Source organism: Streptomyces sp. NPDC050418, assembly GCF_044458745.1.
Taxonomy (GTDB): Bacteria; Actinomycetota; Actinomycetes; order Streptomycetales; family Streptomycetaceae; genus Streptomyces.
This window is the reverse complement of the sequence record NZ_JBITIG010000008.1, coordinates 168,837-225,969: the sequence shown is the minus strand read 5'-3', so window position 1 is coordinate 225,969 and position 57,133 is coordinate 168,837. Positions and strand designations below refer to the sequence as shown.

Annotated in this window: 51 protein-coding genes and 1 riboswitch (2 of these 52 only partly in view); of the genes, 21 read left to right on the top strand and 30 right to left on the bottom strand. The window is 70.2% G+C overall.

The window, feature by feature from the left end:
- The 3 genes from ACIBI4_RS21185 to ACIBI4_RS21175 form a co-directional block, all read left to right on the top strand.
- Positions 1-233, top strand: the 3' portion of a protein-coding gene (locus ACIBI4_RS21185; RefSeq protein ID WP_399205500.1) for a GAF and ANTAR domain-containing protein. The gene continues 517 nt to the left of window position 1, outside the view; 233 of the gene's 750 nt are visible here — the last part of the coding sequence; its start codon lies off the left edge, out of view; it ends in the stop codon at positions 231-233.
- A 331-nt stretch (positions 234-564) separates the two neighbouring features.
- A riboswitch (cobalamin riboswitch) is annotated at positions 565-716 on the top strand.
- 33 nt (positions 717-749) lie between these two features.
- On the top strand, positions 750-968 hold the full coding sequence (locus tag ACIBI4_RS21180) for a CbtB-domain containing protein (RefSeq protein WP_399205499.1): 219 nt from the start codon (positions 750-752) through the stop codon (positions 966-968).
- Positions 969-985: 17 nt separating this feature from the next.
- On the top strand, positions 986-1,732 hold the full coding sequence (locus tag ACIBI4_RS21175) for a CbtA family protein (protein WP_399205498.1): 747 nt from the start codon (positions 986-988) through the stop codon (positions 1,730-1,732).
- Between the two features lie 30 nt (positions 1,733-1,762).
- Here ACIBI4_RS21175 and ACIBI4_RS21170 read toward each other — a convergent pair whose 3' ends face one another.
- Together ACIBI4_RS21170 and ACIBI4_RS21165 are read right to left on the bottom strand one after the other, a co-directional pair.
- The gene (locus tag ACIBI4_RS21170; protein ID WP_399205497.1) at positions 1,763-2,422 is read right to left on the bottom strand and encodes a class F sortase; all 660 of its coding nucleotides are present in this window, start codon (positions 2,420-2,422) and stop codon (positions 1,763-1,765) included.
- 4 nt (positions 2,423-2,426) lie between these two features.
- A complete protein-coding gene (locus ACIBI4_RS21165) occupies positions 2,427-2,813 on the bottom strand; it encodes a hypothetical protein (RefSeq protein WP_399205496.1) in 387 nt (128 codons plus the stop codon).
- Positions 2,814-3,085: 272 nt separating this feature from the next.
- On the opposite strand from ACIBI4_RS21165, the gene ACIBI4_RS21160 reads away from it, so the two are divergent.
- Positions 3,086-3,619 (top strand): SigE family RNA polymerase sigma factor, encoded by a 534-nt coding sequence (locus ACIBI4_RS21160; protein ID WP_399205495.1) that lies wholly within the window; start codon positions 3,086-3,088, stop codon positions 3,617-3,619.
- Positions 3,609-4,409 (top strand): hypothetical protein, encoded by an 801-nt coding sequence (locus ACIBI4_RS21155; protein WP_399205494.1) that lies wholly within the window; start codon positions 3,609-3,611, stop codon positions 4,407-4,409. The genes ACIBI4_RS21160 and ACIBI4_RS21155 overlap by 11 nt, the downstream gene beginning before the upstream one ends.
- Before the next feature lie 22 nt (positions 4,410-4,431).
- On the opposite strand, the gene ACIBI4_RS21150 is transcribed toward ACIBI4_RS21155, so the two are convergent.
- The 10 genes from ACIBI4_RS21150 to ACIBI4_RS21105 all read right to left on the bottom strand — a co-directional run bounded on the left by ACIBI4_RS21150 (position 4,432) and on the right by ACIBI4_RS21105 (position 13,806).
- A complete protein-coding gene (locus ACIBI4_RS21150) occupies positions 4,432-5,211 on the bottom strand; it encodes an HAD-IIA family hydrolase (protein WP_399205493.1) in 780 nt (259 codons plus the stop codon).
- Between the two features lie 92 nt (positions 5,212-5,303).
- Positions 5,304-6,377 carry a zinc-binding dehydrogenase gene (locus ACIBI4_RS21145; protein WP_399205492.1) on the bottom strand — a complete coding sequence of 358 codons (1,074 nt, stop codon included), beginning with the start codon at positions 6,375-6,377 and terminating at the stop codon, positions 5,304-5,306.
- Complete coding sequence (phnE, locus tag ACIBI4_RS21140; RefSeq protein WP_399205491.1) at positions 6,374-7,192, bottom strand: phosphonate ABC transporter, permease protein PhnE; 819 nt, start codon at positions 7,190-7,192, stop codon at positions 6,374-6,376. Before phnE ends, ACIBI4_RS21145 begins: the two co-directional genes overlap by 4 nt.
- Positions 7,189-7,911, bottom strand: a complete 723-nt coding sequence (locus ACIBI4_RS21135) for a phosphonate ABC transporter ATP-binding protein (RefSeq protein WP_399205490.1) — start codon at positions 7,909-7,911, stop codon at positions 7,189-7,191. Before ACIBI4_RS21135 ends, phnE begins: the two co-directional genes overlap by 4 nt.
- On the bottom strand, positions 7,911-8,825 hold the full coding sequence (locus tag ACIBI4_RS21130; protein WP_399205489.1) for a phosphate/phosphite/phosphonate ABC transporter substrate-binding protein: 915 nt from the start codon (positions 8,823-8,825) through the stop codon (positions 7,911-7,913). The genes ACIBI4_RS21135 and ACIBI4_RS21130 overlap by 1 nt, the downstream gene beginning before the upstream one ends.
- A gap of 68 nt (positions 8,826-8,893) precedes the next feature.
- Complete coding sequence (locus ACIBI4_RS21125; protein WP_399205487.1) at positions 8,894-9,598, bottom strand: phosphonatase-like hydrolase; 705 nt, start codon at positions 9,596-9,598, stop codon at positions 8,894-8,896.
- A 5-nt stretch (positions 9,599-9,603) separates the two neighbouring features.
- The gene (locus ACIBI4_RS21120) at positions 9,604-10,725 is read right to left on the bottom strand and encodes a TIGR03364 family FAD-dependent oxidoreductase (RefSeq protein ID WP_399205486.1); all 1,122 of its coding nucleotides are present in this window, start codon (positions 10,723-10,725) and stop codon (positions 9,604-9,606) included.
- 136 nt (positions 10,726-10,861) lie between these two features.
- The gene (locus tag ACIBI4_RS21115; protein WP_399205485.1) at positions 10,862-11,632 is read right to left on the bottom strand and encodes a GntR family transcriptional regulator; all 771 of its coding nucleotides are present in this window, start codon (positions 11,630-11,632) and stop codon (positions 10,862-10,864) included.
- 162 nt (positions 11,633-11,794) lie between these two features.
- Positions 11,795-12,553, bottom strand: a complete 759-nt coding sequence (locus ACIBI4_RS21110) for a hypothetical protein (protein ID WP_399205484.1) — start codon at positions 12,551-12,553, stop codon at positions 11,795-11,797.
- A gap of 113 nt (positions 12,554-12,666) precedes the next feature.
- A complete protein-coding gene (locus ACIBI4_RS21105; RefSeq protein ID WP_399205483.1) occupies positions 12,667-13,806 on the bottom strand; it encodes an ROK family protein in 1,140 nt (379 codons plus the stop codon).
- 55 nt (positions 13,807-13,861) lie between these two features.
- On the opposite strand from ACIBI4_RS21105, the gene ACIBI4_RS21100 reads away from it, so the two are divergent.
- A complete protein-coding gene (locus ACIBI4_RS21100; protein WP_399205482.1) occupies positions 13,862-14,944 on the top strand; it encodes a Gfo/Idh/MocA family oxidoreductase in 1,083 nt (360 codons plus the stop codon).
- The gene (locus tag ACIBI4_RS21095; protein WP_399205481.1) at positions 14,941-15,405 is read left to right on the top strand and encodes a heme-degrading domain-containing protein; all 465 of its coding nucleotides are present in this window, start codon (positions 14,941-14,943) and stop codon (positions 15,403-15,405) included. Before ACIBI4_RS21100 ends, ACIBI4_RS21095 begins: the two co-directional genes overlap by 4 nt.
- 63 nt (positions 15,406-15,468) lie before the next feature.
- Here the strand turns inward: ACIBI4_RS21095 and ACIBI4_RS21090 are convergent, their stop codons facing one another.
- From ACIBI4_RS21090 to ACIBI4_RS21065, 6 genes are all read right to left on the bottom strand, one after another.
- The gene (locus tag ACIBI4_RS21090) at positions 15,469-16,320 is read right to left on the bottom strand and encodes a fumarylacetoacetate hydrolase family protein (RefSeq protein ID WP_399205479.1); all 852 of its coding nucleotides are present in this window, start codon (positions 16,318-16,320) and stop codon (positions 15,469-15,471) included.
- Between the two features lie 157 nt (positions 16,321-16,477).
- Positions 16,478-17,224, bottom strand: coding sequence for a YidC/Oxa1 family membrane protein insertase (locus tag ACIBI4_RS21085; RefSeq protein WP_399205478.1), 747 nt, complete (start codon positions 17,222-17,224; stop codon positions 16,478-16,480).
- Between the two features lie 134 nt (positions 17,225-17,358).
- On the bottom strand, positions 17,359-17,667 hold the full coding sequence (locus ACIBI4_RS21080; protein WP_399205477.1) for a DUF6412 domain-containing protein: 309 nt from the start codon (positions 17,665-17,667) through the stop codon (positions 17,359-17,361).
- Between the two features lie 63 nt (positions 17,668-17,730).
- Positions 17,731-19,233: a sodium:solute symporter gene (locus tag ACIBI4_RS21075; RefSeq protein WP_399205476.1), complete on the bottom strand. Its 1,503-nt coding sequence runs from the start codon at positions 19,231-19,233 to the stop codon at positions 17,731-17,733.
- A complete protein-coding gene (locus tag ACIBI4_RS21070) occupies positions 19,230-19,430 on the bottom strand; it encodes a DUF3311 domain-containing protein (protein ID WP_399205475.1) in 201 nt (66 codons plus the stop codon). Before ACIBI4_RS21070 ends, ACIBI4_RS21075 begins: the two co-directional genes overlap by 4 nt.
- 51 nt (positions 19,431-19,481) lie before the next feature.
- Positions 19,482-20,345, bottom strand: a complete 864-nt coding sequence (locus tag ACIBI4_RS21065; RefSeq protein WP_399205474.1) for a class E sortase — start codon at positions 20,343-20,345, stop codon at positions 19,482-19,484.
- Positions 20,346-20,489: 144 nt separating this feature from the next.
- On the opposite strand from ACIBI4_RS21065, the gene ACIBI4_RS21060 reads away from it, so the two are divergent.
- The 6 genes from ACIBI4_RS21060 (at position 20,490) to ACIBI4_RS21035 (ending at position 29,008) form a co-directional block, all read left to right on the top strand.
- Entirely contained in the window at positions 20,490-21,506 is a 1,017-nt protein-coding gene (locus ACIBI4_RS21060) for a hypothetical protein (RefSeq protein WP_399205473.1), read from the top strand.
- A gap of 224 nt (positions 21,507-21,730) precedes the next feature.
- Entirely contained in the window at positions 21,731-23,275 is a 1,545-nt protein-coding gene (locus tag ACIBI4_RS21055) for an ATP-binding protein (protein WP_399205472.1), read from the top strand.
- The gene (locus ACIBI4_RS21050; protein WP_399205471.1) at positions 23,275-26,244 is read left to right on the top strand and encodes a Z1 domain-containing protein; all 2,970 of its coding nucleotides are present in this window, start codon (positions 23,275-23,277) and stop codon (positions 26,242-26,244) included. Before ACIBI4_RS21055 ends, ACIBI4_RS21050 begins: the two co-directional genes overlap by 1 nt.
- A 24-nt stretch (positions 26,245-26,268) precedes the next feature.
- On the top strand, positions 26,269-26,709 hold the full coding sequence (locus ACIBI4_RS21045) for a very short patch repair endonuclease (RefSeq protein WP_399205470.1): 441 nt from the start codon (positions 26,269-26,271) through the stop codon (positions 26,707-26,709).
- Entirely contained in the window at positions 26,706-27,695 is a 990-nt protein-coding gene (locus ACIBI4_RS21040) for a DNA cytosine methyltransferase (protein ID WP_399205469.1), read from the top strand. The genes ACIBI4_RS21045 and ACIBI4_RS21040 overlap by 4 nt, the downstream gene beginning before the upstream one ends.
- A 41-nt stretch (positions 27,696-27,736) precedes the next feature.
- On the top strand, positions 27,737-29,008 hold the full coding sequence (locus ACIBI4_RS21035) for a DNA cytosine methyltransferase (protein ID WP_399205468.1): 1,272 nt from the start codon (positions 27,737-27,739) through the stop codon (positions 29,006-29,008).
- Here ACIBI4_RS21035 and ACIBI4_RS21030 read toward each other — a convergent pair.
- Genes ACIBI4_RS21030 through ACIBI4_RS21020 form a run of 3 tightly spaced genes read right to left on the bottom strand, consistent with a single transcriptional unit; the run spans position 28,995 to position 33,009 of the window.
- Positions 28,995-29,882, bottom strand: a complete 888-nt coding sequence (locus ACIBI4_RS21030; protein ID WP_399205467.1) for a DUF6339 family protein — start codon at positions 29,880-29,882, stop codon at positions 28,995-28,997. The two genes, ACIBI4_RS21035 and ACIBI4_RS21030, sit on opposite strands and share 14 nt — an antisense overlap.
- Positions 29,879-30,871, bottom strand: a complete 993-nt coding sequence (locus tag ACIBI4_RS21025; protein ID WP_399205466.1) for a hypothetical protein — start codon at positions 30,869-30,871, stop codon at positions 29,879-29,881. Before ACIBI4_RS21025 ends, ACIBI4_RS21030 begins: the two co-directional genes overlap by 4 nt.
- Positions 30,871-33,009, bottom strand: a complete 2,139-nt coding sequence (locus ACIBI4_RS21020) for a helix-turn-helix domain-containing protein (RefSeq protein ID WP_399205711.1) — start codon at positions 33,007-33,009, stop codon at positions 30,871-30,873. Before ACIBI4_RS21020 ends, ACIBI4_RS21025 begins: the two co-directional genes overlap by 1 nt.
- 461 nt (positions 33,010-33,470) lie before the next feature.
- On the opposite strand from ACIBI4_RS21020, the gene ACIBI4_RS21015 reads away from it, so the two are divergent.
- The 4 genes from ACIBI4_RS21015 to drmB are packed head-to-tail and all read left to right on the top strand — an operon-like array spanning position 33,471 to position 45,242.
- Complete coding sequence (locus tag ACIBI4_RS21015) at positions 33,471-38,231, top strand: DEAD/DEAH box helicase (protein WP_399205465.1); 4,761 nt, start codon at positions 33,471-33,473, stop codon at positions 38,229-38,231.
- On the top strand, positions 38,228-40,132 hold the full coding sequence (locus ACIBI4_RS21010; RefSeq protein WP_399205464.1) for a UvrD-helicase domain-containing protein: 1,905 nt from the start codon (positions 38,228-38,230) through the stop codon (positions 40,130-40,132). The genes ACIBI4_RS21015 and ACIBI4_RS21010 overlap by 4 nt, the downstream gene beginning before the upstream one ends.
- Positions 40,129-43,383, top strand: a complete 3,255-nt coding sequence (locus tag ACIBI4_RS21005; RefSeq protein ID WP_399205463.1) for a helicase-related protein — start codon at positions 40,129-40,131, stop codon at positions 43,381-43,383. Before ACIBI4_RS21010 ends, ACIBI4_RS21005 begins: the two co-directional genes overlap by 4 nt.
- Positions 43,380-45,242, top strand: coding sequence for a DrmB family protein (gene drmB / locus ACIBI4_RS21000; protein ID WP_399205462.1), 1,863 nt, complete (start codon positions 43,380-43,382; stop codon positions 45,240-45,242). Before ACIBI4_RS21005 ends, drmB begins: the two co-directional genes overlap by 4 nt.
- 26 nt (positions 45,243-45,268) lie before the next feature.
- Here drmB and ACIBI4_RS20995 read toward each other — a convergent pair whose 3' ends face one another.
- Positions 45,269-45,499, bottom strand: a complete 231-nt coding sequence (locus ACIBI4_RS20995; RefSeq protein ID WP_399205461.1) for a DUF397 domain-containing protein — start codon at positions 45,497-45,499, stop codon at positions 45,269-45,271.
- Entirely contained in the window at positions 45,496-46,314 is an 819-nt protein-coding gene (locus ACIBI4_RS20990) for a helix-turn-helix domain-containing protein (RefSeq protein WP_399205460.1), read from the bottom strand. Before ACIBI4_RS20990 ends, ACIBI4_RS20995 begins: the two co-directional genes overlap by 4 nt.
- Positions 46,315-46,582: 268 nt before the next feature.
- Between ACIBI4_RS20990 and ACIBI4_RS20985 the strand changes: the two genes are divergently transcribed.
- Positions 46,583-47,104: an ATP-binding protein gene (locus tag ACIBI4_RS20985; protein WP_399205459.1), complete on the top strand. Its 522-nt coding sequence runs from the start codon at positions 46,583-46,585 to the stop codon at positions 47,102-47,104.
- Here the strand turns inward: ACIBI4_RS20985 and ACIBI4_RS20980 are convergent.
- Entirely contained in the window at positions 47,094-47,612 is a 519-nt protein-coding gene (locus ACIBI4_RS20980; RefSeq protein ID WP_399205458.1) for a hypothetical protein, read from the bottom strand. The genes ACIBI4_RS20985 and ACIBI4_RS20980 overlap by 11 nt on opposite strands.
- A 203-nt stretch (positions 47,613-47,815) precedes the next feature.
- Here ACIBI4_RS20980 and ACIBI4_RS20975 point away from each other — a divergent pair, with 203 nt between their 5' ends.
- Positions 47,816-48,433 (top strand): hypothetical protein, encoded by a 618-nt coding sequence (locus tag ACIBI4_RS20975; RefSeq protein ID WP_399205457.1) that lies wholly within the window; start codon positions 47,816-47,818, stop codon positions 48,431-48,433.
- A 19-nt stretch (positions 48,434-48,452) separates the two neighbouring features.
- On the opposite strand, the gene ACIBI4_RS20970 is transcribed toward ACIBI4_RS20975, so the two are convergent.
- Both ACIBI4_RS20970 and ACIBI4_RS20965 read right to left on the bottom strand, forming a co-directional pair.
- Positions 48,453-49,001, bottom strand: coding sequence for an N-acetyltransferase (locus ACIBI4_RS20970; protein WP_399205456.1), 549 nt, complete (start codon positions 48,999-49,001; stop codon positions 48,453-48,455).
- 436 nt (positions 49,002-49,437) lie between these two features.
- Positions 49,438-50,838: a DUF445 domain-containing protein gene (locus ACIBI4_RS20965; protein ID WP_399205455.1), complete on the bottom strand. Its 1,401-nt coding sequence runs from the start codon at positions 50,836-50,838 to the stop codon at positions 49,438-49,440.
- Between the two features lie 419 nt (positions 50,839-51,257).
- On the opposite strand from ACIBI4_RS20965, the gene ACIBI4_RS20960 reads away from it, so the two are divergent.
- Entirely contained in the window at positions 51,258-52,568 is a 1,311-nt protein-coding gene (locus tag ACIBI4_RS20960) for an SGNH/GDSL hydrolase family protein (protein ID WP_399205454.1), read from the top strand.
- 18 nt (positions 52,569-52,586) lie between these two features.
- On the opposite strand, the gene ACIBI4_RS20955 is transcribed toward ACIBI4_RS20960, so the two are convergent.
- Genes ACIBI4_RS20955 through ACIBI4_RS20940 form a run of 4 tightly spaced genes read right to left on the bottom strand, consistent with a single transcriptional unit; the run spans position 52,587 to position 55,983 of the window.
- A complete protein-coding gene (locus ACIBI4_RS20955; RefSeq protein ID WP_399205453.1) occupies positions 52,587-53,282 on the bottom strand; it encodes a DUF1707 domain-containing protein in 696 nt (231 codons plus the stop codon).
- A 29-nt stretch (positions 53,283-53,311) separates the two neighbouring features.
- On the bottom strand, positions 53,312-54,319 hold the full coding sequence (locus ACIBI4_RS20950) for an ATP-binding cassette domain-containing protein (protein ID WP_399205452.1): 1,008 nt from the start codon (positions 54,317-54,319) through the stop codon (positions 53,312-53,314).
- A gap of 13 nt (positions 54,320-54,332) precedes the next feature.
- Positions 54,333-55,187: an ABC transporter permease gene (locus ACIBI4_RS20945; protein ID WP_399205451.1), complete on the bottom strand. Its 855-nt coding sequence runs from the start codon at positions 55,185-55,187 to the stop codon at positions 54,333-54,335.
- Positions 55,180-55,983 carry an ABC transporter permease gene (locus ACIBI4_RS20940; protein WP_399205450.1) on the bottom strand — a complete coding sequence of 268 codons (804 nt, stop codon included), beginning with the start codon at positions 55,981-55,983 and terminating at the stop codon, positions 55,180-55,182. Before ACIBI4_RS20940 ends, ACIBI4_RS20945 begins: the two co-directional genes overlap by 8 nt.
- A 229-nt stretch (positions 55,984-56,212) precedes the next feature.
- Here ACIBI4_RS20940 and ACIBI4_RS20935 point away from each other — a divergent pair, with 229 nt between their 5' ends.
- Positions 56,213-57,133 carry the 5' end (the start) of a transglycosylase domain-containing protein gene (locus ACIBI4_RS20935; protein WP_399205449.1) on the top strand. The gene runs 1,509 nt beyond the window's last position, so the window shows 921 of its 2,430 coding nt (coding positions 1-921); it begins with the start codon at positions 56,213-56,215; its stop codon lies off the right edge, out of view.

The window sequence follows — 57,133 nt, the reverse complement described above, 5'->3', positions numbered from 1 at the left end:
ACGACTGCCGGGCGCTCACGACGCAGCTGCAGTCGGCGCTGTCCAGCCGGGTGCGGATCGAGCAGGCCAAGGGGCTGCTCGCCGAGCGGTGGGGCGTGAAGGTGGACGCGGCGTTCACGGCACTGCGCGCGCACGCCCGGCGCGCGCGGCGCCCCATCGACGCCATCGCGCAGGAGCTGCTCGAAGGGCGCCTGGACGACGGGGCGCTGGAGGCGGACCGGCCTTCGGGGTGAGGGCGGCGGACCGGCCGTCGGCGTGAGGGCGGCGGGCTCCCGGCCCACCCCGGACCCGTATCCCGCATACCGGACGAACCGCCCTGCATTCCGGTCGAGTTGCGCCGGACCGGCTCTGGGCGAGCCCGGGCTTCCGCTCTAAAGTGAGGGGCAGAGGCCCCAGCCCCCGGCCGTCCCCAGAACCTCCCGTGCCGACGCCGGGTTTCTCCCGCAGCCCGAGCGCGCACGGTCGAGGACCGACCCGGCCGGAGGCTCCGGGGGGAGCGGGCCACCGGCCGGGTCAGGTGCGGCCGCGGACTGGACGCGCGGTTGACAGGCCCACCCCTGAGTTGGGACTCTCCGGACGACAAGTCCATACATCGAGGCGACGGTTGACAGGAACCCGGTGCGATTCCGGGACGGTCCCGCCACTGTGACCGCGTACGAGGCCCTCATGGCTCGCTGCACGGGAGTCAGGAACTGACCCGTCGTCCTCCTGCCATGGGGCGTGGAAACCCCGGAAGGAGACCCACCCGGATGTCCCTGCACTCGGCACAGCACCCGAGCACGACGGCCGCCCAGGACGCGACGACCAGAACGCGTGACTGGATGATCGCCTCGGCCGCCGCGATGATCGCGGTCATCGCGCTGTACGCGGTGTTCTTCGACAACGGTTCGCTGATCTCGGCGACCGGCGACTACCTGCACGAGTTCGCCCACGACGGACGGCACCTCTTCGGCGCCCCCTGCCACTGATCGGGGCCCGCACACCCATGTCCACACCTGTACTCCCCCTGCTCGGACGCGGTCTGACGGCAGGAGGAGCGGCCGGTCTTGCCGCCGGCCTCTTCTCCCTGCTGCTCGCCGAGCCCCTCATGGACCGCGCGATACGCCTCGAAGAAGCCCGCACCGCCCATGAACACGCGGGCGCCGCGGACCACCACGAGGAGCTTTTCACGCGCGGCGCCCAGCACTTCGGGCTCGTCGTCACGTCGCTGGTCTTCGGCCTGGCGCTCGGTGTCCTCGTCGCCGTCGCGTACGCCCTGGTGCACCGCCGCGACCCGGAGGCCTCGCCGTGGCCGCGCGCGCTGCTCTTCTCGGGCGCCGCGTTCCTCGCCGTCTCGCTCCTCCCCGCGCTGCGCTATCCGGCCAACCCGCCCGGCGTCGGCGACGGCGCCACGGTCTCCGAACGCCAGGCCCTGTGGCTGGCCGCGGTCGTCATCGGCGTCCTCGGCATGCTTCTCGTGCGCCAGGTGTACGTACGCCTCGAAGGCCGCAGCGTTCCGGTGCGGCAGGTCGCGGCGGCGGGCACGGCGGTCGCCGTCCTCGCGGTCCTGTTCGCGCTGCCCGGCAACCCGGACGAGGTCCCCGTGGCCGCCACGCTCCTGTGGGACTTCCGCGTCCTGTCGATCGCCTCGCACGCCCTGCTGTGGGCGGTCTTCGCCGTGACCTTCGGCGCGCTGGGCCTGCGGGCCGTGTCGCGGGCCGCTGCTCCGGCGGGGGCGGTCCCGGCGAACTGACCTGCGGGGCCCTGGCCTGCTCTCTGCGGGTCAGGGCCCTTTGCCGGTCAGGAAGGCGGACACCACCACGTTCGCCGAGTACGTCTTGGTCGCACGGTCGAACGTCCCGCCGCACGTGATCAGCCGCAGTTCGGCCCGGTCGTCCTGACGGATCCCGTACGCCTTGTGCGGGTCGAATCCGGCCCGGTTGTACACCGCGACCTCTTCCACCGTGAACTCCGCGACCGAGCCGTCCGAGCGCGTCACGCGCACCTTCTCGCCGGGCTTGAGCGTGCTGAGGTTGTAGAACACGGCGGGCCGCGATGTCGTGTCCACGTGCCCCACGAACAGCGCGGTCCCCTGCGATCCCGGCATCACCCCGCCCCCGTACCAGCCGACGACACCGGCCTGGTCGTACGGCGGCGGCGCGATGGCGCCCTCGCCGTCGAGTCCGCGCTTGATGACCGGCGCCTGCACCCCTATCGACGGGATGTCGACCCGGTTCGGGCCCGCCTCGTCCAACGGCTTGATGGCGGGCGGCAGTTGGACGGCGACGAGCGGACGCCCGACCGCCGCGACATCACCGGTCGCGGTGGACCCTCCGGGCACTCCCGCGATCTCCCGGCCCCACAGCCACAGGCCGACGAGCAGCACGGCCCAGGCGATCCCGGTGAGCAGTCTGCCGTTCCCCGACGAACGGTCCTGGCCCATGGCGCTATGCGCCGCCCCGGTGCCGGCGTACCAGCCGTCCCGCGACGGCGAGCCCCGCGGCCGTGGCGAGCAGCAGCCCGATCAGCGCGTGCCGCCATCCCGGACCGCCGCCCGGCTCCTCGGCACTGAGCTGCGCCGTACCGCCGCCGCCCGCGCGGATCGGCGCGGTGGGACTGGGCACGGCCTCCTTGACGACGGTGACGGCCCCCTTGGCCTTCCCGTCCTCCCCGTCACAGGTCACATCGACGTCATACGTCCCGGGCGTGGCCGTCGACTTGATCATCGCCTCGCCACTCAACGGGTACCTGGCACCGTCCCGCCCGGTCAGCGCGGAGGCGGCCACGAACACCTCCGACTTGGCCGACCCGGTCGTCCCGTCACACCCGGTCACACTCAACTCGACCTGTGCCCCTGGCGCCGCGGTATCAGGACTGACCTTCACCACACCATCGGCGGCAACGGCCGGACTGGCCAGCACAAGCACTGCAACAGAGCCACAGAGGGCTAGACGAAGCCGGGGTGAGGGCATGGGGACCTCCTGCTCCGAGCGTGGCGGGCGGGGGGCCGGGGTGCATGTGGGTGTGGGCCGTTCGGGTGGTGGCGGACGGCTCCTGCGGGCAACCTTCCGAGGGCCCGGCGGACTCATCCGGGCAGGAGGTGGCCATGGGGGTCGACGCACAGAGCCGGGACGAGGAGTTCCGGGACTACGCCACCAGCCGCTGGGCTGGACTGCTGCGCACCGCGTACCTGCTCACCGGTGACCGGCACACCGCCGAGGATCTCGTGCAGACCACGCTGGAGCGCGCCTACGCGTCCTGGCGGCGGGTGAGCCAGGCCGACAGCCCGGACGCGTACGTCCGGCGCATCCTCGTGAACGCGTCGGCGCGACGGCACCGGCACAAGCTCAAGGAACTCCTGCCGGGCCCGTCGGGACCGCCCGCCGAGGACGAGCCGGCCGAGCCCACGGACCGCTATGTCCAGGCGGACCAGCGCGAGGTGCTGTGGCGCGCGCTGGCCGGTCTGCCGCCACGGCAGCGGCAGGCCGTGGTCCTGCGCCACTGGGAGGACCTGAGCGAGGCGCAGACGGCGGAGGCCATGGGCTGCTCCGTGGGCACGGTCAAGAGCCAGACCGCGAAGGGCCTGGCGAAGCTGCGGGCAGCGGCCCCGCTGAAGGATTGGAGTGGTCGTGAGCGCTGACATCAAGGAACAGCTCGCACAACTGGCGGACGAGATGCCGGTCTCCTCGGCCCCGGTCGACGCACTGGTGCGGGGAGGACGGCGGCGCAGGGCCCGGCGCCGCGTGGCCGTCGCGGCGGCAGCGGTGGCATTCACGCTGCCGGTCGGCGGGGCGCTCGTGTGGACCCAGAGCGGAGGCGGCGAGAGGCCGCTTCACGTAGGGACGCAGCCCACACAGCAGCCCGGGGTTCTGCAGCCGGTCACCACGATCCTTGCGAAGGAGCGGGTCGGCGGGGAGGTCTGGGAGCTCTCGCTGACGATGTACGCGGCACCGAGGACGCAGCAGGAAGCGCTGGCGCAGTGGGATCTGGCCGGGAAACGCAACGACATGTTCCCCGACTCGGACCCCGAGGACATCTTCGAGCCGCCCAGGAAGTTCACGCTGGACCGGCCCTGGTTCGTGGCTGAATTCAAGAGCCCGATCGGCGCGGAGACCGCCGCCTACGTGCCGTCGTCCCCGGGCGCCGAGGAAGCGAGGATCACCTCGCTCAACGGCGGCAACGAGGACAAACCGGCCAGTTACGGCTGGGTCGGCAGCGAGGTCGACCGGGTGAAGGTGACCTGGGCCGACGGCTCCACCTCCGAACCACAGCTCATCACGCCCACCGGCGCCGATATCAAGTGGTTCTTCGCAGTCTCCCCGGACCGCAAGGACCCTGTCCACGTGGACCTCTACGACGCCACCGGGGAGCGGACACGCATCACACCGGACGCATTCGTCATCAACTTCCTCGACGACCGCGACCGCTGAGCACCGCGCCCCGGTGCACGCGTCAGACCAGGTCCACCAGATCCGCGATCGAGTCCACGATGTGCGACGGGCGGAAGGGGTACTTCTCGACCTCCTCCGGGCCCGTGAGGCCGGTCAGGACCAGGTAGGTGATCATGCCTGCCTCCAGGCCCGCCAGGACGTCCGTGTCCATGCGGTCGCCGATCATGGCGCTGGTCTCGGAGTGGGCGCCGATGGCGTTCAGGCCCGTGCGCATCATCAGGGGGTTGGGCTTGCCCGCGAAGTAGGGGTCCTTGCCCGTGGCCTTCGTGATGAGGGCGGCGACCGCGCCCGTCGCGGGGAGCGGGCCCTGCAGGGAGGGGCCGGTCTCGTCCGGGTTGGTGCAGATGAAGCGGGCGCCGTTGTTGATGAGGCGGACGGCCTTGGTCATGGCCTCGAAGGAGTACGTGCGGGTCTCGCCCAGGACCACGTAGTCGGGGTCGGCGTCGGTGAGGACGTAGCCGATGTCGTGCAGGGCCGTCGTGAGGCCCGCCTCGCCGATGACGTACGCCGTGCCGTTGGGGCGCTGGTCGTCGAGGAACTTGGCGGTGGCCAGGGCCGAGGTCCAGATGTTCTCGACCGGGATGTCCAGGCCCATGCGCTTGAGGCGGGCGTGCAGGTCGCGGGCCGTGTAGATCGAGTTGTTCGTCAGGACCAGGAACGGCTTGCCGGAGTCGCGCAGACGCTTGAGGAAGGCGTCGGCGCCGGGGATCGGCACGCCCTCGTGGATGAGCACACCGTCCATGTCGGTGAGCCAGGATTCGATCGGCTTGCGCTCTGCCACGGGACTGCTACCTCTCCTCCACGGCCGGATTCCAACGGTCCGGCACCGTCAGCGTAACGGGGCGGGCCCCGGCGGGCCCGCCCCGTCCCAGCTCATGGACGGTGGCGGGGCTGCTCGGGCCGGACCGCCTGGCGCGGTGCCCGTGCGCCGTGGGCTGCCGCGAAGGCGTCGTCCAGGGTGTTCAACCCGTAGCGGCCTTCGACGAGTCCGGCGAAGGGGTACGTGGTGTGGTGTGCGGTGAGGAAGGCGACCGCGTGCTGGAGGTCGGCGGCGCGGTAGTTGTGCACGCCCTCGATCCGGTGCAGGCCGCGCACGAGGCGCTCGGGGTCGAAGGTTACGGCGGGTCCGGGCGAGACCGACCCGGCGAGGACCGCGGTGCCGCCGGTGGTCAGGGCGTCCAGGCAGGTGCGTACGGCGTCGGGGTGGCCGGAGAGCTCCAGCGCCACGTCGGCTTCGGCTTCGGTGGCGGTGGCGGTGGCGAGCACCTCCGCGGCCCCGAACCGCCGTGCCTGCGCGCGCCGTTGCGGGTCCGGGTCCACGGCGGTCACCGCCGCCCCCGCCTGCGCCGCCATCGCCACGGCCGTGACCCCGAGCATGCCCGCCCCGGTCACGAGCACCCGTCGTCCGGCCAGGGGACCGGCGGCGGCGAGGACCGCGGCGACCGTCGCCGTGGCGCAGGACGCCGGGGCGGCGACTTCGTCGGGCAGCGTGTCCGGTACGGCGACGATCGCCGTACCGGGGCGCAGGACGCAGTGGGTGGCGAAGCCGCCGGTGAGCGGGGCGCGTGCGTCTAGCCGTTCGTGCCCGTACTTGAAGAGCGAGCGGCATTTCCGGGTGAGCCCGCGCCCGCACCGGTCGCACGCCCCGCACGACGCGGTGACCGACCAGACCACGCGCAGGCCGGGGACGACCGGTGTGCCGTCGTGGCAGCGGACCGCTCCCCCGGTGGCCAGGACCGTGCCGACCTGCTCGTGTCCGAGCACGCCCGGCGCGGGCGAGGCGCGCCGCCCGCTCGCGGTGTGCAGATCGCTGCCGCAGACCGTGGCGAGGTCGGTCCGTACGAGGACCTCGCCCGGCCCGGGCACGGCCGCCGTCTCCGTGCCGACCACGGTGAACGGACGGCCGGGGGCGTCCCACCGCGCGTACCGCACCGGGATACCGCTCATGACAGCCGTGCCCGTACGAGCGCGGACAGCCGGTCCACCGCGATGATCAGCACGAGCACCACGAGGATGTGTGTGAGCATCTCGTCGAACTTGAAGGTGCGGATGGACTGGTTGATGAGGAAGCCGATACCGCCCGCTCCGACGAGGCCGAGCACCAGCGACGAGCGCACGTTGACGTCGAAGCGGTACATCAGGAGCCCGGTGAGCTGCGGCGTCACCATCGGCAGCAGCGCGTGCGAGGCGATCTGGACCCGCGATGCGCCCGCCGAGCGCAGTGCGGTGGCCGGCCCCGGGTCGACGTCCTCGATGGACTCGGCCCACAGTTTCCCCATCACGCCGACGTTGTGGCACACGAGCGCCAGGACGCCGGGGAACGGTCCGAGCCCCACGGCCGTCACGAAGATCAGCGCGAAGACGATCTCGGGGACGGCCCGCAGGAACGAGAGGACCGAGCGGGACGACTGGTAGATCCAGGCGGGCGCCATGCCCCGCGTGGCGAGCAGCGCCAGGATCAGGGAGGCGGGCACGGAGAGCGTGGTGCCGAGGAGCCCGATCCACAGGGTGGTGCGCGCTCCTTCGAGGCTGGGCTTGAGCACTTCCCAGGAGAGGTTCGGCGGGAAGGCTTCGCCGAGGAAGTCGGCCATGCCCTGCCAGCCGTCGGCGAAGGCTGTCACGGACATCCCGGTGGCGTTCCACGCGAAGACATGCGCGGCGACGATCACGGCCGTGATCACGAGTCCGGCGGCCTTCTGCCGGGGCCGCCGCGGCTTCGGCGGCACGGCGAGCTTGCGGACGTCCTGCTGCAGGACGGTCATGACACGGTCTCCACACTGAGCGGGTCGGCGGGGCTGTACAGAAGGTCGACCGGTTGGCCGGGGGCGCCGTCGAGCACCACGTGCCCGTCCCGCATCCCGATGATCCGGTCGGCGTGCCGGGCGGCGAGCGCCGGCTGGTGCAGGACGGCGAGGACCGCCATGCCCTCGTCGTGCGCGAGTTCGGCGAGCAGTCCGAGGACCTGCTCGGACGCGGCCGGGTCGAGGGCCGATACGGGTTCGTCCGCGAGCAGTACCTTCGGCCGCTGGCACAGCGCGCGGGCCACGGCGACCCGCTGCTGCTGGCCGCCGGAGAGACGGCCGGCCTTGTCGTGCGCGCGGTCGGCGAGGCCGACCCGGTCGAGGCAGGCCATCGCCTCCTCCCTGACCTCGGCCGGGAACAGCGCCGGGACAAGGGACTTGTGGAGCGGGAGCCGCCCGAGCGCGCCCGCGCACACGTTGTCCAGCACCGAGCGCCGCCGTACGAGATGGATGTGCTGGAAGATCACGGCGATGTCCGGCGGGCCCGCGGGCTCGCCTCCGACCCGGACCGTGCCGGAGCTCATGGGCTGCAGGCCCGCGGCGGCCCGCAGCAGCGTGGACTTGCCGCAGCCGTTGGCACCGAGCACGGCGAGCAGTTCGCCGTGCCCGACGGTGACGTCGACACCGTGCAGGACCTGCTTGGTGCCGTAGTGCACCTCGATCCCGGTCAGGGCGAGCATCAGACGTCCTTCTCGCTGAGGCCGAGGGACTCGGCGAGCTCGAAGAGCGGCTGGTACGTCTTGTCGTCGACCTTGAGCAGCGGGCCCGCGGGGTCGACGTCGAGCAGCTTGCCGATCTCGGCGACCTTGTCCTCGGGCAGGTCGAGCAGCGCCGTCTGCAGCGCTTCCTTGAACTTCGGGTCCATGTCGCCGCGTACGGTGATCGGGTCGTTGGGAATCGGGTCCGAGGTCCACACGCGGCGGAACTCCGACTCGTCGAAGGTGCCTTCCTCGGTGGCCACGGCGAGCTGCTGCGAGTTGATCTCAGCGGCGTCGACCTTGCCGTTGGTGAGGGCGAGCAGCGCCTCGGGGTGGCCGCCCGCGTAGTCGACCTTGACGTCCTTCTCCTTGAGGCCCGCGTCCACGATGGCCTGCCGCGGCAGCGCGTCACCGGAGGTGGAGCCGGGCGAACCGAGCGCCAGGGACTTGCCCTTGAGGTCCTCGACCGACTTGACGGAGGAGTTCTTCGGGACCCATATACCGGCGGTGTACGTGGACAGCTCGCCCTTCACGTCACCGAAGGACGCGAGTGCCTCGGCCTTGGCGCGCTTGCTGGCGAAGACGTAGCCGAGCGGCCCGAACATGCCGATGTCGAGCTTGCCGTTCTCCATGGCGAGCACTTCCGCCGAGTAGTCCTCGGTGATGGTGAGTTCGACCGGGCAGTCGAGCTGCTTGCTGATGCCGTCGGCGAGCGCCTCGGCGGCGGGCGTCAGCTTGGACGGGTCCTCGAACGGCTCGACGCCGAAGCGGATCTTGCCTCCGGGGCAGGTGGCGGACGCCTTGCCGCCCCCGCCGTCCTCGCTGCCGCAGGCGACGGTGGTGAGGGTGAGGGAGGCGACGAGGACGCCGGCGAGGCCGAGTCGGCGCAGGGACATGGTGGTCTCCGGGGTGAGGATCAGAAAGGGAGGATGAGGGGTGGCGGGGTCAGCGCCGGGCGGTCAAGTCAGCGCCCTGTCGAGGCTTCGAACTCCGCGATGGCATCCGGCAGTAGGGCGACCGAGGCCAGCACCTGCGTCGCACCGGCTTCCTTCAGCGCGGCCTCGCCATGCGCCCCGGTCAGCACGCCGGCGACCAGACCGGCCCCGGCGCGGACGCCGCTGAGCATGTCGTACGCGGTGTCGCCGGCCACGGCGAGCTGCCGTACGTCCGCCACCGCGCCGGTGCGCAGCAGGGCGGCGAGCACCATGTCGGGGAAGGGCCGGCCGCGGCCCGCGTCGGCCGGGCACAGGGTGAGGTCGGCGAGGTCGTGCCAGCCGAGCGCGGTGAGGATGGCGTCCTGGGTGGTGCGGGCGAATCCGGTGGTCAGGACGACCGTCCGGCCTTCCGCGCGCAGCCGCCGGATGGCCTCCTCGGCCCCGGGCAGCGGCGCGATCCGCCCGCCGTCCACGAGCTCCCCGTACGCCTCCTCGAAGGCGGTGTTGGCGCGCCGCGCCTTCTCCTCGTCGCCGAACAGGGCCCGGAAGACCGTGATCTTCGACTCGCCCATGGTGTCCCGTACGTACTGCAGCTTCTCGGCGTGGTCCGCCGAGCCGGGCTCGACGCCGAGCCGCTCGGCCGCCGCACCGAAGGCCTGCTCGACGAGTCCGCCGTCGGCGACGGTGGTCCCGGCCATGTCGAGCACCACGAGCTTGAGCTGAGTGTCTGTCATCTGTCTCACCATCCGAGGGAGTTGGCCGTGGTCTCGGCGATCGCCGGGGAACAGGTCATGCCGCGTCCGCCGGGGCCGGTGACGAGGGTGACGCCCTCGCGCAGTCGCTTGCGGTGCACGATCGGGTCCGCGCCGTGGGTCTGCGCGTAGACGCCGGCCCAGCGCCGGCGGATCTTCGGCAGCGGCCGCCCGAGCAGCTGCTCGGCGACCCGGACGAGGTGGTCGTACGGGTCCTCGACGGTGTCGAAGGCGAAGGGGTGCTCGTACTCGTGGGTGTCGCCGATGGTCAGCGAACCGTCGAGCCGCTGCACCATGAGCAGCTGCATCCTGTGCTCGGCGGCGACGGCGGGCTGCGCCTGGCCGGAGTTGAGCGCGTCGAGGGCCTCGCCCGCGTACGCCGGGTAGTAGCGGAAGCTGTCGGCGTCGGCGACCGACGTGGTGAGCGGCTCGTCCAGCGGGTCGGTCTGCATCATCTGCAACCGGACCTTGCGGACGGGCAGTTCGGGGTCGAGTTCGCGCACGAGTCCGCTCAGCCAGGCGCCGGTCGCCAGGATGACGTGGTCGCCGCGGTGGACGTCTCCGTGGTCGTCGCGCACCGCGTTCTCGCCGACCACGTCGCGCACTTCGCGTCCGGGCAGGAAGGTGTAGCGGCCGGTGGCGGCGAGTGCCTCGCGCAGGGCGAGCTGTGCGGTGCGCGATTCGACAGCTCCGTCCCGCTCGCAGTACAGGGCGGCCTCGAACTCGCCGCGCAGCGCCGGGTTCAGCGCCCGCGCCTCGGCGGGGGTGAGCAGCTTGAAGCCGCGCGACGCCGCATCCTCCCGGGCCACCGCGGCTTCCGCGACGGCGAGTTCGGCGGCGGTACGGACAGGGGTGAGCGATCCGTTCGGACGGAAGCCCACCTTCGGCACGCGGGCGCCTATCTCCTCCCACAGCTCGCGGGCGCGCAGCGCGACGTCCAGCTCCGGGCCCTGGGCACGCCCGCCCACCCACACCAGACCGAAGTTCCGCAGGGACGCGCCGCGCGCCTCCGCCTCCCGCTCGAGCTGGACGACTTCATGGCCGCGCTCGACGGCCTGCCAGGCGTGCATCGTGCCGATGACTCCGCCGCCTACAACGATGACTCTCATGGCCCTTACGGTCCGGGGGACGCATGACCCGGTGCGGTCCTGACGGCAACGGGCCGGTGAACGACCACCCAAACTTGGCCTAGACCCGTTACCCATCCGTGACCAAGAACCAGAACTCTCGTACCGATCAAGGCGGTTACGCCCCGTTCTGCTCGCCGAGCCGCGCGGTGAAGCTGAAGCGGTCGCCGCGGTACAGCGTCCGGACGCGTTCGAGCCGCCGGCCGTCAATATCGCGCGAGCTGCGGTGGATGAGCAGCATCGGCAGCGCGGGCGGCGTCCCGATGAGGAGCGCCTCGCGGGGTGTCGCGAGCACCGTCTCGATCCGCTCCTCGGCGGCGCCGAACGCGATCCCCAGTTCCTGGTGCAGATACGCGTAGAAGGACGAGTCGGGGTCGAAGTCGGAGTCCAGGTGCGGCACGCGGGCCACCGTGACGTAGGTGCTCTCGAGCCCCACCCGCTCGTCGTCGGCGAGCAGCACCCGCTCCAGATGCCACACGGGCTCCCCGCGCTCCACGCCCAGTTCGGCGGCCAGCGCGTCAGGGCACGGAAAACGGTCGAGCGAGATCAGCGTCCTCCCCGGGGTACGCCCCTGCCGCCGCACCCCTTCCGTATAGCTCGCCAGCGCCAGCGGCTGCTCCAGCTTGGGCCCCGCCGCCACGGTCCCCCGCCCGGCCCGCCGCAGCCGCCCTTCGAGCACCAGCTCCCGCAGCGCCTGCCGCACGGTCTCCCGCGCGACTTCGTACCGCTCGGCCAAGTCCCGCTCGGTGGGCAGCGGTTGCCCTTCGGCCAGTCCGTCGACCAGCCCCGAGATCCGCGCTTTCACGGCGTAGTACTTGGGAATCCGCCCATGCTCGGGAATGCCCGCTCGGACAGGGGCGCCGGGGTGCTGATCGTTCGGGTAGTCCACCTGGAGACCCTAACTTTCCATTCGGCCCGGCCGGCGTTCGAGGCCATCCGAACGAAGCTCGGATCCGGGGGTCCGGGGGCGGAGCCCCCACCCACCCGAACCGAAACGGCACCCCTGCCCGAACAAGGGCAGGGGTGCCGTTCCCGCGGCAGGGCGGCTGGCTCAGCGCCGAAGGAACCGACGCCGAGTCCCCACCACGAGGGCCCCGCCACCGAGGAGGAAGGCGCCGGCGGTGACCCCGAGCCCGAGCAGTGATCTGTCACGGCTCCGGCCGGTCTTGGCGAGCTCCTCGGGCGAGGGCGCACGGCCCCGCTCGGAACCCGTCGCGATATCGAAGACGTAGTCCTCGGATTCCCCCACCCAGTCCCCGTCCTCCCCTTGCCGCTGCACGACGGCGACCGTCGCCGTGACCCGGTCGGGCACGGTGTCGGCCGCGAACCGCAGCCGTACGGGAACGGTCAGCGACTCCCCCGCACCGAGCGCGAACCCGCCGAACCCGTCGTCGAACACCCCGACCTGCTCATCGGCGTCGGTCCGCTCGAACGGAACGGGATGCCAGTCCCCGTCGGGCGAACGGAACTCCAGCTCGGCCTGAGCGGAAAGCAGTTCACGGTCACGGTCGAGAAGGATCACCAGCGGATGAATACCGCGGCAGGTGGCGTCGGAGGCGTTGGCCAGAGTGAGCGACCAGCGCTGGAATCCGCCGCCCGCGTAGTACGTCGTGGGCCCGGGCCCGATGGCCGACGCGATCGGGAAGGCATCGCTGTCCTCGACGGAACACGTCGGCTGCAGCCCGTCGACCGCGACCGCACCCTCCCCCGGGCCGGCCGGCACCGGTACCGCGACCACCGGCCCTGCGATCACCACGGGGGCGAGCGCCGCGGCGGTGACGCCGGCGGCAAGGGCATGGCGCAGTCGCATGAGGGCCTCTACGGGTCAGGGGACACCGAGCGTGCGTGACCCTGCCACGCGCCCGCGGCCTCCCGTGGGCGCCACGACGCGTGGGGGCCGAATGGCCGCCGGATGCCCCTCGTTCAGCCCAGTGCCCGCCCCTTGCGATGGACCGGGAAGGCCACGTCCGCCCGCCCGAACAGGGGCGCGAGCACCAGCTGCGCGGCGCCTTCGGCGACCAGCCGCCCGCCTCCCGCGGCCTCCCGCACCGGCACCTCGACCACCGAGCGCGCCCGGTCACGGACCACCTCGGCCACGCCCCGTACGAACGTGCCGGCGGCGCTCTCGACCGTGCGGCCGCCGAGCAGCACCAGGTCGATGTCGAGCAGTCCGACGAGGTTCGCCGCGCCTTCGCCCAGGACGCGCGCCGCGCCGTCGAGGTCGCCGGCGGCGACGGCGGCGAGGCAGAGGGCCTCGATGCAGCCGCGGTTGCCGCAGGAGCAGAGCGGGCCGTCCAACTGCAGGACCTGGTGGCCGAATTCGCCCGCGCCGGTGCGGTCCCCGCGGTAGAGCGCGCCGCTCAGGACGAGTCCGGCGCCGAGTCCCGTACCGAGATGGAGATACGCGAACGAGCCGCCGCCCGCCGGACGGGCGAGGGCGAGGCCGAGGGCCGCCGCGTTGGTGTCCTTGTCGACGACGACGGGGACCGCGAGCCGTTCGGCGAGCGTGTCGCGCAGCGGGTAGCCGTCCCACTCGGGGAACCCGGTGACCTGGTGGAGCACGCCGCTGCGGTGGTCGAGCGGCCCGGGCAGGCCGACGCCGACGCCGAGCAGCGGGCCGCGTATGGCCGTGAGCGCCTCGACCTCGCGGGCGACCGCCGTGAGCACCGGTCCGGCGCCCGCGCCCAGGTCGAGCGGGGCGCGGCGGTCGGCGACGACCGTGCCGGCGAGGTCCATGAGGACCGCGACCAGCGCGTCCCGGTCGAGGTGCACGCCGACCGCGTGTCCGGCGCCGGGTGCGAGCCGCAGGACGGTGCGCGGTTTGCCGCCGGTGGAGGCGCGGCGCCCGGCCTCCGCGGCGAGGCCCTCGTCCCGCAGCCGTCCGACGATCTTGCTGACGGCCTGCGGGGTGAGGCCCGTGCGCTCGGCGATCTCCAGCCGGCTGATGCCCTCCTCGCCCGCGCAGCGCAGCAGGTCGAGGACGAGCGCGGCGTTGTGGCCGCGCACGGCCGGCAGGTTCACGCCTGCGTTGGTGCTGCCCACAGGCCCGTTAGTGCTGTTCACAGGCCCATTGTGCCCTTGGCTTGCACTTTGGCAACAGCGTTGTTTAAGTAGATGTATGACTTCCTCGACCACGACGCTCAGGGTCGGCCTCATCGGCTACGGCCTCGCCGGTTCCGTATTCCATGCTCCGCTGATCGCGGCGACCGAGGGCCTGACGCTCGACACCGTGGTCACCTCGAACCCCGAGCGGCAGGCGCAGGCGCGCGCCGAGTTCGGCGACGGGCTGCGCTTCGCGGCCTCGCCGGACGAGCTGTGGGAGCGGGCCGACGAGCTCGACCTCATCGTCATCGCCTCGCCGAACAAGACCCATGTGCCCCTCGCCACGGCCGCGCTCAAGGCCGGTCTGCCGGTGGTCGTCGACAAGCCGATCGCCGGCACGGCGGCCGAGGCCCGTGAGCTCGCGGCCCTGGCCGAGGAGCGGGGTCTGGTCCTCTCCGTCTTCCAGAACCGCCGCTGGGACAACGACTTCCTGACGCTGCGGAAGCTGATCGCCGACGGCGAGCTCGGCGAGATCCAGCGCTTCGAGTCCCGTTTCGAGCGCTGGCGCCCGCAGCTGAAGGGCGGCTGGCGCGAGTCGGGCAACCCGGAGGAGATCGGCGGTCTGCTCTACGACCTCGGCAGCCATGTCGTCGACCAGGCACTCACCCTCTTCGGCCCGGCGGTCCAGGTGTACGCGGAGGCCGATGTCCGCCGCCCCGACGCCCAGGCCGACGACGACACGTTCATCGCGGTCACGCACGCGAGCGGGGTGCGCTCGCACCTGTACGTCTCCGCCACCACCGCCCAGCTCGGCCCGCGCTTCCGTGTGCTCGGCTCGCGCGCCGGTTTCGTCAAGTACGGCCTCGACCCGCAGGAGGCCGACCTCCGCGAGGGCAAGCGCCCGTCGGCGGAGGGTGCGTGGGGCGCCGAGCCCGAGTCGATGTGGGGCCGGGTCGGCTCCGGCGAGTCCCCGCTGACCGGCGGCGGCCGCCCCGAGCCCAGCGTCCCGGGCGACTACCCGGCGTACTACGCGGCGGTCGCGGCCGCCGTGCGCGACGGCGCCCCCAACCCGGTCACCGCCCACCAGGCGGCGGACGCCCTCGACGTCCTGGAGGCGGCCCGCCGCTCGGCCCACGACGGTGTGACGGTGCAGCTGTGAGCGCCGCCGTGACCGTCGAGGAGCTGGAGGCCCAGGAGGAGCGCCTGGTGCTCGACCACTTCACGTACGACGACGCGTGGGAGCTGGGCTCGATGCTGGTGAAGATGGCGCGCGAGCGGCAGGCTCCGGTCGCGATCGACATCCGCCGCGGCGGCCAGCAGCTCTTCCACGCCGCGCTGCCGGGCTCGACCCCGGACAACGACGCGTGGATCGACCGCAAGCGCCGGGTCGTGGAGCGCTACGGCTGCGCCTCGTTCCTGGTCGGCGCGCGCTACCGGGCGAAGGGCACGACCTTCGAGGAGTCCTCGCGGCTCGACCCCGACACGTACGCCGCGCATGGTGGTGCGTTCCCGGTCGCGGTGCGGGGCGCCGGGGTGATCGGGTGCGTGGTCGTGTCGGGCCTGCCGCAGGCGGAGGACCACGCGATGGTCGTGGAGGCGCTGGAGCGGTTCAAGGGCTGAGTGCGTGCGTACGCGGATGGGGCGCCCCTTGTCGCAAGGGGCGCCCCATCCGCGTACTGACGACTACGCGTCCTTGAGTTCCTGGCGCTGGCGGCCGAGACCCTCGATCTCCAGCTCCACCACGTCACCGGCCCGCAGATACGGCTTCGGCTCGGGCTGACCCATGGCCACACCCGCCGGCGTACCGGTGTTGATGATGTCTCCCGGGTACAGGGTCATGAACTGGCTGACGTAGCGCACCACTTCGGCGACCGGGAAGATCTGCTCGGCGGTGGTGCCGTCCTGCTTGAGCTCGCCGTTGACCCAGAGCTTGAGGGAGAGGGCCTGCGGGTCGGGTACCTCGTCGGCGGTGACGAACCAGGGGCCCAGCGGGTTGAACGTCTCGCAGTTCTTGCCCTTGTCCCAGGTGCCGCCGCGCTCGATCTGGAACTCGCGCTCGGAGACGTCGTTGGAGACGGCGTATCCGGCGACGTGCGCCAGGGCCTCCTCGTCGCTCTCCAGGTAGCGGGCGGTGCGGCCGATGACGATGGCGAGCTCGACCTCCCAGTCCGTCTTCACGGACTTGCGCGGGACGAGCACCGTGTCGTTCGGGCCGACGACCGTGTCCGCCGCCTTGAAGAAGACGATCGGCTCGGCAGGTATCTCCGCGCCGGTCTCCCGCGCGTGGTCGTGGTAGTTCAGGCCGATGCAGACGACCTTGCCGATGCGCGCGAGCGGCGCACCGATACGCAGGCCCTCGGCATCGAGCACGGGAAGGGCCGCGGCCGCCTCGCGGATCCGGCCGAGCCGCGCCTGGTCGGCGAGCAGCTCGCCGTCGATGTCGGCGACGAGCCCCGACAGATCGCGCAGGGTGCCGTCCTCATCGAGCAGCGCCGGGCGTTCCGCTCCCGGGTTTCCGACTCGCAGCAGCTTCATCGTTCACTCTCCTGTGGTCGAAGGGTGCCGATGGGTAGCGGCCATCGGAGCATTGGCCGATCCTCCAAGATAACGGTCCAGCCCGCAATACCCTGTTCACGTACTGGACCGTCACCAGGCGTCATCTCCGAGCCCTCCGATAACCGCCCCGGCCCGTTCAGACGGCGGCCGCGAGCGGCGACGGCTGCACGTCGCGGTAGAGGAAGTAGCGCTCGGCCGCGCTCCATGTGGTGCTCGTCACCACGTAGAGGGCGGCGGCGAGCGGGACGACCGCGACCGTGAACAGGGTCAGGAACGACATCAGCGGCATGAACTTCAGCATCGCGCCCATGCCGGGCGCCGCCTCCGCGGCCGCCGTCGACGAGGCGGCCATCTGCTGCTTCGTCCGCCGGTAGTTGAACGTGGCGACGGCCGCGACCAGGGCGAACAGGGCGAGGTAGACGAGACCCGCCCCGCCGAACAGCCCGCCGTCCCCGAGCGCGTCATGGAAACGGCCGCCGAGCGGTGCGGCGCCGAGGCTGTGGCCGAGCAGCGGGTTGGCCTCGCCGCCGAGCTCCTTGCTGGAGAACAAGTGGTACATCAGGAAGAAAGCGGGCAGCTGCAGCAGGCTCGGGAGGCAGCCCGCGAGCGGCGAGATCCCTTCCTTCTTGTGCAGTTCGAGCGTCGCGCGCTGCAGCTTCTCGGGGTTCTTGCCGTGCTTCTTGCGCAGCTCGGCGAGTTGCGGCGCGAGCTTGGTGCGCGCCTTCTGGCCGCGGGCCGCCGCCCGGGACAGCGGGTGGACGGCGGCGCGTACGGCCATCGTGAAGAGCACGATGGCGGCCGCGACGGAGGCGCCGTGGAAGACGGGGGCGAGGGCGTCGGCGAACTGGCCGACCGCGTCGGCGAAGCCACTGAAAAAGGACACGGTGGGGCTCCTTCGGGGAGTCTCGTCGTACCGGAAATGCCTGGAATGCCGGGAATCTTCAGAGATTCCGGCGGGATTTCGGTGTGACGGACCGCGCGAAGGCGCTCCCTAGGTCAGTGCCTGGGAAAGGGGCTCTACGCGGCCGTCGGGACGAGCCGCCCCGGTGCTCGCGGACGGGTGCGCCCCGCGGCATCCGGATCGCGTTGGGGCAGGAAGGCCGTGCGGTGCTCGCGGTCCCGGATCGCGGTGCGCACCCGGGCGGGCTGCACGGCCGGGCCGCCGCGCGCGGCGATCAGGGTGCAGACGGCGAGCGCGGTGCCGGCCGCGGCGGTCGCGGCGAGCGCGACGGCGGCGGAGAGCGGGCCCGCGTCGGCGATCAGGACCTGGGTGACGAGCAGAAGCAGCAGCCCGCTGACGCGCAGATCCTTGAACCAGTTGCTCACGGCCGCCTCCTCTCCCGCTCTCGTGTCACCCAGCCGCACCTGATCACCGGCTGTCCCCGAATCCTACGTGCCGACGCGCTCGTCCACGAGAGGCTCTTGCGCCAGGACTTCACCATCGGGCCGCGCGTCACGCTCCCCCGGCCCCGCGTACGTGACCGCCAGCGCCACCGCGAGGTTCGCGGCGAGCGCCACGAGACCGGCGTTGATCCCCCACACCGGATCGTTCCCGGTGAACACGAGACCGCACACGATCGCCACCCCGACCGCGAGCCCGCTGACCGCCGCAACGGTCGTGAGCCGCCGCCACACCAGGCCGAGCAGCAGCATCGGAAGCAGCTGCGCCATCCCCTCGTACGAGATGAGCGAGAGGCGGACGAGAGTGTTCGGGGCGGCGTAGGTCATGATCAGCGCGAGTGTGCCCGCGAGCACGACCACGGCCTGCGAGGCGTTCTTCTGCCGCTCCTGGCTGTGCAGCCGTGGGATGTGACTGAGCACACTCCGCCCCCACATCGTCCCGATCACCAGCATGAAGACCGCCATCGGCACGATCGACGAGAGCGCGGCCGCGACGCCGATCACCCCGACCGCCCACGCGGGCAGGGAGTCCACGACCAGCTCGAAGAGCGCCAGGTTCGAGTCCGCGCCGGTCAGTCCGGGCACGACGAACAGTGCCGCCATGCCGAGCAGCATCGGCACGAAGAGCAGGATGTTGTACGCGGGCAGCAGGATCGCGTTGCGGCGCAGGGTGTCCGCATCGCGTGCGCCGAGGTATCCGGCGACGGTGGTCGGGAAGATCACCACGGTGAACGCGTTGAGCAGGGTGGTCGAGGCGAACCAGGCGAGCCCGAGCCCGCTCTCCTCGCCCCCGTTCCCGGGCAGCGTCAGCCACGCGCGCTTCTCGTCGACGAGGCGGTCCAGGAAGGCCCCGTATCCGTCGAAGTAGTGCAGCGGGACGTAGATCGCGAGGAACGCGAGCGTGCCGATGACCAGCACGTCCTTGAGCACCGACACCCAGGCGCTCCCGCGCAGCCCGCTCACCACCACGAAGCCCGTGGTGATCGCGAAGGCCAGGAAGTACGCCCAGTTCAGGCTGATCGTCCCGTACGAGATCGTCGAGACGACCACGCCCATGCCGGTGATCTGCAGCTGGATGTACGGCAGCAGGAAGACGGTCGCGAGCACCGCGACCGCGGCGCCGAGCCAGGGCTTCCCGTACCGGTGGCTGATCATGTCGGTGATCCCGACGAGCCCGTGGTCGCGCGCGTACGACCAGAGCATCGGCCCGACGACATAGCCGACGACGTACCCGCACGACATATAGGCAACGACGTACAGCACCGGGGCGCCGTAGTTGTACCCCCAGCCGGCCGCCCCCAGATAGCTGAAGCTGGTGTACCCCTCCCCCGCCATCAGCACCCAGATGAACACGACCCCGAGGCTCCGCCCGCCCACCGACCACTCGGCGAGCCCGCCCTGTCCGCCGCGCCCCCGCACGGCGAGCAGGCCGAGCGCGACGGTGGCGACCATGAAGACGGCGAAGACGGTGGTGGCGATCGTGGCGTTCACCGGCCCGCCCTCCGCTTACGGTCACCGCGCCAGGTGAGCCAGACGCAGACGGGAGTGAGCGCGGTGGCCGCGAGCAGCCAGACCCACAGGAACGGCAGCCCGAGCACGACGGGCTCGACGCGGTTGGCGAACGGCAGGGCGGCCACGTACAGGACGAACGGGACGAGCAGCCACAGGAGATGGCGACGGACGATCACGCGGGAGAGCCTAGGCGGTGCGTGACCGCAGGACGGCGCGGGCTGCCCCTGCTACCGCTGCTTCACGTCGGTGAGCTTGCCCCAGACGATGAGGCGGTACTTGGAGGTGAACTCCGGGGTACAGGTGGTGAGCGTGATGTAGAGGCCCGGGTCGCTGTAGCCGTACTTCGGCTTCACGATGCTGCGCGGCACCTTCGCGATGACACCGCTGTCACGCGCGGAGGTCTGCGGCAGCCCGCGGTCGACGGTGTACGTGAACGTGGCACTGCGCGTGTCGACGACGAGGCGGTCCCCCTTGGCCAGCCGGTTGATGTAGCGGAACGGCTCACCATGCGTGTTGCGGTGCCCGGCGAGCGCGAAGTTCCCGGCGGCACCCGGCTGCGCGCTCCCCGGGTAGTGCCCCACGTACCCCTTGTTCAGCACGCCCTGCTTGCTGACCCCTTGCGCGACGGGCACGCGGACGCCGAGCCTCGGGATGGACAGGACCGCGTACGCCTGCTCGTAGTCGGGCCTCTGCGGCTTCCCGCCCGTGGGTTGCTGTGCGTTGCCCCCGTTGCCCCCGGGGGCGTCGGCGAGCTCACCGGGATCGGGCGCGACAGCCTGCTCGTCCGCATCCCCATCCCCGTCCCCGTCCAGCGCGGCGCCCGCTTCCGCCGCCCCGTCCGCCTCCCGCTCCCACTGCTGCTCCAGCGCCTCGACCTTGCGCTCGGCGCCTTCCCTGGCCTGCCGGTTGGTCCACCACAACTGGTGCACGACGAGCAGCAGCAGCACGACCCCGACGGTCACTGTGATCTCCGCCCCGGTCCACAGCCCCCGCACCCACGGCCTGCGCCGCCACGCGGCCTGCGCGGGCTGCCGCCTGCCCCGGCCGCCCTGCACGACCACCGGAATCCGCTCCCGACTCCGTACCCGCACCGCCACTCCCCTCCTCGGAGGGGGGCAGGGTAGGTCGCGCGGGTGCAAGTCTCCAGGGTGGTGCGGGGCGCCCGTCCCGCGGCCGGTGATCCGCGGCCCGGGGATCCTGCCTAAACATCGCGCCCGAGCAGTACGGTGAACCTCATGCGCCCCGACACGCCTGCCGATCCCACGGATCACACCGCCGAAGCCGAGCGTCTGCTGCGCACCGCGGCGCAGTACCCCGAGGACGCCGAGCAGCTGCTGCTGCACGCCGCCGCCCACCTGGAGCTGGCCGGCGACCGCCCTCAGGCCACCACCCTCTACGACCGGCTCCTCGCCGGCACGGTCGACGACCCGGCCCTGGTCCGCGCCCTGAAGGCCGCGAACCTGTGGGAGTACGGCCACGAGGCCGAGGCCCGCGCGATCATCGACGGCCTCCGCGCGACCGCCCCGCGCTCCCCGGCGGCCTGGGTCATCGCGGCCGAATCCCTCGAATCCCACGACGAACTGACCGCGGCCCACGAGGTGTTCACCCAGGGCGTCGAGCTCCTCGTGACGCAGGGCGAGGACGTCCCGTACGACTGCCGCCCGTTGCTCCTCGGCCGCCACCGCGTACGCCGCCTCCTCGCGCTCCCGCACGACGTCTGGGACGTCCTGGCGGACGACGCCCACTCCCCCACGTCCCCGATCTCCCTGGACGAACTCCACGACCCGAAGCGCCTGTGGTCCCTCGGCTCCTCGGACCCGGCGGAACTCTCGGCGGAGATCGCCCGCCTCCGCGCGGAACTGGGCACGTACAGGGCGGCGCTCTCCCGCCCGTTCCCGGTCGCGGTCCTCCACTGGCCTTCGACGGAACTCACCGAACTCCTCGCCGCGTACCCCTCGTTGACCTCGGAATACCCCTCCCACGAGGCCCACCTCTCGACCATAGAGTCGGCCCTCCGCGAACTCTCCGCCTCAGGCACGGCCAACCTGGGCATCGTCACGGCAACGGTCCCGTCCTACGAGGCCTTCGCGGCGTCGGAGGGCACGTCCCCGTCCGACGCGTCCCTGTTGCCGCAGTACGCGACGACGTTGGCTGCGCGGGGGCGGGCGGTGGGGTGGCCGCCTCGGGGTGGGTGTTGGTGTGGGTCGGGGAATCCGTATGGCGAGTGCCACGGAAGTCCGGCCACCGGCTGACTCCCGCAGGGCCCAAGTCCCCACTTTCAGGCCTACGTCCACAGATTCACCACATCCCCCTTATCCTGGTCACTTCAACCCCGTCGGAGACCGCGGCCTCCGCTGTCGACCTCACCGTGCGTCCTCACCGGTGCACAGTACGTCGATGCCGGACAGCGCCCCAAGGGGAGTGATCGCCCCCACACGCAGGCCCGTCACCCACGTATGAGGAAGACCCGATCCGCATGCCCGAGATAGCCGGCGCCGGTTGGCAGTACGACGTTCCCACCTCCGGCAGCAAGCACCTCCCGCCCGATCCCGGCTACGGCAAGGCCCTCACGAACCAGGGCTACGGATTCGAGGTCGCGATCGCCGACCTCATCGACAACTCGATCGACGCCGACGCAACCAAGATCGTCGTGCACTTCCTGCGCGACGACGAGCGGGTGACGAGCCTGCTGATCGTCGACAACGGCCGAGGCATGTCGGACGAGGATCTGGACGCCGCCATGACCGTGGGCCGGCGTCGCGCGTACGGCTCCGACTCGCTCGGCATGTACGGCACGGGGTTGAAGGCCGCGTCCCTGACGCACGCACGCTCGCTGAGCGTCATCAGCCGCACGCGAAGGAGCCGGGCCGCGGGCCGTCGTCTGACGGTCGCCGGTCTCGAGGACGGCTTCCGCTGCGACACCGTCGACAGCGACTATGCACAGTCGCTGGTCGACCGCTACGACGGCCTGATCGAGTGGCAGGGCACCATCGTCCGCTGGGACCAGGTGGCCACGTTCGAGACCGTGGAGAAGGGGTCCACCGAGCGGTACCTGTCGCAGGCGATCAGCCGGCTCGACGCCCATCTCGGGCTCTACCTGCACCGCTTCCTGAGCCGGGGCGTGCACATCGACATCGTCGTGGAGCACGTCCACACGCGCGAGGAGCTGGAGCACATCGGGGTCGAGGCGATCGACCCGTTCGGCTACAAGGTGCCCGGCCGCCGGGGCTTCCCGGTGGACCTCGTGGCCCCGGTCGAAGGCATCGGCGGGCTCCGCCTGCAGGCGCACATCTGGCCGGCGAAGTCCAAACTGCCCGGCTACAAGGAGATCGGCTCCCCCGCGGACCGTCAGGGCTTCTACTTCTACCGGCACGACCGCCTCGTCCAGGCCGGTGGCTGGAACGGCCACCGCACGGCGGAGAACCACCTCAACCTCGCGCGCGTGATCGTCGACCTGCCGGACGACTCGGGCGGTGTCTTCAGCCTCGACGTGAAGAAAGAGACGATCACCGCGACGCCCGCCTTCGCCCGTGGCATCGAGAAGGCCGTGGACAAGGACGGGACCACGTTCCGCGCCTATCTCGACGCCGCGGAGGCCGCGTACCGCGACGGCGCCTCGCGGGCGGAGATCAAGCGCAAGGAAGTGATCTACCCCGGCAAGGGGCTGGATCCGAAGATCCGCCGCGTGGTCCGCCAGGAACTGCCGGAGCGGTGCGGCGAGGACCCGGTCACCTTCAGCTGGGTGCAGCTGCCGGACGACCGCTTCTTCGACCTCGACCGCGAGAACCACGCGATCCTGCTCAACAAGAGCTACCGCGACGCCTTCAACGCGGGCCGCCGCGGCGGCCTCAACGACGCCCCCGTCGCCAAGACGATGCTCTACCTCCTGCTGGAGGACTGCTTCGCGCTCGGCCGCTGGGAGCGGACGCGGCAGGACCGCATCGACTACTGGAACACGATCATGCTCAGCGCGGTGCTCAGCCAGCGGGAGCGTTTCCTCGACGGCCAGGAGACCGCCTGATGACCTCCCCCGACCAGCTCCCCGCGATACTTCTGGATATCCACTCCGAGGTCCTCGACGGCATGACGCGCCGCCCGCGCGCGTTCTTCGAATCCGCCGCCGACATCGCGGCGGAGGACCACCCCGAGGTGGACTGTGGTCCGCGGACGTTCCGTGCGCTGCTCGCCGACGGCGACACCGCGCTGATCGACCGTTGGAAGCAGGCGCTGACGGCATGGGACTTCATGGACGCGCCGCGCTGGGGGCAGGACACCCCGGCCCGCACCGACGAGCGCCGTCACCTGGTCTACGACCGCCTGGAGCTGGACGACGAGCTGCGGAGGGTGCTCGACACCGTGGCGCCGGTCCACAAGGAGCCGGGCTCCGTGGTCATCACGCGTGAGTTCACGCCCTGGTACACCCCGGAACGCGCGGCGCGGCACGCCTTCTACTGGCCCAAGTACCGCGAACTGCTCGCGAGCAAGGGCCTGTCGGCGGCCGCCGTCGAGCACCTGGACGAGGCGACGCGCAAGGTGGTCGAGCGACTGGCCGACCCGGAACAGGCCGAGGCGAAGGCCACCAAGGGCCTGGTGGTCGGTTACGTGCAGTCCGGCAAGACGGCGAACTTCACCGGCGTCACGGCCAAGGCGATCGACGCCGGCTACCGCCTCATCATCGTCCTCGGCGGCACCCTGAACCTGCTGCGCGCCCAGACCCAGCGGCGCCTGGACAAGGAGCTGGTCGGCCAGGAGAACATCCTCGGCGGAGCCGACCCGAACGACCCCGACACCCTGGTCGGCATCGACTACGTCGGCGACGACGACGAGTGGGACGAGTTCGTCTCCTTCGGCCACCGCCCCTCCCAGCAGGGCAGGCCGGACATCGACCGCCTGACCACCCGCGACCAGGACTACGTCGGCCTCCAACGAGGCATCCGCGCCCTGGAGTTCGAGAAGCAGGACCGCAGCAAGGGGCTGCACCACCCGGACAACCTGCACCGCGCGGCGGCCCGCATCCTCGTGGTCAAGAAGAACAAGGCCGTCCTCACCAAGCTGGTGAAGGACCTCAAGCAGATCCAGGGCCAGGGACTGCTCTCCGAGATACCGGCACTCATCATCGACGACGAGTCCGACCAGGCCTCCGTCAACACGATCGACCCCAAGAAGTGGGAGGGCGGCGACCCGCAGCGCACGGCGATCAACGGACTGATCTCCCAGCTTCTGGGCCTGCTGCCGCGCGCCCAGTACGTCGGCTACACGGCGACCCCGTTCGCCAACGTCTTCATCGACCCGGGGGACGGCGACGACCTGTTCCCGAACGACTTCGTGCTGTCCCTGCGCCGCCCCGAGGGGTACATGGGAGTCCAGGACTTCCACGATCTGGATCCCGCGGTCGACTTCGAGGACCGTACGGTCGCCAACTCGCAGGAGCTGGCACACATCCGCGGGGTGTACGACTCCTCCGCGGACGACCGTCTCCAGGAAGCCCTGGACGCCTTCCTGATCTCGGGCGCCATGAAGCTGTACCGCGTCGACCGGGGCGTGTCCGAGAAGCGATTCCGGCACCACACGATGCTCGTGCACAACTCGGTCCGGATGAAGGAGCACACCGAGCTGGCCCTCCGGATCGACTCGATGTGGCACTCGTCCGCGCCGGTGAGCACCGAAGGCGTCGCCCGACTGCGGAAGTTGTACGAGGCGGACTTCGCCCAGGTCAGCGAGGCCCGAGCCGAGGGTCTCCCGACCCCCGCGTCCTTCGACGAGCTGCGCCCGTACCTCAACCGGGCCCGCCAGCTGATCAACAAGGGCGAGTCCCCGGTCATCGTCGTCAACGGCGACAAGGACAGCGACTACGCCAAGGAGGAGCTGGACTTCGACCGCACCCCGAACGTCTGGAAGATCCTCGTGGGCGGCACCAAGCTGTCGCGCGGCTTCACGGTCGAGGGCCTGACGGTCACGTACTACCGGCGCAGGACGCAGATGGCGGACACGCTGATGCAGATGGGCCGTTGGTTCGGATTCCGTGAGGGCTACCGGGATCTTGTGCGGCTGTACATCGGGCGCGAGGAGCCGGCCGGGAAGAACAAGACGCTGGACTTGTATGAGGCGTTCGAGGCGATCTGTCGGGACGAGGAGGCCTTCCGGTCCCAACTGCAGCACTACGAGACGATGGTCGACGGCCGTCCTCTGGTGACGCCCGCCCAGATCGCGCCCCTGGTGTCCCAGCATCTGCCGGACATTCGTCCGTCCGCGCGGAACAAGATGTTCAACGCCGTTCTGGAGGAGCTGCGTTCACCCGGCCTCTGGGTGGAGCCGACCGCATATCCGAAGAAGCCCGAGGATCTCGCGTACAACCTCGACGTGTGGACGCCGGTCCTGGAGGCACTCGGCGAGACACCCGAGACCATCGCATGCCGTATGGGCAAGCGAAGCGACAGCCACTCGGCCCTGCTCGCCACTGTCCCGCACGACGAACTGATCAAGGTGTTCACCGAGTTGCGCTGGGTCGAGCCCGAGCAGTTCTCCCCGCATCTGCGGGCGCTCCTCGGCGACGCGGACGCGCCGTCCGGGATCGACGACTGGGTGGTCGTGGTGCCGCATCAGGAGTCCGCCCGGCGCAAGGAGGCCGTCGTCGGCCCTCGCCGGCTCAGCCTCGCAAGCCGTACCCGTCGCCGCGGCGACCTGTTCGGCGCCATCAGCGAGCCCAAGCACCGCACCGCCGCGCTGCGGATCGCGGGCCTGGAGGGCACCGGCAACAACCTGGTGGAATCCCTCGCACGCCCGCGCCGCGGGGCACTCGTCCTGTACCCGGTCATCGAGAACGAGGCCGATGCCCCCGCCGGCGGCCCCATCGATCCGCGGCGCGTGGTCATGGCGTTCGGCTTCGTGACGCCCACGTTGCCGGGAGGGGTGTCGAGCAGCGTGCCGCGATTCCGCGCGCGGGACACGTCGCGAAGTGACGACGCGATCGTGGATCGCCACGACAACTAGGCTCGGGAACAGGACACTCGGGGCATGCAAGGAGCCATTCCCTCCTCCCCCGAGGTCTCGGCACGGATGAGCAGGCAGTCCAGCCGGGACACGGGAGCGGAGCGTTCCGTACGAAGCCTGCTGCACGCGGCCGGCTACCGGTACCGGGTCCACCACCCGGTACCGGGCATGGCCCGCCGAAAGATCGACATCGCGTTCACCCGCGCCAAGGTCGCCGTCCTCATCGACGGCTGCTTCTGGCACGGCTGCCCGGAACACGCCACGAGCCCCAAGGCGAACGCCGAATGGTGGCGCAAGAAGCTCGACCGCAACGTCGAGCGCGATCGGGAGACCGATGCGCAGTTGGAGGCGGAGGGGTGGCGGGTGTTGCGGTTCTGGGAACATGAGGCGCCCGAGGACGTGGCGGACGCGGTGCGGCGCACGGTCGAGCGCCGCGGTCCGTCGAGAGGACGGGGGAAGTCGTGAGCGAGTTGACGTTCGTCGACGTGTGCAGTGGCGCGGGAGGCCTGGCGCTGGGCATGGAGCAGGCAGGGTTGCGCCCGCGTCTGCTGCTCGACAACGATCCCGTGGCCTGCGAGATCCTTCGCCTCAACCGGCCCGACTGGCCGATCGACATGGCGGATCTGCGGGACTTCGATCCGGCGGAGAAGAGCGAGGTGTACGACGCCGACGTCCTGCTGGCGGGAGTCCCCCGCTTCCGCTCCTCGGCGACCGTCCAGCGGTCCTCGGACGACGAGGCGGTCGAGATGTTCCGGACGGCCATGTATCTGGCTCCGGCCGTACGGCCGAAGGTCCTGGTGATCGAGAACGTGCCCGCCATGGTGGAGGCCGAGGAGCTCGCGTCGGTACGCGAGTTGGCGCACGCCGAACTGGAGCATCTCGGGTACGAGCTGCATTGGACGGTCCTGAACGCGATGGACTTCGGTGTGCCGCAGGACCGCAAGGTGGGCCTGCTCGTCGCGGTGTGCGCGGAGTACGCGGACGCGTTCCGGCTACCGGAGGCTACCGTGCGCGCACCGCTGACCGTCGGCGAGGCGCTCCTGGAGTCCATGGCCTCCCGCGGGTGGCCCGATGCCCGGCGATGGGCGGTGAGCGCCGACGAGGTGGCGCCGACGCTCGTGGGCGGGTCCACCAACCGCGGAGGCCCCGACTTCGGGCCTCGCGGCTCGCAGCGCAGGTGGCAACGCATGGGGGTCTATACGAAGTCGTACGCCGACGAGCCGCCCGGCTCCGACTTCGTCTGGGATCCGACGCTGGGTGATGCGGGCCTGGTGCGCGTGACCGTCGAGCAGGCGGCGCTGGTCCAGGGCTTCCCTGCCGATTGGAGGCTGACCGGCGGCAAGACGAAGCGCTACGGCCTGGTCGCCCAGGCGTGCCCGCCACCGCTGGCCGCCGCACTGGGTCGGGCGATCACATCTGTTCTGTCACACGCTTCGAGCCAGGCCGGCTAGAATCCACCCCCGTACCACCCACTGGAGCAACGGAACCAATTGTGCCTGTACGTAGGAACTTCAAGATCCTCGACCTTTTCGCCGGACCGGGCGGATTGGATGTCGCGGCACATTTTCTTGGCGTTCCGAGCATGGGAATCGAATGGGACAGAAATGCGTGCTTGACACGCTATGAAGCAGGTCTCGATACAATTCATGGCGATGTCTCCAAGGTTCGCAAGGAGCGTTTCTCGGAAATTCCCGAGGAATACAACGTGCTCGCGGGAGGGCCGCCCTGCCAATCCTTCTCCGTGGCGGGCAAGGGACGTGGTCGCGCTCAGTTCGATGACCTCAGGGAGCTCATGAAGCTCATGGAGGCCCTGGTCGACGACCACGAGAACCCCGAGATCGACAAGAAGCTCGCGAAGCTCGATCCACGGGCCGCCCTCGTGCTGGAGCCGCTGCGCTGGCTCCTGACGAGGAACGCTGTACACGGAAAGCCGTACGACGCGATCATCCTGGAACAGGTGCCGACGGCGCTTCCCGTATGGCATGAGTACAAGGAAATCCTGCGGAGTCTGCCAGGCGAACTCGCCTATGAATGCGCCGAGCCGCATGTGCTGCGCACGGAGCGGTACGGGGTTCCCCAGACAAGGCAGCGCGCCATCTTCGTCGCGCGCCGCAAGAATGCGGACTTCTCCGGTGAGCCGACGCTCCCGAAGGGAGTCCATCGCAGCTTCGACCCCCGAGCCGCGTACGACCGGGCGGCCGACGCCCCGGTCGAGGAGCAGACACTGTTCGACACCGACCCCGACTCCGGCCCGGCGTCGTGGCGGTCCATGCACGACGCGCTCAAGGTCGCGGGCCCCCACCTCTCCTACGCGAACGGCACCAAGCCGCTTCCGGACAACTTCGTCGTGGTCTCGAACTACGGCTCCGGCGGGGATCCGAAGAAGCGCGGTCGGCGCTCCAGCCACTTCCCGGCGTTCACCGTCACCGGGAAGGTGTCGCGCAACGTCGTGCTGGTGAACGGGGAGGATCACCGACGCTTCACCATCCCCGAGGCCGGGGTTTTCCAGACGTTCCCGGGGAACTACCCGTGGGCGGGCAACGATCAGTCGCAGCAGGTCGGCAACGCGGTGCCGCCGGTGTTCGCCATGCACGTACTGAGCAGCGCGTTGGGGATTCCGCTGCCGGACGATCCGATCGAGTCCGCGCTGAAGTGGGAGCCGGCCGGCACGGAGCGGGCGTCCGAGCTCCGCGCACGGGGCTGTGGCAACGCCCATGCGTGCACGGATCGTTGCCCCCCGCAGGACGACGTCAAGAAGAAGTGACCGCCTCCGGCTCCGTGTCGGACTCGGCCTCCTGCTCCCCGCGCACCGGCGCGTCCTTGAAGAGATCCGCGAAGAGTTCGACGAGGGTGTCGACCGACGGCCTCGGCACCCTCGCCTCGTCGGGTCCGGTCGGAAGTACCAGGTCACCGCGGAGGGTGGCCTCGTAACGGATCCAGTCCGCCACGGCTGAGGCGTCCCGCTCGGTGTCCGGGGCGATCACCTCGTAGGCCACGGTCATGGCGGCGGCGTTCACCACCGTGCAGAGGCCGTTGACCTGCCGTCCCGTCGTGACCGTTCCCTCCTTGAGGAGGGCGGCGACGGCCTGGGCGACCGGACGGTGATCGATGACGGCCAACCGCAGAGCCGTGTTGAGCATGTCCTGATTGCCACAGACGAGCTTCACCGGCTCGTAGTCGTCCCCGTCCCGGAAGAGCTCGGCAGCCCACCACAGGCGCGCGAACGCCTGCTTGTAGTGCGGGCCCTGGAACCTGGCGGCATCGACCTTCTCGGCCCCCGCATGGCGCCACTCCACATAGTCCGGCGCCACGACCAGGGCGAGGTAGGACCAGATCTCCGGGTCGGCTGCCTCCGCACGTGTCAGCCGCAGCGTCGCGTGCAGCCGCGGGGCGAGCCAGCGGTCGGCCGCCGTCGGCTTCTCGTTGCGGCACAGATGCATGACGCGGTCGAGCAACGCACGGACCGGGTCCGCACGGAATCGCTCCTCCTGCGGCAACGCACGTGCGACCTCGGTGAGTTCCATGACGCGTGGCTTGTCGACACCGGCAAGAAGGCCTTCGGTGAGCTGCTCCGCGACCGTCTCCGCATCCAGGAGACCGATGAACTCCGGGCAGAACGTGGGCTTCTCGATGGTCATTCGGACTCCTCGCGCTCGATCTTCTCCAAGGCCCGGACCGTCTCGCCTATGGCCCGCGCGAGACCCGCCCGTTCCTGAGCCGCGGCCTGGATCCTCGACTGGAGCTCGGCCCATCCATGATCGCCCGTCCGGCGGCGGTGCACTTCCTGCAAGGCGGCACCGGGGGCAAGGTCGGGCATGATCGTCTGGAGCATGTCCCGCAGTGCCTCACCGCGCCAGTCCGCAGGGAAGAGCGGACTTCCGTCGTCCTCGTCGAACTCCAGGTCACCGAGCGCCGCATGAAAGGTGGCCGTCCACATGGCCTCGCCGAGTTGCGCCAGGAGGAGGCCTCCGACAATGCCTGCCGGACTGTTGCCCTGGGCGTCGAGGAGCTCGGTCAGGCGCTCCGTGTCCGTGTTGATGCGGACCTCGGGCCGGGTCCCGGCCGCGTTGATCGACCACGGGAGCTCGGCCATGTTCCGCAGCCACAACGGCGAACGGGAGAATGCCGTCTCGCGTACGGCGAAGGTCCGACTGCGCTCCGGGTGGCCCGCGTGCACATCGATGATCCAGTCGTCGGTCGGTTCCGCGATGATGCGCCCCGGGATGCCGCCCACCGTGCCGATCACCTGCACCGTGAGAGTGGCCCGGCTGAAGACGTCGGCACGCAACACATCCAGGTCACCGACCCATTCCGTACCGTCGCCCTCGGCATTCAGCAGCGCGGTGACCCGAAGGTTCGTGGCTCCTTCGGTGAACAGCGCGAGCACCTGCACATCGCTCCATGCCTCGCCCACGGCGGTGGCCTTCGCGGGCACGGTCACCGAGACGCGTACTCGGGCCGTGGTCCACCCCTCCGTGTCGGCGGAGCCGAGGGCCGTGGTGCGATCGGCGGACACGGCGACATCGAGGGGTTCCCAGTCACCGTCGGGCCCCTTGACGCTCGCGGCCTGGACGCGCAGGGCGACTGTTCCTTTGAGCGTCGGGTAGGGGCGGATGACCCTCGCCATCAGTGCTGCTCCTTCTCACCGGTGCGAAGCTCGACGACGAGTCCGCTCCGGCTCGCGCGGACGGGATGGGTGGCCGGATCGGTCACAGCGCGGAAGGTGGCACGACGGGCGCCGGGAGCGAAGGTGAGCATGCCTTCCTCCGCGGACCAAGTGCACCCTTCGATCGCCTCGACGCTCTCCCAGGCCACCTGCGGAGCGCTTCCCGATCGGACGGCGAAACGGGCGGTCGGCACGGCGAACACGGCCTCCGGGACCGACCCCGGCTTGATCTCCCCGTAGACCTCCCAGGCACCGGAATCGATCGGCTTCGCCTCCACGGTGTCGAGGGTCGGTGCGGTGGGGGCACCACGCCGCGCGCGCGGACGCGCCACGGGCCTGGTGGGCTTCGCCATCGCCTTCTTCAACCGCTCGCCACCCGCGGGCCGTTCGGTCGAGGCGACGGCGACCATGTCCTTCACCGCCGCGTTCGCGTCCCGTACGAGTGTGGAGATGCGCCGATGCGCCGAATACGAGTACCGGGCCGCCAGCTCCTCCGTCTGCCGCCACTTGTTGTGCTCGGGTGGTTCGGCGGCCCGGAGGAAGCTCTCGGCGGCGTGCGCACCCCGCGCACCCGGGCCCGCGGCCAGGCCGACCAGCAGGACGGCCTGGAAGGGACGGACGTTGCCGGGCAGCGACGGCACATGACGGTCGCGGACGACCATGCGGTTGCCCCGCATGGCCACGAGGCGGTTGTGGCGATCGTCACCGTCGACGGCACGGGTCACGAGGAGTACGGCGTCGTGCGGCTCTCCACCGGTGGCCCCTCCCTCCAGCGGTACGTTCATGGTGACGGGGGTCATGGCGACGTCGTCGGAGTGTGTCCGTCGCTCGACGGTCGTTCCGTTGAGGAACGCCCTGACCGCGCGTGTACGGGAGGGCTGCTCCCGCTCCGGGTCGACCTCCTCGTCGGGCATGATCTCGACGCCGTCGCGGAGCACTCTGACCGAGGCCTGCAGCATGGGCGCGTGGCCGCCGCCGCCGGTCATCGCGGCCCAGAAGTTGCGGCCCAGCGCGCTGAGCAACCGGTCCCGCATGGCGAGCACGGAAGCGCCGTCGTCATCGTCCCCGGCCTCCTCGGAGGTCCGTTCGTCGAAGGAGGCCATGTCGTAGGCGCCGACGATCAGGAACGAGGTTCCGGGTTCGTCGCTGTCGCGGGTGAGGTGGAGTCTCTCGATCTCGTCTTCCTCCGCCCACCAGGACCTGGTGACCTCACCGCGGGGGGAGTCCGGGTCGGGGCGGCCGAACCAGGCCGGTCCGGCGAGCGCTTCGTCGCCCACGCGTCGCCAGGGGAGATCGAGGCGACCCACGACGCGGTTACGGCTGCGTCCCTCATGCGGTTCGGAGAGCGTCGAGTTGATCAGCACGAGGCCCAGGCGACTGGTGCCCCAGATGGTGGCCTTGCCCAACCCGTAGGAGCCACCGGCGGTGGTGCCCGCCTGCTTGTGGCTGTCGAGTTGACGTCGGACGACCGCGGCGAAGCGGCCGTCGGCATAGTCGTCGCCGGTCAGCCCGGCCGCGTTGTAGTCGTCCACTCGCAGCAGGACGAGTCGCTGACGCTCCCGCATGTCGCGGAGACCGGCCGCCACCACCCGGCTGACCTTCTGATCCTGGCCGGCGACGGCCTCGTAGTGCGGCAGCAGGTCGTCCCAGTTCATGGCGTCGAGGAAGCGGTGCAGGTGTTCACCGGTGAGCTCGTGCAGTGTGTAGCGGACACGCACCGGGCGCTCCGTGGCCTGCAGGCGTTCGTCCAGGCTGTTCTGGCAGGTCTCCCGGGCGAGGACCTCCACGTCCGGTTCGAACGCGAACGCGGCCGCGTTGCCCAACTCGCGTCCACCGTCATCGTGTTGAGGGCGGTGGTACCACGTGACCGGGAGGCCCGACAGGGTGTCCGTGGTGCGCGTATGGATCGTCACGGTGTCGGTGCCGAGGGCCGTGGCGATCCGCCCGATGGTCTCGGCCCGCGGGGCGGCGCGACCCGTGATCCAGGCCGAGACGGCCGCACGCGTCACCTCGATCTTGTTGGCCAGTTCGGTCTGCGTCATGCCGGCCAACTTGAGCTGTCGCGCCAACCAGGGACCGAAGTCCTCGCCTGTCTCCACGTCCACCTCTGCTCTCGACGTCGGTGCCCCCAGCGCCCGTGCGGCCGCGTGAGACGCGTGCGCACCCCCGGGAACCGGACCACAGTACCGCGCGTCATTGACACAGACCAGCTCGTCAAATTTCCTTTGACGAGCGTCTCGACCCCAACCACAGTCGAACGAGAGGGTGTTCTGCACGTTGTGTCCGCTTGAGCACGTTCCGACCATGTTTGGCATGGACGAAAGTCTTCGACCAAAGACCCTTGTCCCGGCCGGACATCCGGAGCTTCCCATTCCAGGGTTGTGCGTACCTCGAACCCCGGTCTAACGTCTGGAATCGGCAGCCTCATCTGCCCCGGCGCCACCAGGAAATTCGTTCCCTGGCAGAGGTCTGCCCTTTTCCGGGAACCGAAGGTCCATGCCTCTTTGACCATTTGCGATGACCAGTTCTTTCCTCACTCCTGAAAAGCGAAGGTCGCCGAATGTCTCCCGCCCCCGAATCCGCAGTTCTGGCCACGGTGGTCGAGCAGTCCGCACGTGTCCTCAGGACGTACGAGGCCGACCCCGGCCTCATCCCCGAGCACGCCAACGGTGAGCGCCGCATCACCAAGGGCGGGTACGGCGACCGCCAGCTCTTCGAGCTGGTCCAGAACGCTGCCGACGAGATCGCGAACGCTCCCGGGGGCACCACACACGTGGTGCTGACACCCACGCATCTGTACTGCGCGAATGAGGGGACGGCCGTCACTCCCGAGGGTGCGGAGACCATTCTCCGCATGAGCGTCTCGCGCAAACGCGGCGGACAGATCGGCCGTTTCGGCGTCGGCGTGAAATCGGTCCTCGTTGTCACCGACACCCCTCAGTTCTTCAGTCGGAGCGGTTCCTTCGGATTCGATCGGGAGTGGTCGGCCCATTTGATCCGTACAGTTTCCGGAGTCGTGGACAAGCTGGGCCCTCAATTCGAGACGCCCGTACTGCGTATGGCCCGCCCTCTGGATGAAAAGGCCGAGCGGGCGGCCGATCGCATACTGGACGAGCTGATGCTGTGGGCCACGACGGTGGTGCGGCTGCCCCTGCTGCCCGACACCGCGAAGCGGCTCGGACTCGACATGTTCGGCGGTACCGACCTCGGCGGTCGGGAGGAGTTCCCCCGAGGATTCCAGCTCTTCTCACCTCATGTGTCCCGTGTCCTCCTCGAGGACCGGCGGGTGACTCCTCCGGTCCATCGCCTCCTGAAGGTGGACAGCGACGACAACCTTCATGTCATCCGCGAGCAGCGGACCGGACGCGACCCCGTCACAGCCCGGTGGCGCGTCTTCAAGCGCACCTACACCCCGTCGCCCGATGCCCGCGCCGACGCCGGTGAGCTGCACGACCGCTCCGACATCGACATCAGTTGGGCGGTTCCGGAGTTCACCAAGGACAAGGAGAGCGGGCTGCTGAGTATCCCCGCCGGTCGGGGCCGCTTCTGGTCCTTCTTCCCCACGAAGTACGAGATGGGGCTCACCGGCATTCTCAACGGGGCCTGGAAGACGAACGAGGACCGGCAGAACCTGTTGGACTCCTCACCGTTCAACGCGGAGATGCTCAGCACCGCCGCCCGACTCGTCGTCCGCTCGCTGCCCGATCTCGCGCCGCCCGAGGACCCCGGGGCGTATCTGCAGATGCTGCCCGGCCGTGAGAAGGAGACCATCAGCTGGGCCGACAAGGCCCTGACCCGGCACGTATGGGAGGCGACAGTCGACCTTCCTTCGCTGCCGGACCAGGACGGCGTGCTGCGCCGGCCCCAGGAGCTGAACATCACTCCCGACCTGGGCAAGGACACCAAGTCGGTCCGGCGATGGACCAGTTACTGGAACACGCACCCGGGTCGCCCGGTCGACTGGCTGCACCCTTCCGCCGAGGCCAACGTCCTGCGCACCGGCAAGGTGCAGCACATCCTCGCCGCGTCCGGCGGGCGCCGGGCGAGCGTGCGCGAATGGTTGGAGGCGCTCGTCCAGGACGGATCCTCGCAGTCGTCCGCGGCGGCGATCAACATCGTCGCCGACATGATCTCCTTGGGGGTGGAGTGTGCCGCCGAGGCCCGAACCGCCGAGATCGTGCTGACCGAGGACGGTGGCTTCGTCGCTCCGGTCGTGGGCGAGGTGTTCCGCCGCGCTTCGCAGGACGGGCTGCGCGAGTCGCTGGTCTATGTGCACCGCGAGCTCTCCGAGGACCCCGCGCTGTCGAGCTCCCTCAACACGCTGGGCATTCGTGAGGCCGATGTCCGCGGCCGCTTCCTTAGCGTCCTGGAGCAGGGCTTCGCCGGTTACGACGACGAACGGTGGCAGCGGTTCTGGGAGTTGTTCCACCAGGCGGGCGTGAGCGCGGTCGGCCACGAGGTGCAGCGCCGGCTGACGGAAGCACACGACGCCGTGCGCGTCCGCACAGCCGACGGTGCGTTCCGTGCCGTGCGCGACGTCATGCTGCCGGGACCGGTGGTGACCGCCGAGAGCGATCCGCGCATCGCCGTCGACGTCGCATTCCACGCAGACTCCCAGCGCTTCCTCGGCACCATCGGCGTCCGTGAACTGCCGTCCCTGGAGCACCGACCGGAGAACGAGGACTGGTTCGAGCAGTACCGGGTCGCGGCACACACCGCCTACTGCGAGCAACTCACCGATGACACCGCCCAACGCCCCACCCTTGCCCGGGTCCGACTCGACGGGGCCGCGACCGCCGGCCCGCTGCACCTGCTGCCCCGCATGTCGGACACCGCGCGCGTCGGCTTCCTGAAGAAGGTGCCCGATGCCGGGTTGATCAGCTCGTGGACCATGCAGATCGGTGCCCAGAGCAACACGCGCAAGGCGGTGCGGTCCCCGATCGTCTGGATGCTCCTGCGCCACGGCCGGGTCGAGACCTCACTGGGCGTACGCGAGCTGTCCGCCGCCGTCGGACCGCAGCTCGCCGACTACCGGTCCGTTCTCCCCGTGGCCGACATCACCGAGGAGAAGGCGCGTCTGCTCCGCCTCCCCGCCCGGGTCGAGGACGTCCCCGACCGGATGTGGCAGGGACTTCTCGAGCAGTTGGACAGCACCGACGACGACCGCTTCGTCGGCTCGACCTACGCGATGCTCGCGACCATCGAGCACACCTTCGAGGACGGATACCTCACCCGCTGCCGCGTCGGCGCCGAGTGGGAACGCCGTACGGACGACGAGATCGCCGTCACCTCCGATCCCACGGAGTTCCGGTCGCTGCGTACCGAAGGCATCCCGGCCCTCCTGACCTCCACCGCCGAAGAGGCCGAGACGCTGATCTCCACGTGGGGAATGCGCCGGCACAACGACGTCATCACCCGCGAGACGCGTCATGTCGCCGAAGGTGAGGCGCGGCCGGTGGACGAGGTGCTGCCGGTGCTGCGCCAGTACGGGTTCCGGAACGAGGTGAAGGGTCTCCTGCTCCAGCGCGTCAGCGAACTGGAGGAGATCACGCGGACCCCGAACGGCATGCAGTCGACGCCCCTGGCGAGCGCGCGCCAGGAAGGCGTGATCCTTGTGGCCAAGGACGCCGACACGCTTGCGACACTCCGCGCGGTCGACGACATTCTCGGTCTGCGCCTCGGTCGCAAGGGCTGCGAGCAGCTGCTCGAACGGCAACGTCAGGATGCCGCGAACAAGGAGGCCCTGGCCCGGCGCACCACGATCCGCGACGAGGACGACATCGTCCGCAAGCTGCTGCTCCTGGTCGGTGCCGATGCATTGCGCGAGGGCCTGCCGCCAGGCCTCCTCGACAGTGAGCGGGACGAGAACGGAGGAGTGGAGCCGAGTGAGTACCGCATCGCGCAGATGGCATTCAACGCACATGACGACTCCGTCCTGCGCCAGTACCGTCGCGTGATTCGTCTCGCGTACCCCGACGCCCCCGAGAACTACGGCGGTTCGTCGGCCGCCGTGAGGTTCGTGTCGGACCTCAAGTTCCCTGAGTCCTTCGCGGGGTACCGCACTCCCACACTCGAATCGCGCATCGACGTCGACGGCCCGCGGGACTTTCCACGCCTGCACGAGTACCAGGAGCGACTTGCGGCCAACGTCGTCGACATGCTCGATCAGATCTCCCCGACCCGGTCGATGCTCTCGCTGCCCACGGGTGCCGGGAAGACCCGTGTCGCCGCCGAGGCCGTGATCCGCTGGGTCAAGAGGGTCGGTGCGCTGCCCGGTCCGATCCTGTGGATCGGACAGACGGAGGAGTTGTGCGAACAGGCTGTTCAGAGCTGGAAGTTCGTGTGGGAGAAGGCCGGGGCGCGGACGCCGCTCGCGATCAGCCGGCTGTGGTCGTCCAACGAGGCGGCTGACATCACCGACCGTCCCCACCTGGTCGTGGCCACCGATGCCAAGCTCGCCGAGCCCGGCTGCCTCGCCGCCGACTCGTACGGCTGGCTGCGCGAGGCCGCGCTCGTCATCGTCGACGAGGCCCACAAGGCCATGGGCCCCCGTTACACCGAGATCCTCAAGTTGCTCGGTCTGCAGGCACATCGCACCGCTCGCCCCTTGCTCGGGCTGACGGCCACGCCGTTCCGCGGTACCAACGAGCAGGAGACCAGGCTCTTGGTCAATCGCTTCGGCGCAGACCGCCTCGACACCGAGATCTTCGACGGCAAGGACCCGTACGAGGAACTGCAGCGCATCGGCGTGCTGGCGCGGGTCGAGCACCGTGAACTCGAGGGTGGCTCCATCACTCTGGATCGAAGCGAGCGAGAGCAGGCGACGACGCTGGGCGCGCTCTCCCGGTCGGCGGAGCATCGTCTCGCCGTGGACCATTCCCGCACGGCCCGCATCATCGCGGAGATCCGCGCCATGGAAGCGGACTGGCCGATCCTCGTCTTCGCCACCTCCGTCGATCACGCCAAGCTGCTCGCGGCCAAGCTGCGGGATGATGGCATCAGCGCGGCCTCCGTGGACGCATCGACCTCGACCGCGGATCGCCGTCATCGGGTGGACGCCTTCCGCAGCCGCAAACTCCGCGTGCTGACCAACTACGGAGTCCTCACCCAGGGCTTCGACGCCCCGGCCACCCGAGCCGTGGTCGTGGCCCGCCCCGTGTACAGCCCCAACGTGTACATGCAGATGATCGGCCGCGGTCTGCGCGGACCGCTCAATGGCGGCGAGGAGACCTGTCTCATCCTCAATGTCCGGGACAACATCACCAACTTCGACACCGAGCTGGCCTTCACCCAGTTCGAGCACCTGTGGAGCGAGAAGTGACCCACCTCTCCGCCGACCGCCCGGCGCTCACCGATGAGCAGCGTGCGGTCGTGGAACTCCCTTGGGACGCGAGGGTCCTGGTGACAGCGGGCGCAGGCGCCGGCAAGACGCACACCATGGTGAGCCGGCTTGATCATCTCGTCGGGCACCCGGATCCGGACGAGGCCGTCGGTGCCGACGAGCTCCTTGTGCTCAGCTTCTCCCGGGCCGCCGTGCGCGAGTTGGCGGATCGGCTGCGGGCGCAGGGAGGTGCCGCACGCACCGTGCGCCCTCGGACCTTCGACGCATGGGCCTACGAGTTGCTCTCGGGCGCCTACCCCGACACCGACTGGTCCGGCAGGACCTTCGACGAGCGGATCCGCGAGGCGACCTCGGCCATCGAGAAGGGCGCCGTCGCGAGCAGTGCGGCCGGGGTGCCCGTCCATATCGTCGTCGACGAGGCGCAGGACCTGGTCGGTGACCGCCGCAACATGGTCGAGACGCTGATCGATGTGCATCGCGACACTCTGGGTTTCACGGTCGTCGGCGACGACGCGCAGTTCGTCTACGGCTTCCAGGTCAAGGACCGCGCGCAGCGCGAGCTGGAGGCCGGGCAGTTCTTCGACTGGGTCCGCACGTCGTTCGACGATCACCACGAGTACCACCTCACACGGAACTTCCGGGCCACGAACGAGGAGGTGCGTGCGGTCCTGCCCTTCGGTGTGGAGTTGCGGGATCTTCCCATCGGCCCCACTGCAGAGGCTGCGGCCGAGACCATCCATGAGCGGCTCCGCACGACTCTGCTGAATCGGAGCGGTTTCCCCGCGGTCGACGACGAACTCTTCCTCGCGTCGCTGCGCACGACGCAGGAGCGTGTCGCCATCCTCACCCGGGAGAACCGGCAGGCCCTGCAGGTGTCGGAGATCCTGCACGCGAACGGGGTGGGGCATGCGCTGCGTCGGAACACGTACGACAGGCCAGTTCCTGCCTGGGTGACCGGGCTCCTGACGAGCACCGACGCGACCACGGTGTCCGAGAGCCGGTTCCACACGCTGCTCGCAGCCGTCCCGCTGCCCGAGGGCACCGACGCCGGCGGGATCTGGCGTGCACTGCGGAAGGTCGCCCCGGCCCGCGGCAGCCAGGCTCTGGACTTCGGCCGGATACGCCAACTCGTCCAACAGGACCGATTCCCGGAGGAACTCGCCGATCCGGTGACCGCCCTGGTCGTGGTGTCCACCGTGCACCGGGCCAAGGGTCTGGAGTTCGACCGCGTCATCGTGCTCACCCCACCGACCGCCGCAGAGCTTCGGACCATGCACGACGACCTGGACCTGCCCGCCGAGGCACGCGCGCTGTACGTGGCCATGACCAGGCCGCGCGAGGAGCTCTACCACGTGCAGTCGCCCTGGGTGGGGACGCTCCGCACGATGCCGATTGGCGATCGGATCTACCGGGGCGGTATCGGGGCCAAACACTGGCGCCGATCCGGCGTGGAGCTGCGCGGAGGTGACGTGGATCAGACCGCGCCGCCCCACGACGCGGACCGGAGCGCGGCCGAGGTACAGGAGTATCTCCGGACCGAGGTGTGTGCGGGAGACTCCGTGGCAATCCGGCGGATTCACCCGGTGATGATGGGAGACGGCCAGAGCCCGCCGTACGAGATCGTCCACGGCGACCGGGCGATCGGTGTGGTGTCCGAGTCCTTCCGTCGGGACCTGCACAGAGTCCTCAGGACGGGCCGGAAGGAACCCATCTGGCCTGTCGCCATCAGCAGTTGTCGCATCGATGCGGTGGTCACCGCAGCCGGGACACCGGCGACGTCGAGCAGTGCGGGTCTGGGCCCGCACGGCGTGTGGCTCGCCCCGAGAATCACCGGACTCGGCTATCTCGTATGGCCGTCGCACGAGGAGAGCGCGGAGTGACGAAGAACAACAGGCCCATCGGCCACGACGCCCACTACGCCGCCCGCCGCGGCCTGGTCGATGCCCTGCGTCGCGACCTCCTCGGCCCCACCGCGGCGGACGGGCCCGAGGCCCTGGAGGAGGTGCTCACGGAGGACGCCCCCATCACGCGCTATGTGGTCGGGGTCCTGCACCCGCAGCGCACCGACGCCACGCGCCCGACGGACCCGGAACAGGATCCGGACGACGGGCTGGACGACGCACCGCTCGTCGCCGGGGGCGGGTCGGACGACGGTGACGTTCCCGAGCCGCCCGCCGCGGGCGAGCGCAAGCCGTCCTCCGCGGGCCTGACGTTCTCCGTCGCCCCGAGCGTCGCCACGTCCATCACCGTGACCTCCCGCGCCGCCCTGTACGAGCCGGTCGACGATCAGGGCAATCGGATCGAGGCGAGCCACGCGACCGCCCGCACCACCGCCGACCAGCGCGAGAACTGGCAGCGTCGCCAACTCGCGCTGAAGCAGGTCACGTTCGATGTCACCGCGCCGGGGCGTAGGAACGAGCCGCTCGGGGACGGCGGTGCGGAGCTGCATGTCCACGTCCGGCGGCCGAGCACCGTCGATGGTTCGGTGACCGTCACCGTCACCCTGGTCAACGGCAATCGGATCGACGCGAACCAGCTCTCCGATGCCCATGCCCTCTTCCAGCCCGAGTTGATCGTCGCGGCCGAGGGCGGGGTCGGCGCGTTCGTGGAACGCCCGGCCTCGAAGGGATCGTTCGACGCCGAGGTCGACGCGAGCCGTCTGCTGTATCGGCACGCCCCCACGTTCGCGGTCGGTCATGGCTGCGCGGCGGAGTGGACCTGGCACGCCGCCCAGGTAGGTCTGGTCGAAAAGCAACTGGCCGCCGTGGACGAGATCCGTACCCAGTTCCTGCCGCGTCACGAGGTACTGCTCGCGGACTCGAACGCGGAGATCGAGCGCATCGCACCCGCCGCGCTCTCCATGAACGGGCTCGCCACCCGCACCGACAAGGAGATCGTCGCCGACCTCACGGCGCTGGCCGACGGCTACGCGATGTGGGTGTCCGCCAAGGAGGCCGAGGCGGCACACCTGTCCGAAGGCCCGTACGAAGCGGCAGCCCTGGAGCAGATCAGGGCGTGCGGGGAGGCCCTGGAGCGACTGCGCGTCGGAATCGAAGTCCTCGCCGAGAAGCCCGACGTCCTGCGCGCGTTCCGCCTCGCCAATCAGGTCATGACCGACCAGCGCTCCCGCAGCAAGTGGATCGGCGATGGCCGCGAGGGAACTCCCGACCGGGATGCCGCGAAGTGGCGTCCCTTCCAGATCGCGTTCATCCTGCTCTGCCTGGCGGGCATCGAGGACCCGGAGCATCCGGACCGGAAGATCTCCGATCTGCTCTGGTTCCCGACCGGTGGCGGCAAGACCGAGGCGTACCTCGGTCTGATCGCCTTCACGACCTTCCTGCGGCGACTGCGCGGCGGCGAGGACGGTGGTGGGGTCACCGTCCTCATGCGCTACACGCTGCGCCTACTCACCCTCCAGCAGTTCGAGCGCGCCACCATCCTGATCTGCGCCATGGAGAAACTGCGCCGGACCATGCCGGAGCAGCTGGGTACGGAGGAAATCTCGCTGGGCATGTGGGTGGGGCAGTCCGCGACGCCGAACACGCTCGACCGGGCCGCCTCGCGGCTCAAGGACATCGCGGAGAAGGGCGAGCTGGACACGGAGAACCCCGTCCAGCTCCAGATCTGCCCGTGGTGCGGCACCGGCCTCGACCACACCGACTACTCCGTCGACCTGGGCGCGGCCCGCATGTGGGTGCGCTGCCGCGGCGTCGACTGCGATTTCACCGGCGGCCTACCGGTACACCTCGTAGACGAAGCCGTCTATGCGGCCCGCCCCACTCTCGTCATCGCCACGGTGGACAAGTTCGCCGCGATGCCCTGGCGCTCGGCGACGGCCGCGCTCTTCAACCGTGATCGGAGTGACGACCCCACACCCCCGCCGGAGCTGATCGTCCAGGACGAACTCCATCTGATCTCAGGTCCGTTGGGCACCCTCACCGGCCTGTACGAGACCGCCGTGGACGCGCTGTGCGACGGCCCCAAGGTGATCGCGTCCACGGCGACGATCCGCCGCGCGGCCGACCAGGGGCGCAGCCTGTTCGATCGCGACGTCCGGCAGTTCCCGCCGGCCGGGCTGGACGCGCGCGACTCATGGTTCGCCGTCGAGGCGACCCCGGAGGACAAGGCAAGTCGTGAGTACGTCGGCCTCTTCGCACCCGGCACCAGCCAGTCGACCCTCCTCATCCGGACTTACGCGACGCTGCTGCACCAGGCACTTCGCGCCGACCTCCATCCGGAGGTGAGGGACGCCTATTGGACCCTTGTCGGCTACTTCAACAGCCTGCGTCTGCTCTCGGCGGCCAAACTCCAGGTCGAGGACGACGTGAAGGACTATCTGAAGGTGCTCGCGGAGCGCGACGCGACGGCGCAGAGGGACGTCGAGATCGTCTCCGAGCTGACGAGTCGCCTGCGGGCCAGCGAGGTACCCACCGAACTCAATAACCTGACGCGACGGTACGGAGACGATGAAGCCGTCGACGTCCTGCTCGCCACCAACATGATCGCCGTCGGCGTCGATGTCAGCCGGCTCGGCCTGATGGCCGTCATGGGGCAGCCGCAGACCACCGCCGAGTACATCCAGGCGACCAGTCGTGTCGGCCGCAGCCACCCCGGCCTCGTCGCGGTCATGCTCAACTCGGCGCGTTCCCGCGACCGTTCGCACTACGAGAACTTCCAGCACTTCCACTCCGCGCTCTACCGCGAGGTGGAGTCGACCTCCGTGACCCCCTTCTCCTCCCGCTCCCGCGACCGCGGCCTGCACGCCGTGGTCGTCGCCCTCAGCCGCATCCTCGTGCCGGAGCTGCGGGAGAACCACCGCGCCGGCGACATCGCATCCCACCTCGGCGCGATCAGGTCGCTGGTGCGGCCCGCTCTTCTGGAACGGGTCGCCCGCGTGGCCCCGCAGGAGGCGATGGCGACGGAGGCGGCCTTCGACGAGTTCATCGCGTGGTGGCGCGAGGCGGCCGACGCCAATGGACGACTGCTGTACGACCCGGGCAACAGGCAGGGCACCGCCTCGCTGCTGCAGGCCTTCGACGACCGCACCGAGGAGGCCACCGCCTGGCCCACGTTGTGGAGCATGCGCGACGTCGATGCCGAGACCGCTCTCTTCATGGAGGCCACCCGATGACACCCCCCAGGCAGCGCCGCACCGCAGGCACGTTCGGCGCCCCTCGCCAGGCGCTCTCCCGCAAGGGGGCCGTCCGTCGTGCACAGGCGGTCACGACCTACGGAGTCGGCTCCCTGGTCGCCTTCGAGCAGGAGTCGTTCATCGTCAGCGGCCTCGACGGGGCGGAGGCGAGCTGGTCCGAGGAAGAGGCGCCCAAGGTGTACGAGCACCGGCTCGCCCGCACGCTCGGCGTGAGCCACTTCCGGCTCCCGCCGGGGTCGGACGACCGGAGCTCGGACGGCATGCGCGTACGTCGCTTCCCGCTGATGCACAGTTGTCCGGGGTGCGAGAAGCTGCAGCCGATCGCACGGTTCAACCCTCCCGCGGGCAAGGCGACCTGCGAGGACTGCGCGAAGGACCTCGTGCCTTCCCGCTTCGTGGTCGCCTGCGAGAAGGGCCATCTGGACGACTTCCCGTACTGGAAGTGGCTGCACCGCGACAATCGTGCGGGCGGCGGCGCGGGTGCCTGCGGCGGAACGCTCAAGCTCCGCTCCACGGGACGTACTGCGTCTCTTCGGTCGATCGTCATCTCCTGCACGTGCGGTACGGCCAGGGACGTGTCGATGGAGGGTGCGTTCGGCCGCCGGGCGCTGGCCGAGCTCCGTATCCCCTGTGAAGGAAAGAGCCCCTGGCTCAAGGACGCCCCCGCCGACGCCTCATGCACGGCGACTCCGCGCACTCTGCAGCGCGGTGCCTCCAGCGTGTGGCAGCCCGTCCTCAAGTCCGCGCTCTCCATTCCGCCATGGAGCGACGGCTCCACCGACCCTCTGGCGGAGATCTGGGATCAGCTGCGGGAGTGCGAGTCGGAGCGCGAGATCTCCCTCGTACTGAACGGCAAGTTCAACGGCAACCCGCCCATCACGGCCGCCAGGGTGATGGAACTGCTCGTGGCCGAGACTCAGGACGACCCCGAGCCCGAGTCCGAGGAGGCACAGGCGCCCGACGCCCCGTACCTCGTCCTCCTCCGCCAGGAGTACCGCAAGCTCGCCGAGGGGAATCCCGAACAGGCGGACCGTCACGAACAGTTCGTGTGCGAGCCGCCCGAGGACGACCATCACGAGTACCTCGACCGCTTCGGCCTCGACCGCCCGATGCTGGTCAAGCGGCTGCGTGAGGTCCGTGCGCTCAAGGGCTTCACCCGTATCGTCCAGGCGGACGCCGCCCCGGACAGCGACGGGGCTCCCCTGTCCCGGCACCCGCTGAACTGGCTCCCGGCGATGGAGGTCAGCGGAGAGGGTGTCTTTCTCCGCTTCGACCAGGGGCGCCTCGACACCTGGGCCGCCGGGAAGAAGGTGCAGCGGCGGGTGGCCCGCATGAGTCGCAACCACGACGAGGCTCTGGTGAAGGCGGCTCCCAAGGGGGCCACGGCCCGCCGTTCCCCCGGGACGCCGCGGATGGTCCTCCTTCACACGCTGGCTCATGCGTTGATCAACGAGTGGTCGCTGGAGGCCGGTTACCCGGCCGCCGCGCTGCGCGAGCGCCTGTACGCCGACGACACGATGGCGGGCTGCCTGATCTACACCGCCACCAGCGACTCCGCCGGAAGCCTGGGCGGTCTCGTCGCCCAGGGCGAACCCAAGGCACTACAGGCGAGCCTGTGGTCGGCGCTACGCCGTGCGTGCTGGTGCTCGGCCGATCCCCTGTGCATCGAGTCCGGGCCCTCGGGCACAGACGGCACCAATCTCGCGGCCTGCCACGCCTGCGCGATGCTCCCGGAGACGAGCTGCGAGCACAACAACATGTTGCTCGACCGGGCGTTGCTGGTGGGCACACCGGAGGAACCGTCACTGGGGTTCTTCCAGGACCTGATGGAGAGCTGACCGCACCCCGGGCAACCGGACCGGCGCTACGGGGCGACCGCGTCCTCCGCACGAAGCGCACCGACAAGGGCCGCCCAGCAGACGGGCCGGATCACCAACTCCGGCCCGTCCGCGGCTACTCGCTTCGAGTCCCGTACACGCACGAAGCCCTTCGTATCGGCGGCGACCTCCACGCACTCGCCACCCTCCTCGCTGCTGTAACTGCTCCTGACCCAGTTCAGCTCGGCGGACTCGGCCGTGGTCCTGTCGCTGTTCACAGCGCCCCCAACAGCTTCTCGACATACGCCGACGATTCGCGAGGCGTCAGCGCCTGCGCACGCAGCGTTCCGTACTTCGCCTCCAAGGAACGGACCGCCGGCCGTTCCGTCTGGACGCGGCTGACGTTCTGCACCTCCACGTACGCGATCCTGCGCTCTCCCGTCGTCTCGATCAAGGTGAAGGGGCCTGCCATCCCTGCGTTCTCGTCTCGGTCCAGGGGCATGACCTGAATCTCGACGTAGCGCATCGCCGCCACAAGCCCGATCTGCTCCAGTTGGCCACGCTGGACCGCCCGTCCGCCGAGCGGCCTCAGGAGGACGGACTCGTCGATGACGAAGCTCATCAGCGGTGGCGGTGTGCGATGGAAGATCTCCTGACGGGCCATGCGGGCCGCGACGCGCTCGTCGACCACGGTCTCGTCCAGCGGCGGCCGCAGCACCCCGAAAACCGCCCGCGCATACCCCTCCGTCTGCAACAACCCCGGAACCGCCTGATTCGCATACACATGCAGCTCCACCGCCTCCCGTTCCAGCTCGACCGCATCACGGAAGAACGCCGGGTAGCGGGCCTTCGCCACCTCGTCGCGCATCGCGGTCAGCAGGCCGCCGGCCTCCAGTGCCGTGTCCGCGCGGTCGATGAAGTCCGGCTTCGGGATGCGGCGGCCGCATTCCACGGAGGCGACCAGGTCCTCGCCGTAGCCGAGCAGTGTGCCGAGCTCCGCCCGTGTCAGGCCCTTGCGCGTGCGCAGGACGCGGAGTTGTTGGCCGAAGCACCGCAGGAAGCCGGTCTCGCCGTCGCCGTCGCGTGCCGTCAACTCGACGCCTCCTTGCCCACCGTGAGGAGCGCCCGCCGGGCCGGGCCCGCCCCTGCCCCTGCCCCGTACAAACGCGGGCTGTACACGCGCCGCGTCCACGGTTCGCCGACGGACGCACCATCCACGATACGGACATTCCGGCAGCCGGGAGGAGTGTTCCCGAAGGTCGTCGGACCGCTGTCGCGGCCGCAAGTTGCCTGCGTACAGAGATAGTTCGTACACGCCGGGCGTCTGGAGCGGGGTGCCGGGGATCCATGACGCTCACATCATGGAACCCAGCACCCCATCGCGCTCCACCGCCACCGCCCCACCGGTCCGCGAGTTCGCGATGACCTTCACCTCCACCCCGCGTGGCGCCCGTCTCGCCCGTCTGCTCGTGGCCCGGTGTCTGGACACGTGGGGGTATCCGTACGACGGCGAGGTCAATCAGGACGTCGTGCTGATCGCCGCCGAGCTCTGCGCCAACGCGGTGCGTCACGGCCGTGTGTCCGGCCGGGATTTTCACGTGCGGCTGACGATGGAGCCGGACGGCGGGCAGCATCTGCGGCTGGAGGTCTCCGACACCCGCACCGAGCGGCGGCCGGACGATGCCGGCGCACCTCAACCACCGGACCCGGGATCCGAGTCAGGCCGGGGACTTGTGCTCGTCGCCGCCCTGGCCGTGGCCTGGGGCGTCCGCCGCCGCCGTGCGGGTGGCCCGGGCAAGACGGTGTGGGCCGTGTACACGGCTGCGCAGCGCAGGAGCCGGGAGCCCGGCGCTGCCCAGACCCCTTCCCCCGTCAGGCCGTAGCGTTATACCGATAGATCGTCGTGAGCTCGTCCGTCAACTCCTTGTCGTCGAAGATCTGGAAGTAGACCTTCGTGCCCTCGTCGAGGTCGTCGTCGCCGTCCATTTCGATGACGTTCATGTCGATCGCCGCGGATGTGCCCGGCGCCCAGTAGGTCGCCTCGTCCTTGATGAGGCCGTTGCCGTCCCACCAGAACGCGTGGACGAAGACCGAGTCGCCGTCGTTCTTGCCGTCGTAGACGTACAGCAGCTCGTCGCTCGGGTGGAACTCGACCTGGGCCACGGGGACCCCGCTCTTCTTCACGACCAGCTTCAGGCCCTCGCCGCCCGCGTCGTACTTGAACTCGGTGTAGTCGACGCCGGTGCTGTTCGAGCAGGGGCATTCCGACGTGTAGCGCTGCCAGCTCGAGACCGTGATGGTCGAGTTGTCGTAGGCGTGTGCCGCGGTCGCCGTGATCCCCGTGAACGCCACGGTCATTCCCAGGGGGATCGCCAGTGCTCTGGTGCGCATATCTGTCCCTTCCGTTTCGGATGGGCGCCCACGCTAAGGGAGTTGGCGTTCGAGGCGAACCTGGAAGGTTGCAGGGTGGCCGGGTTTCCGGGTGGCCGGGTGGCCGGGTGGCCGGGCCCGCTGCCGTTGCCGTGCCGTTGCCGAGCAGACCGCAGCGGGCCGAAGCAGGCAGCACTGTCAGTACGCCTCGATACGCTGCGCGAATGACCAACACCACGTGGGACGCCCTCTCCACCACCCCCCTCCCCAGCCTCCACCACCGCGCCGCCATCGTGGACGACCTGGCCGAGGTCGCCCCCGTCACCGTCCCCGGCGCCGAGCGCCTCGCCTGGAATGACGGAGGCGGGCAGTCCGCCGTCTGGTACTTCGCGGAGGACGGGCGGGTGTTGCTGTTGACCTTTGATCATGAGTCGGAGCTCAACCTCTACGCCGAGGAGGACTATGAGCTGCAGGAGTCCTTCTACCGGGGCGTGCCCGAGTCTCTCGTCGCGCTCGTGCGGGATCAGCCCGAGAACTATGAGTCGCTCAACCTCAAGGACCCCGAGTCGGGTCGGACGATTCACTACGCGGGCGGGGTCTTCTGGTTCGACGGGGCGCGCTGGCAGGTCGCCGAGGGGTTCGAGGAGTACTGCCGGCGCGAGGGCATCGAGCTCTTCGCCGAGTCCGGGTTCGACTACTGCCTGAGCGACTACCTGCTCGGGCAGGACTTCACCCCGGAGGCCGTCGTCGCCGACCGGGATGAGGACGGGCAGTACGAGGACGAGGCGGAGAAGGAGGATGATCTGGCCGCCGTGCGCGAGGTCTTCGCGCGCCACCGGTAGCGGGAGAGCAGGTCCCGCCCTACGCCGCCAGCTCCGCCCGCGGGTGCCCCGGCGCCAGGAAGACCGCCACGTCGTTGCCCGCCTCCGGCAGCGGGCGGACCTCGTGCCAGCCCAGGCGCCGGTAGCTGGCCACGGCGGCGGAGGCGCGGCGGGACATCGGGACCCAAGCGCGGCCCGAGGGGGCGTCCTTGACGAGTTCCGAGAGCAGGGAGCGGCCGACTCCCGCGGGGCGGGCGTGGCGGCGGACCGCGAGTTCGTCGAGTTCCAGGGCGCCGACCAGGAGTTCGCGGACGCGGTCGGGGCCGAGTTGGGAGGCGACCTTCGCGTACGTGCGCGTGTCCGGCAGGGCCTTCGGGGTGAGCCAGGCGATGGCGAAGCCGTCGATGCCCTGGCGGGACTGGGCGAGGACGGCGCGGAAGCCGGGGCGGTCGGATTCGTTGCACAGGCGGTAGTGGAATCGCTGGATCGATTCTTCGTTCTCATTCCACGGCGGGGCCGAGAAGACCTCCGCGTAGGCGTCGACGAGGTCTTCCACGAGGTCGAGGACGGTGGGTCCGTAACAGATCACCTGAACTGCTCCTTGTTCCTGCTCTGCCGCTGTTCTGCGGCCGGCCTGCCGCTGCTCCGCGGCTGCTCTGCGGCTGTTCTGCGGATTCCCGCGCTATGACCGAATGTAGGCGGTACGGGGCGGTATTGCGGGACGCGTCCGCTTGAACACCCTGTGATGCAGAAGGTGTTGATGCGGGCAGAACATCAACTTCCGTAACGTAAAGCCGAGATGAGCACGGAACATTCGCCGATGGGCGTCTTCCAGGGCTCTGGGCGAGTGCTCCGCCAACGACCCGAAATGCACGGCGCGTTCGGGCGTGTCGCGCCCCGCGACCATTCCTACAGTACGAATGCGCGGCAACTTCCGTACGGTTCATCCCGGAACTGGTCAGCCCTGAACTTCCGTACGAGCACCCGGTGTTGACGCCCCCGGAGCAAGGGGCGAGAACCCCCGTCTACGCCCCCATCGCATGCGTCAGCGTGTAAATCAACAGCCCCACCAGCGAACCGACCACCGTGCCGTTGATCCGGATGAACTGGAGGTCGCGGCCGATGTGGGCCTCGATCTTGCGCGTGGTCTGCTCGGCGTCCCAGCCCGCGACCGTGTCGGTGATGAGGGAGGTGATCTCGCGGCGGTACGTGTTCACCACGTGCACCGCAACGTCCTCGACCCAGCCGTCCACCTTGCCCTGCAGGCGGGCGTCCGCGGTCAGGCGGGCGCCGAGCGAGAGGAGGCCCGCGCGGACCCGCAGCCGCAGCTCGCTGCGCTCGTCCTCGGCCGCGGCGACGATCATCTGGCGGACGGAGGACCAGGCCGAGGCGATGATGTCCTGGACCTCGCCACGGCCGAGCACCTCGGACTTGAGGCGCTCGACGCGCATCCGGGTGTCGGTGTCGGACTGGAGGTCGGACGCGAAGTCCGTGAGGAAGCGGTCGATGGCGCCGCGGGCCGGGTGTCCCGGCATGTCCCGCATCTCGGTGACGAAGCGCAGGAGCTCCTTGTAGACGCGCTCGCCGACGCGCTTGTCGACGAAGCGCGGGGTCCAGCCGGGTGCGCCGCCCTGGACGGCGTCCATCACCTGGTCGCCGTGCTCGACCAGCCAGTCGTGGGCGCGGACACAGACGAGGTCGACGACCTTGCGGTGGCCGCCGTCCGCCACGATCTTGTCGAGGGTCTTGCCGATGCCGGGGGCGATCTCGGCGGCGTCCGCGCGGCGGGTGATCGCCTCGCCGACGACGGCCTGGACGTCGGAGTCGCGCAGGACGGTGAGGGCGCCGCGCAGGGCCGTGGAGAGCTCGGCGGTGACGCGGTCGGCGTTGGCGGGCTCGGCGAGCCAGTCGCCGAGGCGCGTTCCGATGCCGACGGCGCGCAGCCGGCGGCGTACGACGTCCTCGGAGAGGAAGTTCTCGCCCACGAACTCGCCGAGCGAGGTGCCCAGTTGGTCCTTCTTCGTGGGGATGATCGCGGTGTGCGGGATGGGCAGGCCGAGCGGGTGGCGGAAGAGGGCGGTGACCGCGAACCAGTCGGCCATCGCGCCGACCATGCCCGCTTCGGCGGCGGCCGCGACGTAACCGGTCCAGGGCCCCATCCCGGAGTTCTGCGCCCACTTCGCGAGGACGTAGGCGAGCGCGACGAGGACGAGCAGGCCGGTCGCGGTGGCCTTCATCCGGCGCACTCCGCGGCGGCGCTCCTCGTCGGCCTCGTTGAATGAGAAGCCGGTGCCGGGGGCATGCTGGCTGCGGGGCCCGGGTCCGGTTCCGCCCGGTTCGGCCCGGCCGGGCGCCCCGGCCGGGGACCCGGTGTCCGCCGGCTCGGGACCAGCCCCTTGCGCACCCTTCACGTTCGTCTGATCCATCCGCCCTACCGCTCCATCCGCCGGCCGGCCCCCGGGGCCCTGTCCCCATTGTCCCTGGCCGGCCCGTTCCCGAACGTTGTCCCTGCCTGACCGTTCCTCGAACGCGTCACGCCTTCTGACCGTTCCTCGAACGCATCACACGTCCTGACCGTTCCTCGAACGCATCACACCTGACCGACTCCTGGAACGCACCACGAGTTCCCGGCGTCCTCCCTGTCGGCGAAGAACCGGGGAAACCTCAGGGATACCCCTGGTACGGAGTCGGGGAACGGGATGACGGCGGGGCACACCACGGGGGGTACCGTGCACGAGCTCGGGCTGCATACCGCAAAATGGGATAGTCCAACCGGAGCCGCAAGCTCCCCTGCCCGAGGAGCTCAGCGCGCATGACCAGCCGTCACGACGGGGGGTCTGAGGGCATGTCCCCCAGACGGGCGAGCGCTCTGCTGGCGGCGATGGCGGCCGTCGTCCTGCTGGTCGGCACCGTCATCTATGTCGCCTTCTCGGGCGGCGGCGACCGGGACACCACGGTCAGCGCGGGCGCGTCCCCGCAGGGCTCCGCCGACCCGGCCTCGTCCGGCACCTGGGTCGGTACGTGGTCCACGGCGCCGGCCGGTCCCGAGCCGCGCACGGGCGCGGGCTTCGCCGGGCGGACGCTGCGCAATGTGGTGCATACGAGCGTCGGCGGCACGAGCGCCCGCGTCACGCTCTCCAACCTCTTCGGCACCCAGCCCCTGACCATCAGCCAGGCCTCCGTCGCGGTGGCGTCCGCGCCGAGCAACCCGACCGCGCGCCCTGACACGCTGCGCCGCCTCACGTTCGGCGGCAAGCCCTCGGCGGTCATTCCGGCGGGCGGGCAGCTGGTCTCGGACCCGGCGCGGATCAACGTGCCGCACGACGCGGACCTGCTGGTCAGCACGTACTCCCAGAAGCCTTCGGGTCCGGTGACCTATCACCCGCACGCGCGGCAGATCTCGTACGTGGCCAACGGCGACCAGACGCAGAACCCGCGCGGTGACACGTACACCGAGCAGAGCCCGTACTGGCGGTATGTGACCGCGGTGGACGTCCTCACACGCGAGGCGGCCGGTTCGGTGGCGGTGCTCGGTGACTCGCTCACCGACGGTGTCTCCTCGACGCTCGGCGCCAACGCGCGCTGGACGGACGTCCTCGCGGACCGGCTCCGCGAGGAGGCGGGGGCGCCGCGGCTCGGGGTCCTGAACGAAGGGATCAGCGGCAACCAGCTGGTGCCCGGCGGTGTCTACCGGCCGTCCGGTCCGAGCGGGGTGAGCCGCTTCGAGCGTGATGTCCTCGACCGTACGGGCATCAAGGCCGTGGTCGTCTGCCTGGGAGTGAACGACCTGCTGCGCAACCCCGAGGGCGCGAGCGCCGAGGAGATCCTCGACGCGATGCGCGAGTTGACCCGGCAGGCGCACGAGCGCGGTCTGAAGGTCACCGGGGCGACGCTGATGCCGTTCAACGGGCACCGCGGGTACAAGCCGCATCTGGAGCAGATGCGGCGCGCGATCAACGCGGAGATCCGCAGCGGCCGCGTCTTCGACCAGGTCGTCGACTTCGACCGCGCGCTGCGCGACCCGTACGCACCCGACCGGCTGCGGGCGCCGTACGACTCGGGCGACCATCTGCACCCGAGCGACGCGGGCTACCGCAAGATGGCCGAGGTCTTCAACCTCGCCCACCTGCGCACCACGGCTCCCGCGGAACTCTGACCGCCCGCGGGGCGTGCCCTACTCCCCCAGCTCCTTGCGCTCGGCCCTCTTCTCCAGCTTCGCCCGGCGCCGCTCCTCCTTGAGGCGGTGCTTCTCGGCGCGCGTCACCTTGCGCTCCACGCCGACGCCGCCCATCAGCGCGAAGCCGGTGAGGATCACGCGCGGGGCGCCGGGGTCGCCCGGGACGCCGGCCTGGCGGTGGTCGAAGCCGCCCATGATGCCGAAGCCGCGGACGATGACCTCGACGCCCGGCGGCACGATCACGTTCATACCGCCCATGATCGTGACGCAGTTGATGGTGATCTCGCGGTCCTCGAAGCGCGCGTCGCGCAGATCGATCTCGCCGCCGCCCCAGAAGCTGAAGCAGTTGAACTGGCGGGGCGCCGTCCAGACCCCCTTGCGCTGGAAGCCGCCCATGATCGCCACACCGCCGCGCGAGGTGGCGTCGCCACCGATCCGGGCGGCCCAGTCACCGGCGGCGGGCGGCGCGGAGGGTGCGAACGGCACGGGCGCCGCGGCGGCCTGCCCGGCGTCGGGCAGATCGCGGGTGAGGGGTTCGAGGTCCTTGTAGGTGCGTGCCTTGTACGTGGCTTCGAGGCGCTCCTCGAACTCCTCCATGTCGAGCCGGCCCTCGGCCAGCGCATCCCTCAGCACCTCGGCGACCCGCTCACGGTCGGCGTCGGATGCCCTCAACTCCGGCAGGTCGTCGGTCATATGGAGCAGAGTAGCCGTGGGGTGGCGTCTCAGCCGAGGGCGGTCCGGTCCGCGTACATCTTCGCGATCACGGCCTCGATGTCGGGCTCGCGGACCGAGAGGTCCACCAAGGGGTACGAGGAGGCGATCTCCGTGACCAAGGGGGCCGCGGAGGCGGCGGCCGGGAAGGCGAGCCACTGGCGCGGGCCCTCGACGCGCAGGACGCGGGCGCCCGGGATGTCCAGGGGTTCGAGTTCGCGTTCCAGGTCCACCACCAGGGTGCGTTCGCTCTCGCCGATCTCGTGGAGCCCGGCGAGCGCGCCGTCGTACATGAGGCGGCCGTGGTCGATGACCATGACGCGTTTGCAGAGCTGCTCGATGTCCTGGAGGTCGTGGGTGGTGAGCAGGACGGTCGTGCCCGCGTTCGCGTTCAGATCCCGCAGGAACTCACGGACCTTGGCCTTGCTGACGACGTCAAGGCCGATCGTCGGCTCGTCGAGGTAGAGCACCTCGGGGTCGTGCAGGAGCGCCGCCGCGATGTCGCCGCGCATCCGCTGGCCGAGGGAGAGCTGACGGACCGGGACCGCCAACAGGTCGGCGAGGTCGAGGAGTTCGACGCAGCGGTCGAGGTTCTCGCGGAAGCGGGCGTCGGGGATGCGGTACATGCGGTGGGCCAGCTTGTACGAGTCGATCAGCGGCAGGTCCCACCACAGGGTCGTGCGCTGTCCGAAGACGACCCCGATACGGTGCGCCAGTTTCGTCCGCTCGCGCGACGGTTCGATGCCCGCGACCCGGATCCGGCCGCCGCTCGGCGTGAGGATCCCGGTGAGCATCTTGATCGTGGTCGACTTGCCCGCGCCGTTCGGCCCGATGTAGCCGACGATCTCGCCGCGCGGCACGGTGAAACTGATGCCGTCGACGGCCCGCACCTCCTGCCGCTCGCGCCGCCACGACCCCGGCCTGCGCTTGCGCACGTCGAACACCTTGCGCACCTCGTCGAGCGCGATGAAGTCCGCCACCGGCTCCCGCACACCGCTCACCTCCTCGACTCCCCGCATGCCGCTCACCTCCTCAACTCCCCGTACTGCGATACGAACGAAGACCGGCCCGCCAGCACACCCCGGCGAGCAGCGCGCACAGCGCCGCCACCACAGGCGGCAGGAAGGCCGTGAACTGCGGCAGGTCCACCGGGTAGGGCCGGCCCAGGACGTAGAGCGCGGGCAGCCAGTTGACGAAGGCGAGCGGCAGCACGAAGGTCACGCCACGCACCATCTCCCGCGCGAAGATCGTCGGCGGGTACTGGAGCATCGTGTTGCCGCCGTACGTGAAGGAGCTGACCACCTCGGCGGCGTCCCGCGCCCAGAACTGGAAGGCCGCGCCCGCCACCATCACCGCGCCGAAGATCACCCCGCCCGAGAGCAGCATCATCGGGACGACGCACACCTTCAGGACCGTCCAGTCGATGTCCAGGATCACCAGCGACCAGACGAGCACGAGCAGCCCCTGCGAGACCCGGCCCAGGCGCCGCAGCGCGAACCGGTCCGCGGCGACCTGCGCGAGCACCGGCACGGGCCGCACCAGGAGCGTGTCGAGCGTGCCGTCACGCACCCGCGACCCGATCCGCGCGACCTGGCCGAGCGCGAGGTCCGCGAGCCCGAACGCGCTGCTCGTCGCCCCGTACAGGAAGGCGACCTCCGCGAAGTCGTAGCCGCCGAGCCCGTCGACCTGCGCGAACATCAGCAGGATCACGACGAAGTCGAAGAACGTCACGAGAAAGTTGGCGAGCAGCGTCATCGTGAACGAGAAGCGGTACGTCATCGTGGAGCGGATCCACATCGCCGCGATCATGCGGAACGCGGCGAGCCCGGACACCCGCTTCGGCTCGACGGCGAACCCGGCCGCCCCGCTCTCCTCGACCTCAGCCACCCTGCACCACCACCCTGCGCCGCGCGACCAGCTGAAGGGCGCGCCCGGCCGTCAGGAGCACCACGGCCCAGCCCGCCTGGAAGCCGTACGCCCTCAGGAGGTCCCAGCCGGTGTACTTGCCGAGGAACACATCGGCCGGGACCTGCAGCATCGACGCCCACGGCAGCATCCGCGCCACGTCACCGAGCGCGCCGGGGAACACCGTCAGGGGCAGCAGCATCCCGGAGAAGAACAGCCCGCACAGCCACGCGATCTGCACCGCGCCCGCGCCGTCCATCAGCCAGAACGCGCTCAGCGCCACCATGAACCACACCGCGAACCCGACCAGGACCCCGAGCGCCACCGACAGCAGGAACGCGGGCCACACCCACACCTCGCCGGGCAGCGCCAGGTCGAAGGCCATCGCGCCGACGGCCATCGGCACGATGCCGCGGCCCATCAGCTCGAAGGCGGCCCGCCCCAGGTCCGTGGCCATCCACCACAGTTGGAGATCGGCGGGCCGGTACAGGTCGATCGCGATGTCGCCGGTCTTGATCCGCTCGATCAGCTCCTCGGCGAACCCGCCGCCGCCCATCAGACCGCAGGTCGCGAGCAGCGCCTGCCCGATCCAGACGTACGTGAGGGCCTCGGGCTTGTCGTAGCCGCCCAGGTTCGGCCGCTCGTCCCACAGCGCGATGAAGGTGAACGCGAGGACGAAACCGAAGACGGTGTTGGTGAAGACACCCGCCGCGGTCGCCACCCGGTACGTGGAGTGCCGCCGGAAACTCCCGGCCGCCACGGCCGCGTACAAGCGCACGTGCTGCTCCTCCTCGTCCCGGCTGCGGCCCCGTCGCCACGGCCACTCCCCCATGGGCGCGGCCAAAGACGACGACCCTAGTCGCGCCTGCCGAAGCCGCGCCACGGGTTTTCACTCATGCGGCCGAATACCGCCCGGCCAGCAACGCGCGGCGCTCCCGGGCGTTTTACGACCGGATGCAAAAGTGTCCAACAGGTACCTGACGGGCGAATCGGGAGTTCCGTAAGACATGAGCGACGAGCCGCGCGAGCAGGACGCACAGGGCGGTCCGGACGGGACGGGCGAGGCGGACACCCAGGCGTCCGCGAAGCCCGGGAAGCCCGCCGGCAGGCAGCGCCGCAAGCGGACCGGCTGGCGGCGGGCCCTGCCGACCTGGCGGATGCTCCTCGGCACCTTCCTGTTCCTGTGCCTGCTGCTCGGCGGCGCGCTCGTCGCCGGCTACCTCATCGTCGACATCCCGCCCGCCAAGTCCGCCGCCACCGCCCAGACCAACGTCTACGCGTACGCCGACGGCAAGCAGCTCGCGCGCGACGGCGAGATCAACCGCGAGAGCATCCCGCTCGCCCAGGTCCCCGAGACCGTACGCGAGGCGGTGCTCGCCGCCGAGGACCGCGACTTCTACTCCGAGTCCGCGGTCGACCCCAAGGCGATGCTCCGCGCGGCCTGGAACACCGTGACCGGCAAGGGCAAGCAGTCCGGTTCGACGATCACCCAGCAGTACGTGAAGAACTACTACCTCAACCAGGACCAGACGATCAGCCGCAAGGTGAAGGAGTTCTTCATCGCGATCAAGCTGGGCCGCGAGGTCAGCAAGGACGACATCCTGGAGGGCTACCTCAACACCAGCTACTTCGGGCGCAACGCGTACGGCATCTCGGCCGCCGCCCACGCGTACTACGACAAGAAGCCCGAGGAGCTGACCACCGCCGAAGGCGCGTATCTGGCGACGCTCCTCAACTCCCCCTCCGCGTACGACGTCACGGCGCACCCGGAGAACAAGCCGCGGGCCGAGGGCCGCTGGAACTACGTCCTGGACGGCATGGTCAAGGAGAAGTGGCTGAGCCCCGAGGACCGTGCCGCCATGACCTTCCCCGAGCCGCAGACCGAGGGCGGCGCGCCCAACGCGCTGTCGGGCCAGCGCGGTTACCTC

Excerpts from the sequence above, each read along its gene's own strand:
- ACIBI4_RS21055 (WP_399205472.1), top strand. The coding sequence starts at position 21,731 with ATGCCCGAGATAGCCGGCGCCGGTTGGCAGTACGACGTTCCCACCTCC.
- ACIBI4_RS21170 (WP_399205497.1), bottom strand. The coding sequence starts at position 2,422 with ATGGGCCAGGACCGTTCGTCGGGGAACGGCAGACTGCTCACCGGGATC.
- ACIBI4_RS21110 (WP_399205484.1), bottom strand. The coding sequence starts at position 12,553 with ATGCGACTGCGCCATGCCCTTGCCGCCGGCGTCACCGCCGCGGCGCTC.
- ACIBI4_RS21180 (WP_399205499.1), top strand. The coding sequence starts at position 750 with ATGTCCCTGCACTCGGCACAGCACCCGAGCACGACGGCCGCCCAGGAC.
- ACIBI4_RS20950 (WP_399205452.1), bottom strand. The coding sequence starts at position 54,319 with ATGCGGGGAGTCGAGGAGGTGAGCGGTGTGCGGGAGCCGGTGGCGGAC.
- ACIBI4_RS21135 (WP_399205490.1), bottom strand. The coding sequence starts at position 7,911 with ATGCTCGCCCTGACCGGGATCGAGGTGCACTACGGCACCAAGCAGGTC.
- ACIBI4_RS21015 (WP_399205465.1), top strand. The coding sequence starts at position 33,471 with ATGTCTCCCGCCCCCGAATCCGCAGTTCTGGCCACGGTGGTCGAGCAG.
- ACIBI4_RS21125 (WP_399205487.1), bottom strand. The coding sequence starts at position 9,598 with ATGACAGACACTCAGCTCAAGCTCGTGGTGCTCGACATGGCCGGGACC.
- phnE (WP_399205491.1), bottom strand. The coding sequence starts at position 7,192 with ATGACCGTCCTGCAGCAGGACGTCCGCAAGCTCGCCGTGCCGCCGAAG.
- ACIBI4_RS20960 (WP_399205454.1), top strand. The coding sequence starts at position 51,258 with ATGTCCCCCAGACGGGCGAGCGCTCTGCTGGCGGCGATGGCGGCCGTC.
- ACIBI4_RS20975 (WP_399205457.1), top strand. The coding sequence starts at position 47,816 with ATGACCAACACCACGTGGGACGCCCTCTCCACCACCCCCCTCCCCAGC.
- ACIBI4_RS21045 (WP_399205470.1), top strand. The coding sequence starts at position 26,269 with ATGCAAGGAGCCATTCCCTCCTCCCCCGAGGTCTCGGCACGGATGAGC.
- ACIBI4_RS21175 (WP_399205498.1), top strand. The coding sequence starts at position 986 with ATGTCCACACCTGTACTCCCCCTGCTCGGACGCGGTCTGACGGCAGGA.
- ACIBI4_RS21145 (WP_399205492.1), bottom strand. The coding sequence starts at position 6,377 with ATGAGCGGTATCCCGGTGCGGTACGCGCGGTGGGACGCCCCCGGCCGT.
- ACIBI4_RS21030 (WP_399205467.1), bottom strand. The coding sequence starts at position 29,882 with ATGACCATCGAGAAGCCCACGTTCTGCCCGGAGTTCATCGGTCTCCTG.
- ACIBI4_RS21100 (WP_399205482.1), top strand. The coding sequence starts at position 13,862 with ATGACTTCCTCGACCACGACGCTCAGGGTCGGCCTCATCGGCTACGGC.
- ACIBI4_RS20965 (WP_399205455.1), bottom strand. The coding sequence starts at position 50,838 with ATGGATCAGACGAACGTGAAGGGTGCGCAAGGGGCTGGTCCCGAGCCG.
- ACIBI4_RS20980 (WP_399205458.1), bottom strand. The coding sequence starts at position 47,612 with ATGCGCACCAGAGCACTGGCGATCCCCCTGGGAATGACCGTGGCGTTC.
- ACIBI4_RS21060 (WP_399205473.1), top strand. The coding sequence starts at position 20,490 with ATGCGCCCCGACACGCCTGCCGATCCCACGGATCACACCGCCGAAGCC.
- ACIBI4_RS21090 (WP_399205479.1), bottom strand. The coding sequence starts at position 16,320 with ATGAAGCTGCTGCGAGTCGGAAACCCGGGAGCGGAACGCCCGGCGCTG.
- ACIBI4_RS21160 (WP_399205495.1), top strand. The coding sequence starts at position 3,086 with ATGGGGGTCGACGCACAGAGCCGGGACGAGGAGTTCCGGGACTACGCC.
- ACIBI4_RS21130 (WP_399205489.1), bottom strand. The coding sequence starts at position 8,825 with ATGTCCCTGCGCCGACTCGGCCTCGCCGGCGTCCTCGTCGCCTCCCTC.
- ACIBI4_RS21120 (WP_399205486.1), bottom strand. The coding sequence starts at position 10,725 with ATGAGAGTCATCGTTGTAGGCGGCGGAGTCATCGGCACGATGCACGCC.
- ACIBI4_RS20955 (WP_399205453.1), bottom strand. The coding sequence starts at position 53,282 with ATGACCGACGACCTGCCGGAGTTGAGGGCATCCGACGCCGACCGTGAG.
- ACIBI4_RS20985 (WP_399205459.1), top strand. The coding sequence starts at position 46,583 with ATGGAACCCAGCACCCCATCGCGCTCCACCGCCACCGCCCCACCGGTC.
- drmB (WP_399205462.1), top strand. The coding sequence starts at position 43,380 with ATGACACCCCCCAGGCAGCGCCGCACCGCAGGCACGTTCGGCGCCCCT.
- ACIBI4_RS21025 (WP_399205466.1), bottom strand. The coding sequence starts at position 30,871 with ATGGCGAGGGTCATCCGCCCCTACCCGACGCTCAAAGGAACAGTCGCC.
- ACIBI4_RS21050 (WP_399205471.1), top strand. The coding sequence starts at position 23,275 with ATGACCTCCCCCGACCAGCTCCCCGCGATACTTCTGGATATCCACTCC.